A 56,503-nucleotide genomic window follows, 5' to 3' on the forward strand; every position below is an offset into this window, starting at 1 on the left:
GATCTTGTGCGCCGGTGGCAATGACTGGCTTCAGCGCAAGAGCGCGCAAGCTGTGCAGGCAGATATCAATGGCATGCTGCAGTTGTGCAAAAGCAAAGCCATTCCCGTTTTGCTGGTGGCGGTACCTGAGCTGAGTCTGAGCGCCGCGCTGACTGGGCGCATGAAAGATCACGCCATCTACAAAACGCTGGCCGAAGACAAGAAGGTGCCGCTTCTGGCCGATGCATGGAGCGATGTGCTCAGCGATAGCGCGCTGCGCGCTGATCAGGTGCATGCCAATGCTGCTGGCTATGCCCGGTTTACGGATCTGCTGGTGGCGCAGGTCAAGGCTTCGGGTTTTCTGGCCTGAAGCCCGACTGCTGCGTTTAAAAGTCCAGCAGGCTCAGGCCTACGCTCAAGACCGTACGTTTTTTGTTGTAGTCGATCAGGCTGTCGCCATAGCCGCTGAACAGCTGGACATGCAGGCGCAGATTGCTCTTGCCGCCGTTCCAGCCGTCGCCCAGCGTGCGCAGCCATTCAACGCGACCCGAGCCCTTGCCTTGGCCTAGTGAGCCGCGTGCGGCCAGGCTCAGGTAGTTTTGCTCGTTGACGTTCCAGCCCAGCTTGATTTCGCCGCGGCCGATGTAGTCCTGAATGTGGGGGTTGTCGTCTTCCAGCGCGCTTTCTTTCATGCGCTTCCAGATCTTGGCGTTGACTTGCCAGCGATTGCCCAGCTCGGCGCCGGTCATCAGATACCAGCGGTTCCAGCTGCGTGAGAGCGGATTGCTCTGGCCGTTGGACTGGTGCACCAGCCCGATGCCGGAATAGCGCCAGCGCCAGCCAAAGGGCAGCTTGGCATCTGTGGGGTAGACGTAGAAGACTTCTGGCTCATGGTCCGTGGTGCGGAAGGGGCGCGAGATGTCTCCGTTGAACAGCTGCCAGTAAGACTGCTGGGTGTAGCCAAACCACAGCGAGTCCTTGCCCGAGGAGGTGGGGCCGGTCAGCAGGCCGGAGGCAATCTTGGTGCGTGCCGAGAGCTGCAGTCGCATTTCATGCTTCTGGTAGGGCTGCTCGGTGGCCAGGCCACGGCTTGACGAGTAGGGCTGCTGATTGACCTCATCGCCGATGGCCACGGAGACCGACATGGGCCGGTAGCCGCGGAAGTTGAAGGTGCCGCAGTCAGAGCCGGGTTCCAGCTCGAAGTAACGCGACATTTCGCTGTAGCGCGGGTCGCGGCAGCCGCCGTTGGTGGGCGTCAGGGGCAAGCCGGTCTCGGTCAGGGCGATCACGGGGGCTGCATTGCTGGCGGGAGCTTGCGCAGCAGGCTCCTGCGTGCTGGCAATGGGTGCGGCCCAGGTTGTTGCCGGTGGGGGTGTTTGCGGGTTTTGCTTGATTGCCCAGGCATCAAAGCAGGCCAGGCGGTCGGTATTGCTGGTGGTGGCCGCGCATTGCTGCCAGCTCTCTGGCGCGGGTATTTCTGCGCTGGCGCTGGCGGGCGTCAGGCCGCTTAGCAGCGCCAGGCTGATGCTCAGCGGCAGTGGTTGCGGGATAAAAGGGCGGTAGCTCATGGGATCAAATGGGTTCGCAGGCGGGTTGCCAAGGGCAACGTCAGAAGCCGTTCAAGGCTTGGCCTTGCGCATGATGAACGCATGGGATGGAACATTTTCTCCCTCCAGGTAACTGCCGTGAATTTCTGTACCGCAGCTGTCTTTAGTCACCTCACCGAGCCAGGTGCCGGTGATGCGTGAGCCATCTGCACTTTCTTCCAGTGTGACAGAACCCTGGTTCACATCGCCCACCATGGGGTGGGTACTGCCGAGGCGGCTGACGCTGCCTTTGACATTGCCCTCCCACTCAGGGTGCGGCCCCAGAACGATACGAATGCTTTCGTCACTGTCTTTGATTGAGCCTAGCCACTCGCCTTGCAGTTGCTTGTCGGTCATCTGCCAGTCTTGCGGGCAAGTGCTGGTAATGCTTGGGTCAAATTGGGCCCAGGCGCCCGTTGCACAAGCGCTTGCAGCTATGAAAAGCAGAGTTCTCAGAGTCATGTTCGGAATCAATTGGCGGCACCCGGTGCGGCCGGGTTTTTGCGTGCGGCAAATTCTTCGCGCAGTTTGCGCAGCTTTTCGCGCGGGTCTTCTTTGGCAGTGGCAGCGTCCAGCCCCATCTCTTTGATGAAGCGGCTTGGCATGCAGGCCACCATTTCGCGGCCTTTTTTACGGCGTTTGGTCCAGCTTACGGCCAGCGTGCGCTGGGCGCGCGTGATGCCCACGTACATCAGGCGGCGTTCTTCCTGCAGGCGGGCCGCTGTTTCATCGCTGACCTTTAGCTGCTTGCCATTGTCATCGTCGAGCTTGAAGGGCAGCATGCCCTCGGTCACGCCGACCTGCATGACATGCGGCCACTCCAGACCTTTGGAGGCGTGCAGGGTGGATAGCACGACCATGTCCTGCTCTTTCTCCCGTTCACTGATGGTGGAAAGCAGGGCAATGTTCTGCGAGACCTCGAGCAGGCTCTTGACCTCGGTCTCTGTGGTCGTCCCCGCGGCATCTTCAATCTTGCCGCCTGCGCGCTGGGCCATCCAGTCGCAGAACTCCAGCACATTGCTCCAGCGTGCAGAGGCTACGGACTCACTGTCTTCGCTGTCGTACAGATACTGTTCGTAGCCAATTTCCTTGAGCCAGTCCATCAAAAAGGCACGAGAAGCATCGACTCCCAAGGTATGGCGAGCGCGATACTCCAGGTCGTTGATGTAGCGGCCAAACTCCAGCAGGCTCTCGAAGGCTTTCCTGGGCAGGGCGTCCTCCAGCATGGCGTTGAACAGCGCGCCAAACATGCTCAGTTTGTGCGCGCCTGAGAATTCGCCCAGCTTGCCCAAAGTGGTGTGGCCAATGCCGCGCTTGGGTGTGCCGATGGAGCGCAGAAACGCCGGGTCATCGTCGTTGTTGATCCAGAGGCGGAACCAGGCGCAAAGGTCCTTGATTTCCGCCCGGTCAAAGAAGCTGGTGCCGCCTGAGACCTTGTACGGAATGCTGGCCTTGCGCAGAGCCTTTTCAAACGGTTTGGCCTGGTGGTTTGCGCGGTAGAGGATGGCGAAATCCTTCCACGCAGGCTGCGGGTTCATGCTGGCGCGTAGCCCCTGAATGCGGGCCACGGCACGCTCGGCTTCATGCTCTTCGGTGTCGCAGTCGACGATGCGCACGGGCTCGCCTTCACCCAGTTCAGAGAACAGGGTCTTGGGAAACAGCTTGGGGTTGGGGCCGATCACATTGTTGGCCGCCCGCAAAATAGCGCTGGTGGAGCGGTAGTTCTGCTCCAGCTTGATGATCTTGAGCTGCGGAAAATCAACGGGCAGCTTCTTCAGATTGTCCAGCGTGGCGCCGCGCCAGCCGTAGATGGACTGGTCATCGTCACCCACCGCGGTGAAGTGGCCGCGCTCGCCCACCAGCATCTTCAGCAAATCATATTGCGTGGCGTTGGTGTCTTGATATTCATCAACCAGCACATGGCCCAGCAGACGTTGCCACTTCTCGCGTACTTCTGGGTGGCCCTTGAGCAGACGCATGGGCATGCCGATCAGGTCGTCAAAGTCCACGCTCTGATAGGCGGTCAGGCGTTCTTCGTAGCGCTGCATGATGAGGGCCGTGCTGCGCTCGTTGTCGTCCTGGGCCATTGCCAGCGCCTTGCGGCTGTCCCAGCCGTTGTTTTTCCAGCCGCTGATAGTCCACTGCCACTGGCGCGCGGTGGCTACATCGGTGGTGCCCCCGGCGCAGTCTTTCAGAATGCCGGTCACATCGTCGGTATCCAGAATGCTGAACTTTGGTTTGAGGCCGAGGATGTGACCATCCTCGCGCACCATGCGCACACCCAGTGAGTGGAAGGTGCAGATCAGCACTTCCTTGGCCTGCCGGCCAATCAGCCCGGCAGCGCGTTCGCGCATTTCAGCGGCAGCCTTGTTGGTAAAGGTAATGGCCGCAATGCGGCGGGGTGCCAGACCGGTCTCGATCAGACGACCAATCTTGTGCGTAATCACACGGGTCTTGCCCGAGCCAGCACCGGCCAGAACAAGGCAGGGGCCTTCGGTGTAATGCACGGCCTGAAGCTGAGCGAGATTGAGACCAACGGACATGACGCAGAGTGACCCATCATCAAAAACAAGGACTGGGAGCATACCGCCTCACTGTGAACAGGCCTGATCGCGTTCCTCACAACTGACAAAAAGGAGGGGCACAGTGAGCGCTTTGCCTACATTTGTGAATTCGTGAAGCTCTAATAATTAGTTGTAATAAGGTGTTATTTTTGTAGTGTGAAAGATTGTGTAATGTTTGTCTGAATATGCCGAAGATCAAGCGGGTTTGCTATGGTTTGATATGGGCTATTTATTTTTTCTATAACAGTTAGGGTGCTTTGCATGGCGAGAACCATTGGTGAAGTGAGCTTGGCTGCAGAGCTCTGGACGCCTGCTGTACAGCAGCGCTTTGAGTCTCTGTTTGCTGTGGCTGCACGCAAGTCACTGTCTGGTTGGCGTCAGGTGCCCAGGCATTTGGCTGAAGTGCTGGTGCTTGAAGGCTTTGCGCCTCTGGTGTCGAAGGACGAGACAAAGGCTCCCTGTGTGGTTTACGTGGGAGGCGAAGCCTCTAAGCAACCGCTGGGGCGCTCTTCGCAGGGCTGGGCCGCGCATCTGGATGTGGACTTCACACTGTCCGATCTGATTGACATGCTCGACCGTGCGGCGGTCTTTCTCATGGACTGGAGAGCACGCCAGAAAGTCAGCGTTACGCTGACTTTGCAGCGGGCTCTGGAAGATCTGCAGCAGCAAGGCTTTGACTGCATGCACCGCTTTCAGCTGCGTTCGTGGATCGCGTTGCCCGGCAGTGCGAACACGGCCCAGAACATGCGAGTGCTGGCGCTGCTGTCACGTGGGCCGATTGATGCCAAGTCCATCAGCGATCACTCGGGCATTGAAATGCCTCAATTGTTTACTCTGTTGTCTCTACCTCAGGTGCAGGCAGTATTGCGCTGCAGTTTGCGAAGCTCTCAGGAGCCATCTGCAGCGCCCATATCAACAAAAACGCAGCCAGCTACGTCGGTCACGCGCCAATGGGTGAGCAAGTTGACGGGCTGGATTACGCGCGGAGGACGTTCATGACACCTTTTATGCCCCAGCCTGGTCAAGGCTTGATGCGGGTGAGCCTTTTAGGCCCTATGGGCATCGGCAAGACCACGGCTTTGCGCAGTCTTTGTGGACAGTTCATGGCGGGCAGCGATGTTCGCAATCTGGACAAAGGGGCGCACGCCAAAGAGTTCACCACCGTCGGCGCCGAGTTTGGCGAAATTGATCTGGGTTCTGGTGAACGCCTGCAGCTTGTAGGCAGCCCTGGCCAGGACCGTTTTGACTTTGTGCGGCGCTGGGTGCTTTCTGCATCGGTGGGCGCACTGCTGATGGTTGATGTCAATGATGCGGATGCTGTGGAATATGCCTCCGAGATGTTGACCGGCGCGGCAGAGCTGGACTCGGCGCCTTTGATGATTCTCCTCAGCTGCCGCACTGCCAATGGTGCGCAGCTCGAAGCTTTCAGTGCGGCCTTGATGGCCAAGGGCCATGACGTTGTGCCCGTTGTCGAGGCAGACCCCCGTGATCGCCAGCAGATGCTGGACGCCCTCGGTGTGTTGGCATCTCTGCTGTCCCTGCAAAGTCAGACCCTATGAAGACCAATACTCCTTTTGTTATCCCGACTCATGTCATTGAGGCCGGCCAAGAAATTCTGACGCGTGTGGTGGCCCCTGTGGCGGGCGTGCACATTGCGTTGCTCTGCACCCCCGACGGCTTCGAGATTACGGCGCTGCGCATTCGCAGTGAGTTGCCTACCGAGCGGCTGTCCGCCATGGCGGGCTCGCTCATGGCCATGGCCAAGGCCGTGGCCAATGAAATAAGTCACAAGGATTGCAGACGCCTGACGTTTGAGACGGAGTCGGGCACGGTGGTTTTCCAGGCAGTGAACGGAGCATTCCCGGCCGTTCTCTGTCTGGTTGTCGATCAGAACGCCTTGCTGGGTCGCGCACTCTGGGCGGCTGGTGAGGTTTCAACCGGGTTCCTGCCCTGAAAACAGGCGCACCGGGGTTCTGTGTTTGAAGTATGCGCAGTTGTTGCGTGGGTTCCTTGTCTTGCTTTTTTATAAGGTGGATTTATGGCCTCTATTCAAGATTCTCTGAATGCTCTGATGACCTCTGACGGCTCCATTTGTGGCGCACTGGTCGACAGTACTAGCGGCATGCTGATGGGGAGCGTGGGCAGTGGAGTGGACATGGAACTGGCAGCTGCTGGCAACACCGAAGTGGTGCGTGCCAAGATCAAGACCATGCGCATGCTGAACCTGAACGATCAGATCGACGACATCCTGATTACGCTGGGAAAGCAATACCACATCATCCGTCCTGTGCCTGCTAACGACGGTGTGTTCTTTTACCTGGTGCTGGACAAGACTCGAGCCAATCTGGCTCTGGCTCGCCGCAAGGTGGCCGAAGTGGAAAAAGAGCTCAAGCTCTGAGGCGCTCAGTTACGCCGTTTACAAAAGCCTGCCTTGCGCAGGCTTTGTTTTTTGGTGTCAGCTCCGGCTGAAATTTTTTCATGGCGCAAGTGCAAGAGCGAAACCTGAGCGCTGTCACAATTTGTGCGTGCTGTCCGTACTACTCATCACCTTCCCCTTCTTTGCGCTGGTGGCCTGCGGTTTTATCGCCACCTGGCGCGGCGTACTGCCTCAGGCGGCGATTCCCGGCCTGAACGCCTTTGTGCTGTTCTTTGCGCTGCCCTGCATGCTGTATCGCTTTGGCGCGCAGACGCCCATTCATCAGCTGCTGGATATCAACGTCACTCTGATCTACCTGCTGTGCGCCGCTGTGATGGTGGGCGCCACGGTCTTGCTGACCCGCAGGCGCATGGGCTGGAACGATGCAGCCTTTGGCGCACTGGTTGCCGCCTTTCCCAACACCGGCTTCATGGGTGTGCCCATGCTGGCAGCGCTGCTGGGCGCGCAAAGTGCGGGGCCGATCATTGTCACCATGGCCATCGACATGATCATCACCACCTCCGCCTGCATCGCGCTGTCGCGGCTTGATCTGGCGGGTGGCCAAGGTGTCTGGACTGCGGTGCGCAACTCGCTCAAGGGCATGGCTGCCAACCCCATGCCCTGGTCCATCTTGCTGGGTGGTCTGGCATCTGCCATGGGCTGGGTGCTGCCCGGTCCTGTGGATAAAACCGTGGCCATGCTGGCGGGGGCAGCCTCTCCCGTCGCCCTGTTCACCATCGGCGCGGTGCTGGCCCGCTCGCAGATGAATAGCCACGAGAACGTAGCCGCGCGTGACTATGTGCCGATTGCACTGGCCAAACTCATCGTCCACCCCCTGCTGGTCTGGGCTGTGGGTATGAGCGCCATGGCCATGGGCTTGCCGCTGAGCCAAGAAACACTGGTGGTGCTCGTGCTGCTGGCTGCACTGCCATCCGCCAGTAATGTCTCGTTGCTGACCGAGCGCTACGGTGCTCACAGTGGCCGTGTGGCACGCATCATCTTGGTCTCGACCAGTTTGGCTTTTCTGACTTTTTCCGCCGCTGTGGCCTTGATGATCTAGCAAAAACAATAGCGGTTTGCGCAAGCACCACCTGCGCAAGCCGCTGTTTTGATCTCTAACCTGAAATCAAGCATGGTCCAGCAAAGAGGCAGCCAGCAAGAGCCGCCTCGCGGCAAAGGCTGCCGTCCCCTTGAGGGGAAGCCGCGTCAGCGGCTCAGGGGTGGGCTTAATACTCCCAGAACATCCGCTGCAGTTCCTTGGTATTCGCTCCCTTGGTCAGCGCCAGCATGGTCAGCAGGCGGGCCTTTTCGGGGCGCATGTCGTGGGCGACGACCCAGTCGTACTTGTCATCAGGTTGCTCGGCGTTGCGCAGCACAAAGCCATAAGGCACGCGCGATGAGCGAACGATGAGCGTGCCCTTGGCGCGCGCATCCTGCAGCGGCTTGACCATGCGGTCAGCCACCGAGCCATTGCCGGTACCTGCATGAACAATGGCCTTGGCGCCCGCATCTACCAGTGCATTCACCGCCGTGGGCTGCACGTTGCCGTAGGCGTAGACGATGTCGACCTGAGGCAGCTTGTCGATGTTGTCGATGTTGAATTCGGAGTTATTGGTGTGGCGCTTGACGGGCGCGCGGAACCAGTAGTTCTTGCCTTCGACCACCATGCCCAGAGGGCCCCACTGGCTCTTGAAGGCACCGGTCTGGATATTGATGTCCTTGTTCACATCGCGGGCGGTGTTGATCTCGTCATTCATGGTGACGAAGACGCCCTTGCCCTTGGCATCCTTGGAGCCCGCCACGCTGACGGCGTTGAGCAGGTTCAGCGCACCGTCGGCAGACAAGGCCGTGCCGGGGCGCATGCTGCCGACCACGGCGATGGGCTTGTCGGTGTGCACGGTCAGGCTCAGGAAGTAGGCGGTCTCGGCCAGCGTGTCTGTGCCGTGAGTGATGACGATGCCGTCTACATCGGCCTGCTTGGAGAGTTGCGAGACGCGCTTGGCCAGTGTCAGCAGGTTGTCGTTGGTAAAGCTTTCAGAGGCGATCTGAAAGACCTGCTCGCCGCGCACATTGGCGACTTGCGCCAGCTCTGGCAGCCCGGCCAGCAACTTGTCCACAGGTACCTTGGCAGCGGTATAGGTTGCGCTGTTGACGGTGGAGGCACCCGCACCTGCAATGGTGCCGCCTGTGGCCAGCACCACCACATTGGGCTTGGCGGTCTGGGCTTTGGCGGCCTGCATGGCAGCAGGAGAGGCATCCTGCGCCAGCGCTGCGCCGGGTGCAGACAGAACGCCGAGAACGGCAATGGTGGCGGCCAGCAGTGTCTGGCGGAAGGCTTGCTTTTGCATGAAGTAGTGCTCCGTGATGTGATGGGTCGGCCTCTTGTGGAGCCGAGCCTCACACCATGCAATAGCCATGCCGGAATGCCCATTCGCGCAAATCCCGATGGATTTGGCCAAGCGTCACCGGGTGCTTTAAATTTCATAGCGCCCTGCGCTTGTTTATAAAGCGCTAGAGGCTAAAAAGGCTTGAAGTCAGACGCCTCAAATGCTGAGTGGGTCTACATCCACCAGCCAGCGCACCAGCGGCCTGTGCTCTGTCAATCCGCGCAGCCAGTGCAGATATTGCTGCCATGCGTTCAGAAAACGCAGCAGGGCGCTGCGGTTGGTGGCTTCCAGCAACATCTGGGCGCGCTCCACATTGGCCACCCGCTGCACCGCCATGGGGATGGGGGGGTAGATGAAAACTTCGTCCAGATAGGGTAGGTTTGCATCGCGTGCCACCTGCGTGGCGGCCAGCAGAAATGCCTGCGCAGCTTCCTGAGTGCGGGCATCAGCGCGCACGATGGCTTGAAAGGCGTAGGGCGGCATGCCGGCGTCAAGCCGCTCTTTGAGCTGCTGCTTGGCAAAGGCCGGGTAGTCGTGTTTGCGCAGCGCCGCGTAGACGGCGTTTTGTGCGTCGTGGCTTTGAATCCACATCTCAGGGTGGCTGTCCTGCTCCGTCACATATTGCGCATCGCGCCCGGCCCGGCCCGCGGCTTGCATGAGCAGGCAAAACAGCCGCTCTGGCGCGCGGTAGTCGCTGGAGTACAGGGCGCTGTCCGGCTGCACGGCGGCGACCAGTGTGATGCGTCTAAAGTCATGGCCCTTGGCCACCATCTGTGTGCCGACCAGTACATCCACATCGCCCGCATGCACCTGGGCCAGTTGCTTTTCCAGGCTGCCCTTGGTCTTGGTCGTGTCGGCATCAATGCGGCCCACGCGGGCAGGATTGCCATCGGGGCGCTGCACATTGCGCAGCAGTCGTTCCAGCTCTTCCTGCAACTGCTCCGTGCCCTTGCCCAGCGGCAGGATGTCGGGGTTGCCGCAGGTCGGGCAGGCAAAGGGTACGCGCTGCGTAAAGCCGCAGTGGTGGCAGCGCAGGGTGCGGTCGCCTTTGTGGAAGACCTGGTGCGCGCTGCAATGCGGGCAGTCGCTCTTCCAGCTGCAGTCGGCGCAAAACAGCACGGGCGCAAAGCCACGGCGGTTGAGCAGGATCAGGCTTTGCTCGCCGCGCTTCACGCGCTCGGTAATCGCGTCCAGCAGCGGTGGGGAAAACACCGCGCGCTTGGGCTGCTGGGTCATGTCTACCAGGCGCACCTTGGGCAGGCTGGCTGAGCCAATGCGGCTGGGCATATTGAGGCGCAGGTAGCGGCCCACCTCGGGCGTGCTGGCATGCCAGCTCTCCAGCGATGGCGTGGCGCTTCCCAGAATCACCTTGGCGCCTACCGCACGACCACGCCACAAGGCCAGATCACGGGCAGAGTAACGCGCGCCTTCTTGCTGCTTGTAGCTGGCGTCATGTTCTTCATCGACGACGATCAACGCCAGCTGCGGTACGCTGGCAAAGATGGCCATACGCGTGCCCAGAACAATGCGTGCGCGGCCGGTGTGGGCGGCTAGCCAGCTTTTCAGGCGCTGCGGGTTGGTCATGCCGCTGTGCATGCTGACCACGGCATCTTTGCCGTATTGCGGCGTGAAGCGGGCGACAAAGCGCTCTTCCAGCTGGGGCGTGAGATTGATCTCGGGCACCATCACCAGCGCCTGCGCTTCGGGGTTGGCATCCAGCAGGGCCTGCACGGCACGCAGGTAGACCTCGGTCTTGCCGCTGCCGGTGCTACCGTAGAGCAAAAATGGGCCAGATTTCTGCTCAATTTGCTCAAAAACCAAAGTCTGCTCTGCGCTAAGTGCTACCAAAGGGATAGTGGCTGGCGTGGCGGCGACTTCGGCAACGGTCTCGGCGGTTTCTTCTATGGCTTCGGCCTGCGCCTTTTTGCTACGGCTTTTGGGTTTGGCCGCTTTGGGCGGAGCCAGCCGCCGCGCCAGCTGCTCGGGCGTCATGTCGCGCAAATGGGGCGGCAGGGCTGACACGGCAATCTCGCCCACGCTGCGCTGGTAGTAGTGGGCGGCAAAGGCCACCAGACGCCGCCATTCCTGGCTCAGCGGCGCAATGCCTTCCAGCACCCCGGCAATGCCGCGCAGCTCAATGCCTTCGGGGATGGGCTCTGCGCCCGCAGGCTGATCCCAGACTACGCCCAGCATCTCCCGCTTGCCCAGCGGCACGCGCACCAGCGTGCCGGGTGCCAGTTCCTCATCGCTGCGGTAGCTGAGCAGATCGCCAACGGCACTGTGGGCAGGAGTCTGGACGGCAACGTGAACGATGTGGGACATGAGCGGGAAGAAGGGTTGGGGTCACCGGTCAGGCCGGCGTTCTAAGAGCTATAGCAGATTTTGAGGCCTGCAAAGGCTTTGTAGTCTGTGGATAACTTTGTGAGGAAAAATATGCCGAAGACGATACCCGGAACTTGTAAGTCAGAATTCAGTCAATCTGCAACAGATCTGATGAATTGAAAAATATAGATAAAACAAACACTTATGTTTATTTTTGGTGTTACTTGAAACTTTGATGGGTAAAGCGCTTACAGGGAGTCTGCTTTGCCATATCTGTGCATAAATCAGGCTTGGCGCTGCTGTCAACCGAGAAGCTCCCTAAACCTAAATGTGTGCAAACTCCTGCGCAAAGTCTGCAACTCCTTAATAAATAGCACTAATCCAAGCCCTTACAAGGGGCTGTACCGCTTTTTACCCGATGCGTGTGGATAACTTTTATCTATCAAGTGAGAGCCACAAGAAAAAATAAAAAAGCGCCAAATCTCATTGGCGCTTCATTTTTCAGGGTCTGAAATTTAATTCTTTTAAATCAAAGGCTTGCTTTGATTCTGTTACGCTAAAAGCAAGTGATTGTCGCGCAATAACCTTTTAGCTGACTGAGCCGTTAGTCCGGTAAAACCGGACCCAAAGCTCAGAAAGTGAGCAACAAGTGTCATTTCGCGGTGCACGTAGGCACTTGTTGCTGGTTGGGTTTAGCCCTGTGTGCGCAGCAGGCGCGAGTGGCTGTGCACCGCCTCGACCAGTGCGGCCACATGCTCAGGCGGGGTGAACTGGCTGATGCCGTGACCCAGATTGAAGATGTGGGTGGGGCCGGTGGTGCTGCGGTCTGTGTGGGGCTTGCCAAAGCTATCCAGTACAGCGCGGGCCTGTGCAGCGACTTGCTCGGGGGCGGCAAACAGCACGTTGGGGTCGATATTGCCTTGCAGCGCCTTGCCGGGGCCGCCGACCTGGCCGCCGACGATGGCGCGGGCCTTGCCCAAGTTGGCAGTCCAGTCCAGACCCAGCACTTCGCAGTCCAGATCCTTCATGTCATCCAGCCAGATGCCGCCGCCCTTGGTGAAGACCAGGCGGGGCACATCGGTTCCATCAACGCCGGTGCGCTTGAGCTGGGCCAGCACGCGCTTGGTGTAGGTCAGGCTGAACTCTTGGAAGGCGCCGTCGGCCAGCACGCCGCCCCAGCTGTCAAAAATCATCACGGCCTGAGCGCCTGCGTCAATCTGGGCATTCAGGTACTGGGCCACGCTGTCGGCGTTGACTTCCAGAATGCGGTGCATCAGGTCGGGGCGCGAGTACATCATGGACTTGACGGTGCGGTAGTCGTCGCTGCCTTTGCCTTCGGTCATGTAGCAGGCCAGAGTCCAGGGGCTGCCCGAGAAACCGATCAGTGGCACGCGGCCGTTCAGCGCCTTGCGGATGCTGGTGACGGCATCAAACACATAGCGCAGCTTGTCCATGTCGGGCACGGCCAGCGCGGCCACGGCGGCCTCGTCGCGTACGACCTTGGCAAAGCGTGGACCTTCGCCTTCGGCAAACGTCAGGCCCAGGCCCATGGCGTCAGGCACCGTGAGGATGTCGCTGAACAGAATGGCGGCATCAAGCGGGAAGCGCTCCAGCGGCTGCAGCGTCACTTCAGTGGCGTAGTCCACATTGGTGGCCAGGCCCATGAAGCTGCCGGCCTTGGCGCGGGTGGCCTTGTATTCAGGCAGGTAACGTCCCGCCTGGCGCATCAGCCACAGGGGCGTGTAGTCAGTAGCCTGGCGACGGCATGCGCGCAGGAAGGTGTCATTGGTCAGGGGGGCGAAGCTCATGACTCGATTGTCGCCCACTCTGGCTTTTCTATTCACCACATTCCCGAGCAGCAATCCACACCTCTGGGTGATGCAGCGTTTTCAGACCTGCGAACACAAGCATTGATACGTCGTTGCTTCGCCAGGATGTACTTTTGAGCTGCCCGCGGCTTCGCGCCTTTCAGGGGGGGGCTGTCACGCAAACGTCATGCAACTGCCATGGAGGCTTCATCTGCGCTTTTCACAATGAGGGCACGCAGACATACCGTGTGGCACAGGCAGGCCGCCGACTGCGTCCAACATTGAGAGGTAAGCAGGCATGAGGCATCCCGAGATACTTGAGGCGATTACCACATCCCAGGCATCGGCTTCGGCATCGAGATCGCCGCTTGCTTCTCTCCCCAGCCCCGCGCATGCTGCAGCGCCCGCTTTGCGCTTGCAGGTGCGCTGGGCTCGTCATCTGGATGAAGTGAGACAGGCCCAGCGCCTGCGCTACCAGGTCTTTGCCGAGGAAATGGGCGCTGTGCTGCAGACGCCTGTGGCTGGCCACGACATCGATTTTTACGACGACTTCTGTGAGCACCTGATGATCTGCGATGAAGTGCAGAACAAGGTGATTGGCACTTACCGGCTGCTGACGCCCGCACAGGCCCGTCGTGCCGGTGGTCTGTACAGCGATCAGGAATTCGATCTGACCCCCATCAACGCCTGGCGTGACCAGATGGTGGAACTGGGCCGCAGCTGCGTACATGCAGAGCACCGGCAGGGCGGCGTGATTCTGGCGCTGTGGGGCGCTCTGGCAGAGTTCATGCAGCGTAACCAGCTCGAAGCCATGGTGGGCTGTGCCAGCATTCCCATGCAGTACCCGGGTCTGGCCCATGGTGAAGGCCCGGCGCGCATCTGGCAGCAACTGCGTCAGACCCATCTGGCGGAGGCTGGGCTACAGGTTCGCCCGCGTGTGGCCCTGCCTGAAGAGTTGGCGCACATCAGCGATGTGTCGGCCGATGCGTTGAAGGTTGAGCCGCCTGCGCTGATTCAGGGTTATCTGCGCGCTGGCGCCAAGGTGCTGGGGGCTCCGGCCTGGGATTGCGACTTCAACACGGCAGACCTGCCCATCATGATGCGCATGCAGGATTTGCCATCGCGCTATCGCCGCCTGTTTGGCCGAATCCAGAGCTGAGAGCGGTTTTGAATCAAAACAAGCCTGCGGAAGTCACCGCAGGCTTGTTGGTTCAGACGCCGTTGATTTCAGGCAGCAGGGCTTTTTTCATCCTCCATGCCTTCTGACAGCTGGCCCAGTGAGCTGATCACCAGTCCCAGCATCAGGAAGGCATAGGCCGCAATCGCCAGCAGCAGGCTCATGCTGAAGCCCCATTGCAGAACGGAGCAGGCCCACTCCCATGAGTCGTACAGCGTGCTGCACTGGTTGCTGGCGGGCATGTGTACGTACCAGGTGATGGCAATCCACATCAGCACCAGCATCAGCACTACGGTGCGCAGCTTGTGGCTAGGCGTCTGCTGCAGGCTGTGCAGCAAGACCAGAGGAATGGCTGCGCCCCAGACAAACATCATTAGCCAGCTCGTTGCAGGCATTTGTTCAAGCATTTGCTGCAGCCAGTGCATCTTGGGCATGCTGTTGATGGCGGCAAGAAAGTCCCAGACAAACGGCAAGGCGATGCCCGCAATGGCCAGACTCGCCAGCGCCAGCGCACGCAGCAGGCATTGCCGTTGATGAGGGGACGAATGGAGCAGACTGAGATGCATGGCTGACCTCCTGTGCAGTTCAGGCGGGCCGCAGTGGACAAAGCATGCATGGCTAGCAGAGGCTGGAAACTGCAGTTGAGCCTGGCTTGTGGGCAGCTCCAGTCTAGAACGTTTACCCTGTTTGTGCCATAGGTCTGATGCTGCCTGCAGCATGCGGCTGATGTGCACAGTCGTAAAGTTGATTGCACCCAGTTCATTCGCCGGGCTGGCTCTGGCGCCTGTGCAAAGCCGGGGCTAAGCTTGGCTTGCTCGACTCAGGGCCATGATCCCGCAGCGCCGGGCAAAGGAGCTTTTATGCTGAGCCATTCCGCTGTGACGACGATGCTGCCGGTCATCGATATGGTGCGCGCCCGCGCTTTTTACGAAGATTGTCTGGGGCTGGAGCCGGGGGCGCTGCGACCCGACGGGAAGTTTGTCTATCAGGTTGGCGGCAGTGCCCTGGCCCTGTTCCCTAAGCCGGGCGGCACCAAGGCCGAGCACACAGTCATCAGCTTCCAGGTGCCCGATATCGCTGCGAGTATTGAGGCGCTGAAAAGCCGGGGTGTGGTCTTCGAGGATTACGACTTCCCGGATTTCAAGACCGTCAATCATGTCTGTGTGCTGGGGTCCGAGAAGGCCGCCTGGTTCAAGGACACGGAAGGCAATTATCTCTGCCTGCACGAGGAGCTGGCGCAGGCCTGAGAAGGCCGGATAGCTAGATTTTTTGCAGTGCGTGCAGTACCTCGCTCTTAGACAGAAGCTCGCTCATCACCACGGGCGGCTTGCCCGGCACATACAGCACATAGACCGGTACGCCGCTGCGGCCCAGTGCATGCAGAGCCTGGGTAATGGCTGGGTCCTGCCGCGTCCAGTCGGCGCGCAGCAGCTGCACCTTGTGCTGCTCAAAAGCGGCCAGTACATCCGCATGGCTGAGCGTGGTGCGCTTGTTGACCTGGCAGGTCACGCACCATGCGGCGGTGAAGTCCACAAACACGGGCTGGCTGGCCGCTTGCAGAGACTGAACCTTGTCAGCCGTCCACGGCTGCCATAGTTCGCCTTCGCCGCTTTGCGCCTGTACCGGCTCGGCCTGCGGCGCGGTGATCAGCGGGGCCGCGTAATAGCCCACGCCGGCCACCAGCAGCAGGGCGATGGCGCTGAGTGCCAGACGGCTTTTGCCGCTCAGCCCCAGTGCCCAGATCAGCGCGGCCAGTACCAGCAGCAGGGCCAGCAGGGCGGCTGCTGCGTCCATGCCGCTTTGGTGGCCCAGCACCCACACCAGCCAGACCACGGTCGCAAACATGGGGAAGGCCATGGCGCGGCGGAAGGTCTCCATCCACGCGCCGGGGCGGGGCAGCCAGCTGACGACGGCGGGCACAAAGCTGGCAAGCAGGTAAGGCAAAGCCATGCCAACGCCCAGGGCGGCAAACACCGTCAGCGCCTGTGCGGCGGGCATATCAATCGCAAAACCCAGAGAGGCACCCATGAACGGGGCCGTGCAGGGTGATGCAATGGCCACAGCCAGCACGCCAGAGAGGAAAGAGTCCAGCACCGGGTTGCGCGCCTGCGCAATGGCGATATGGCTGGGTAGCAAGCTGCCGAACTCAAAAAGCCCCGCCAGATTCAGCCCCAGCACGGTGAACAGCGTCGCCAGCAGAGACACGACGATGGGCGACTGCAGCTGAAAGCCCCAGCCCAGCTGCTGGCCCGCAGCGCGCAGACCCAGCAGCAGCGCGCCCAGCGCCACAAATGACAGCACCACACCAGCGGTATAGGCCAGACCGCTTATTTTTTGAGCACGGCGATTCTGGCCGTGGCCTGCAAAGCCCAGCACCTTGATGGCCAGCACGGGAAACACGCAGGGCATGAGGTTGAGAATCAGCCCGCCAATCAAGCCGCCCAGCAGTGCGGCCCAGATACCTGTGTTGCTGGCGCTGCTGGTGGCGACCGGTGCAGTAGCCGCATTTTTGTTGGCTTCAAGCGCTGCGGCCAGAGCGGGGGAGACGCTGGCCAGCGTGGCAGGCGTCCATTGCCCTGCTACATCCAGCGTGCTGCGCCAGGCAATGGGCTCGCCCTTGTCCATAGCAGCGGCGCGGTCCTTGCCGGCTAGCGCGATGACGATGGCCAATTGCTTGGGCGTTTCGCTACGCATGTCAGACAGCGGCATACCCTCTGCCACCCACACATTGCCATTCCAGCGCTGCTGCCAATCCTTGCCGGACTCGGCGGCGTGCCTGAAGGTTTCGGCATTTTCGGGGTAGAACTGCAGCGCCTTGCCCTGAATGGCGGCTGGCAGGCCTGTGACGCGCAGGCTGATGCGGTCGTCCAGCACCGTGCCCTTGGAGGCATTGGCATCGGCTTGAATGCTGGCCTTGCCGTTATCGCTCAGCGCTACAGGTTTTTGGGCCTGCGCCTTGAAGAAGTCTTCGCTATGGGTAGCGGTGGTGCCGCCCACGGGAATCTGCAGCGCGAACTCGCCGCTTTCGGGAATGCATTCCACGCGGCAGATCAGCCAGCTGGCGGACAGGCGTACCTCCATCATGCCGGATTCAGGCGCCTTGAAGTCGCTGGCAACCTTGACCGGAATGGGCAGCAGCACGGTGTTTTCGTAGCCGTAATTGACCAGCGGGCCTACGCGCAGGGCGTGGGGCGTGGGCCAGTCAATGGCTCCAGCGCTCAGGCCGGCGGGCAGTTGCCACTGCAGCTCGGTCGGCAAGCCGGAGTCACCGGCGTTCTTCCAGTAGGTGTGCCAGTCGGGCTCATGCGCCAGCTTTAGGCCCAGCCAGAAGGTCTGGCCTGCGGCAATGCCATCGGGCGCTTGCGCCACTATTTCGGCGCGCACGCGCGGCGTCTGCACCACGGCGGCCGAGGTGCTGGTTTTGCTGCTGGATAAACCCAGATTGATTTGTGCTCTGGCGCTTATGGGTAAAGCGCTGACAGCTATCAAAATCAATGCAAAGAACCACAGTGCAAACGGACTGAGTCTAGGGCTGAGATTGAGGCGGCGGAGGATTGGAAGAGACGGCATGACCTGTGTTTGGAGCTGGGTTGCGCTATTTGGTTCCAGTCAGGCAGTATGCGCCGCCAAGGTGAAGGCTGTATGAGCAGATTAAGAGCTGCTAACGCAACCCTTGATACGGCGTTGCTTCGCCTTGTCGTGCTTCTGTACTGCCTGCGGCATCGTGCCTCGTTTCAACCGTAAACCTGCGGTTTACTGAGTTGCATTAGCCGCTTTAAGACTTCGCTTGATTGGCTACCGGCCCGGGCGGCTGGCCAGCGACTTCTGCAGGAATGGCCACGCTGTCGCTGGCGGGGGACTGCGCCAGTAGCGCATCGCAGTTCACGGCATGGGTTTCATCTGGCTGAGTTGTTGGGGGTGCCGTGGTCGCCATTGCCGTACGGGGCAGCATCTCGGCCTTGCGCCAGTTGCCCCAGCGGTAGTAGGCCAGAATCATGACGACCGAAGCGGCCGAGCTGATGGGGAAGCTCCACCATAGGGCGTCCACACCCAGCACGGGCTGCAGAAATCGGGCTGCTGGCACGCGAATGCCCCACATGGCGATGCCCAGAATGAGCATGGGGGCCAGCACTGCACCCGTGGCACGCACCACGCCAGACAGCACAAAAGTCACGCCAAAGAACAGGAAGGAACCAATCGCAATGTGGTTGAGGTGGCGCGCCACCTCCAGCGATGGGCTGCCGGTGGGCAGAAACCAGCCCAACACATAGCGATCCAGCAGCACGATGAGGGCGATAAGTCCGCCCGTCAGCAGAATGTTGGTCAGCATGCCTGCGCGGGCCGTGGCATCCACGCGCTTCCACAGGCCCGCCCCCACGTTCTGCGCGGCCATGGATGAGCAGGCTGCGCCAATGGCCATGGCCGGCATTTGCACATAAGTCCACAGCTGCAGCGCGGCGCTGTAGGCCGAGGCCGTCTGCACGCCATGCTCGTTGACCATGGAAATCATGGCGATCATGGCCAGCGAGATCATCACGATCTGCACGCCCATGGGCAGGCCCTTGACGACCAGGGTGCGCACGATCGTCAGATCGGGCTTGAACAGGCCCAGCTGCCTGCGGCCTATCCACAGCGGGTGATGGCGAAAGCGCAGCCAGCCCAGCAGGGCAAAAAAGCTCACCCCGTTGGCAATCAGCGTGGCCACTGCCGAGCCCTGAATGCCCATGCGCGGTACGGGCCCCCAGCCAAAGATCAGCAGGGGGTTGAGCGCCATGTCCAGCACCACGACGATGAGCAGAAACCAGAACGGTGTTTTGGTGTCCCCCGCGCCGCGCAAGGCGGCCGTCACAAAGCTGAACATGAACAGCAGGGGAATCGCCAGAAAAATGACCTGCAGATAGGACTCGGCCAGCGGCAGGGCGGCCTCGGGCGTGCTCATCCACTGCATGAGATGGCGCGATAGCGGCCAGCCCAACAAGGCGATCAGCAGTGAAACCACCCCGAAAAACGTGGCGCTGGTGCCCAGCACGCGCTTGGCCTGGCCGATGTTGTGGGCTCCCATGCTCTGGGCGATCAGGATATTGGTCGCCATGCTGATGCCGAACACCGCACCGATCAGCGCGAACATCACATTGTTGGCATTGGCGGTGGCCGTCAGGGCGGCTTCGCCCAGATGGCCGCCGACCCAGATGGCGTTGACCGAGCCATTGAGCGACTGCAGCACATTGCCAGCGAGTATGGGCAGGGCAAAGACCAGCAAGGTGCTGGCAATGGGGCCCTGGGTCAAATCACGGGTTTGCGGCCTGGCCGCTGCCCGGGATGTGTCTGTGGATGTGTTCTGGCGCTGCGCGCTGGTTGTGGCTTCAGGCATCGGATGATTGTGAAGGAGGTCGCCCCGCCGTGCTTGCCGGACTGCAGCCCGAGCGCTGACCTCGCGGTGAGCTGCTGGCGCAGCTACGATGCGGGGTATGAGCAATATCCCGTCTTCTTCTGCACGATGGCCTTCACGCTTCTGGGCGCAGGCATCTGCCTACGACTTTGCCCAGGCACAGACCAACGGGCTGGCCGCAGACACCGTAGCCGTGCTGCCCGTGGGCGCGGTGGAGCAGCATGGCCCGCACCTGCCGCTGTCGGTGGATGCCAGCCTGATTGATGGCGTGATTGCCCATGCACTGCCGCTGTTGTCTGCAGACTTGCCCGTGCTGTTTTTGCCGCCGCAGAACATCGGTTTTTCCGTCGAACACACCAATTACGCAGGCACTTTGACGCTGCAGCCCGCCACGCTGATTGCGCTGTGGACGGAGCTGGGCGCTTGCGTGGCACGCGCCGGGGTCAGAAAATTGCTGCTGCTCAACGGCCATGGCGGGCAGGTCAGCGTGATGGACGTGGTGGCACGAGAGCTGCGCATCAAGCACGGCCTGCTGGTCTACAGCGCCAGCTGGTTCGGGCTGGTGGACGATGCCGCCAACCAGCAGTTCTGCGCGCATGAGAACCGTTTTGGCGTTCATGGCGGCGAGGTGGAAACATCGATGATGCTGCACCTCGCGCCCGAGACCGTGCACATGGAGAGGGCGCAGAACTTTGCTTCCACCTCTGAAGTGCGGGCCGGCAAATATCACTTTATCGGCAATGGCCGCAGCGCCAAGCTGGGCTGGGCGATGGAGGATTACAACCCCGCCGGTGCCGCAGGCAACGCTATCGCAGCCACGGTAGAGCGCGGCGCGGCCATGGTGCAGTCATCGGCAGAGGGTTTGGTGAAGTTGTTGGGCGAGATTCACGATCTGCCCTTGAGCACGGTTGAAAACAAGCCGCAGCCCATTTAATCAATGAGCGCCTTGCGCACAAACAGCCTGCATTTGCAGGCTGTTTTGTATTGAAACTCCATGTAATCAGGCGCTAGCTGCTCCTGAAAGCATAGTTACTGTTTAGGGATACGAGCGGTCATGATGACATCGCCCCAGCGTTTGATTTCGGATTGCAGCAGTTTGGCGGTCTGCTCGGGCGTGCTGGCCTGCGCCTGCACATTCAGCTCGCGCAGCTTTTTAGTCACTTCGGGGCTGTTCACCGCCGCTGTGATTTCTTTGTTCAGGCGCGCAATCACGGCGGCTGGGGTCTTGGATGGCGCTGCCAGCGCATTCCATGAAGAAGCCACAAAGCCTTTGACGCCAGATTCTTGCGCCGTAGGCACAGCGGGCAGCAGGGGCGATCGCTTCTCGCCCGTCACCACCAGCAGATTCACGGCCTTGGAGTTGATCTGTCCCATGATGGGCGTGAGAATTTCCACCGCCGCATCCACCTGTTTGCCGCGCAGGGCGGTCACCACCGCAGGTGTGCCGTTGAAGGGCACGATCTGCGCGTCAATACCGGCGGTGGTTTTGAACAGCTCGGCAGCCAGGTTCTGGGTGCTGCCCACATTGATGCTGCCCAGGTTCAGCTTGCCGGGGTTGGCCTTGGCGTAGCTCACCAGCTCGCCAAGGTTTTTGAAGGGCGACTTGGCATCCGTAATCACGCCAATGTCAAAGTAGCCCAGTGTGGAAACGGGCGTAAAGTCCTTGACCATGTCGAACGGCAAGCTGTTGAACAGATTGACCGTGACGGCGCTGCCGTTGGACATGAGGAACAGGGTGTGGCCGTCTGGCGCTGACTTGGCCACGGTATCCGCCGCCACAATGCCGCCCGCGCTGGGCTTGTTGTCAATCACCACGGGCTGGCCCAGCTGGGTAGAGAGCTGCTGCGCGACCACGCGAGCCGTCACATCGGCCACACCGCCTGCGCCAAAGGGCACGACGATGCGAATGGGGCGGTTGGAGAGGCCTTCGGCCTGGGCGCTGGCGGCAAACCCGGTCAGCAAGGCAACCCCCGCTGCGGCGCTGATGAGGGATTGGGTAAAACTGCGGCGTTTCATGCTTGTCCTTCTGTCTGAAACTGAATGGACACAGTGTGCCGCTGAAACCTGCCGTCAGGCAGGCACAAGCTGTTCTGCCTGCTATGCCGCAATGGAATGCGAGCTGGCTCAGAGGAGCTGAAAAGAGGGCAGCGCGGCTCAGGAGGTTAAGCGCTGGTAATCCAGCTGCGATGCTCTGGGGTGTCCAAATGATTGAGCGTGTTGAAGGTTTGCAGCATCAGTCGCTTGGGGCTGATGGTGAACTCCGTCACTGCAATATTGCGCAGCCGCATATTCAGGGCAATCGTCACCTCGGGCGATGTGCCCAGCACCTGACCGACTGCCGTAGAGATGGGGCCGCCGCTGCTGACCAGCAGCACGTTCTGGCCGCTGTGCTCGTGGCGTATTTCTTCCAGCACCTGATGCACGCCGTCTGAAAAGCCGTTCCAGTCCGGCATGCTTTCGGGGCTGATGGTGCCGCCCATCCACTGCGCCAGTGCGTCGCACAGCAGGCGAAAGTGATGGCGGTACAGCTCGGGCGTATCGGGCTTGGGCAGCGGCGCGGGGTGAATGGCGCGCAGCAGGGCTTCGCTGTTGTATTCATTGAGGCCGGGTCTGCTCTGAGTCGCCGGCATGGCGCCGCCCAGCCCTTGCACAATGCCGGCCAGCGTCTGCTGGTGGCGCTTGAGCGTGCCGGCATAGACGGCGTCAAACGTCAGACCTCGTTCACGCCAGTACTCGCCAAGGCGCAGCGCTTGGGCCTGGCCTCGCTCGCTGAGCTGGTCGTAATCATCCGCGCCAAACGAGGCCTGGCCGTGGCGCACAAGGTAGAGGGTTCCCATGGGGCGGATGTTGGGCCTTGGCCGCTGGCGGCGCTGTCATGCCTGCGACCTGCTGGCGCTTGGGCGACAGCGCGTATATGGACTGGTTCGCATTACCGCATCAGCCATCCGGGTTGAGTGCCAAGGCTGAGCCCCTCCATTCGGTTAAGATGGATGCGAGCGATTCTCAAAAGCATAAAAACACGCTCCGCTTTCGGTACTGGTTCATAGCCCTCTTGCACTTAGCTGGCAGGAGGCTTTGGGGTTCTGACGCGGAGCGTGTTTTTTTGTGTCTGCTGCTTTCACCCTCTGGAGCCTTCCATGTTTCGACGTCCCCTGTTTGCACTGGCCGCCGTTGCCAGCCTGTGCGCCCCTGCGCTGTCCGCTCACGCTGAGGACATCACGCTCTACACCACGCGCGAGCCCGCGCTGATTCAGCCGTTGCTGGCTGCCTACACAGCCCAGACCAAGGTGGGCGTGAAGACCGTTTTCATCAAAGATGGCCTGCTGGAGCGCGTCAAGGCCGAGGGCGAGCGTTCGCCCGCCGATGTGCTGATGACGGTGGATATTGGCAATCTGCTGGATCTGGTTGACGGCGGCGTGACCCAGCCCGTCAAGTCGGCTGCGCTGGAGTCGGCCATTCCCGCCCAGTTGCGCGATGCGGGCAACCAGTGGTTTGCGCTGTCCATGCGTGCCCGCGTGCTGTATGCCGATAAGGACATGAAGATCGGTAACTTCCGCTATGAAGACCTGGCCAAGCCTCAGTTCAAGGGCAAGGTCTGCTCGCGCGCCGGTCAGCACCCCTACAGCACGGCGCTGATTGCGGCCATGATTGCCCATGACGGCGAAGCCCAGACCGAGCAGTGGCTCAAGGGTGTGAAGGCCAATCTGGCACGCAAGGCCACAGGTGGCGATCGCGACATTGCCCGTGACATTCTGGGCGGCATCTGTGATGTGGGTTTGGGCAACACCTACTACGTTGGCCATATGAAGGCGGCGAAGGAAGGTACGGACGCACGCAAGTGGGGCGATTCCATCAAGGTCATCAAGCCTACTTTCAACGACCCCAAGAGCGGCACGCACATCAATATCAGCGGTGCATCGGTAGCCAAGCACGCGCCTAACCGCGCCAATGCGGTGAAGCTGCTGGAGTTCCTGGTGTCCGAACCGGCGCAGAACATGTACGCACAGGCCAATTACGAGCACCCCGTGCGCAAGGGCGTGGCGCTGGACCCCGTCGTGGCCCAGAACATTGGCGAGATCAAGATCGACCCGCTGCCACTGGCTGAGATTGCCAAGCACCGCAAGGCGGCTAGCTTGCTGGTCGACAAGGTAGGCTTCGATAAGTAATCACCCCCTGAGGCGCTTTGCGCCTTCCCCCTCTCTCGCTTTGCGGGAGGGGGACGACAGCCTCGCTGCGGGGCGGCCCTTGCTGGCTGTCTCTTGCTTTGGAGCATGCTTGTTTTAGCATTGCGCTCCTTGTTTGAGCCCCTTCGTTGGGGCATATCTGTTTCTGGGCTTTGGTCTTGGCGTGATCTTTTTGTCTTGATGTTTTCTTTTATTCGTTCAGGGCTGAGGCCCGTCGGGCCGGTGTGGCAGGGCGCAAGCTGGTTGATTGCGCTGGGGGTGTTTGCGCCCATTGCTTCCCTGGCGTGGCTGGCGCTGGGGGCAGATTTTGCGCACTGGCAGAACCTGCTGCGCTATGTGCTGCCCGATGCCGCGATCAACACGGCCTTGCTGCTGACGGGAGTGGGCCTGCTGGTACTTCTGGTGGGCACGGGCTGCGCCTGGCTGGTGACGGCCTATGATTTTCCGGGGCGGCGCTGGCTGCACTGGGCGCTGCTGCTGCCGCTGGCCATGCCTGCGTATATCGTTGCGTTTTCTTATCTTGATTTGTTGCACCCCATTGGCCCGGTGCAGGGCGCGTTGCGCTGGGTGCTGGGGTATGACAGCCCGCGCCAATGGCGGTTGCCTGATCTGCGCTCCATGGGGGGTGCGATCTTTGTGTTGGGTTTCACGCTCTACCCCTATGGGTATATGACGGCGCGGGCCATGTTCATGACCCAGCCTGCGCACTTGATGGAAGCCGCGCGTTCGCTGGGTGAAACGCGCTGGGGCGCTTTCTGGCGCGTAGCCCTGCCCATGGCACGGCCTGCGCTGGCCGTGGGCCTGAGTCTGGCGCTGCTGGAGACGCTGAACGACATTGGCGCGTCTGAATTTCTGGGCGTGCACACGCTCACCGTCTCGGTCTATACGACCTGGATTACGCGCTCAGATCTGGCCGGTGCGGCGCAGATTGCCTGCTCCATGCTGCTGGCCGTGGTGGCGCTGGTCTGGCTGGAGCGCAAAGGCCGCAGCCGCCAGCGCTTTGGCTCTGCCCAGCGCATGCGCGGCATTGAATCGCATCGCCTGCCCGGCCACAGCGCATGGCTGGCTACGCTGGTCTGCAGCGTGCCCGTGCTGATTGGCTTTGTGGCGCCTGCCGCCTATCTGGCTTGGGAAAGTGGCAAGCGCTTTGCGCAGGGCACCGGTATTTCTGATGGTCTGGTGTCAAGCCTGCTCAACACGCTGGGGCTGGCGGCGGGCGTGACCGTGATTGCCGTGGCCGCTGGCCTAGTGGTGGCCTGGTCCACACGCACCGGCATCAGTACACGGGCGCCATCGCGCTGGCCGGCGCAGGTGGCGGCTCTGGGCTATGCCGTGCCGGGCACCGTGCTGGCCATTGGCCTGCTGACCCCCGCGCTGGCGCTGGATGCAGGGCTTGCCAGTCTGTTTGGCGCTGAAGGCCTGCCATTGATGGGGCTGGGCGTGGTGCTGGTGGTGGCCTGCGTGATTCGCTTTCTGGTCATGCCCGTAGGCGGCATTGAGGCCGGTCTGGCCCGCATACCGCCCACGCTGGAGCAGGCCTCGCGCCTGCTGGGCGAAGGGCGGCTGGCCACACTGCGCCGTGTACACCTGCCGCTGCTGCGCCCGGCCATGGCCACCAGCGCCATGCTGGTGTTTGTCGATGCCATGAAAGAGCTGCCCGCCACACTGCTGCTGCGCCCGGCGGACTTTGACACCCTGGCCACCTGGCTCTATGCCGAGGCGGCACGCGGCACCTATGAGGAAGGCGCGATTGCTGCGCTGTGCATCGTGGTGGCGGGGCTGATCCCCGTCATGCTGCTGGCGCGCTCGCAACTGTCGAATGTACAGCGATGAGTTTGCAGCGATGAATCTGCATGAAACTGGCCTCAAGCGCTTATCTAAATTGCGCAAGCAGCTATTGAAATTGAAGTAACAGCATGACCGCCTCACTACATATTGCACAGCTGCATCTGGGCTATGAAGCACCCAAGGGTCTGCACACCGTGCTGCAGGGCTTTGACCTGCAGGTGCCTGCGGGCCATATCGCCAGCCTGCTTGGCCCTTCGGGCTGCGGCAAGACATCGGTTCTGCGCGCCATTGCGGGGTTTGAACCAGTGCGTGCGGGCAGCATTCATCTGGGCGAGCGGCTGCTCTCCGGCCCCAGAACCCATCTCCCGCCCGAGCAGCGCCATGTGGGCATGATGTTTCAGGAGTACGGCCTGTTCCCTCACCTGAGCGCCGTGCAGAACGTGGGTTTTGGCCTGCGCCACAGCAGCAAGGCCGAGCGCGAAAAGCGTGTGAATGAGCTGCTAGCCGTGGTGGGGCTGGGCGATGCCGGGGCCAAGTTTCCGCATGAGTTGTCTGGCGGTCAGCAGCAACGCATTGCGCTGGCGAGGGCGCTGGCTCCCTCCCCCGCCTTGCTGCTGCTGGACGAGCCGTTTTCCAATCTGGATGCCGCCACGCGCGAGCGCCTGACGCTGGAGGTGCGCGATATTCTGCGTGCCGCAGGCCAGACCGCCATTCTGGTCACGCACAACGCGCAGGAGGCCGAAACCATGGCCGACCAGATCTGCGTGATGACGCCAGTGGCGCGGAGTTAGCCGGTACTTCTGCTGCGCAGGTGTTCATGGGGCTTCACTGGGGGAAGTTCGCCACACTTGTGACGGTATCCACGCGATTCTGTAAAGAACCAAAAAATGCCATGCTACGCTGTCGGCCTTGCTGCGCGGCTTCGCTGTGCGGCGCCCTTACAAACTGCCATGGCGCCCTGCCGGTGCCGGTGCATTGCCCTCATGCCTTCTGGAAGGAATCGTCCCGTGTCTACCTCTGCCACCAAGTTCAAGCTGACTGCTTCGAGCCACCCACGCAGCGCCGAAGCGCGCGACAAGATTCTTGAGAAGCCAGGTTTTGGTCTGCACTTTACCGACCACATGGTTGCGGTGCGCTGGGAAAAGGAAGCCGGCTGGCATGACGCCGAAGTGATGCCCTATGGCCCCATCTCGCTGGACCCCGCCGCTGCCGTGCTGCACTACGGCCAGGAAATTTTTGAAGGCATCAAGGCTTACCGCCACGCCGACGGCTCCATCTGGACCTTCCGCCCCACGGCCAATGCCCAGCGCATGCAGCGTTCGGCCAAGCGTCTGGCGCTGCCTGAGCTGCCTGTAGATATCTTTGTCGAATCGCTCAAGCAAATCATTGCGGTGGACAAGGACTGGGTGCCCGGCGGTGAAGAAGCCAGCCTGTACCTGCGCCCCTTCATTATTGGCGACGAAGTCTTTCTGGGCGTACGCAGCGCGCACAAGGCCAGCTACTACGTCATCGCCAGCCCTGCAGGCCCTTACTTCGCCAAGGGCGTGGCCCCTGTGGCGATCTGGCTGTCGACCGACTTTGCCCGCGCGGCCAAGGGCGGCACGGGCGCGGCCAAGTGCGGCGGCAACTATGCAGCCTCCTTGCTGCCCCAGGAGCAAGCCTATGAAAACGGCTGCTCGCAGGTGCTGTTCCTGGACCCTGCCGAAGGCAAGTATCTGGAAGAGCTGGGCGGCATGAACGTGTTCCTGGTCTACGGCAAAGAGAACAAGCTGGTGACCCCTGCGCTGTCGGGCAGCATTCTGGAAGGCATCACCCGCGACTCCATCTTGCAACTGGCGCGCGACCGCGGCATGGTGGTGGAAGAGCGCAAGGTCTCGGCTGATGAATGGAAGCAAGGCGTGGCCAACGGCGACATCACCGAAGTGTTTGCCTGCGGCACGGCTGCCGTCATCACCCCCATCGGCCAGCTCAAGGGCAAGGATTTCTCCGTGGGCGACCTCAATGCGCCTGCTGGCGAGATCACTCTGGCGCTGCGCAAGGAACTGACCGACATCCAATACGGCCGCGCCGCTGACCGCCACGGCTGGCTGGTGCGTCTGGACGCTTAATTAGTCCGCGACTCCAAAAAAGCCAGACATCCGAAAGGGTGCCTGGCTTTTGCTTTGAGGGGGCGCTGACTTCAGAGCAATACCGCGCCGCTGACGACGGTGACCGTGTGGCCACCCACCCAGAGCTTGCTATTGCTGCCGGTCTGCACATGGACTTGGCCGTCACGACCTACGCACACGCCCTGGGCGGCGATATAGGGTGTTTGCAGCAGGCCCTCACCCGTGAGCCACTGGGCCAGCGCTGCGTTCAGGCTGCCGGTCACCGGGTCTTCGCTGGTGGTTTCGCCAATCAGGGCGCGCACTTCCATGCTGGGCGATATGGCTGAAGGCTTGCCTTGCGCTGCTTCTTCGGCTTGCTTGGCAAAAGCGCGGGCTTCGCGGCTGGAGCGGCCAATCAGCGGGACATCTTCTTCGGCTTCGTAGAACGCGGCCAGACCCGCCTTGGCATTCAGTTTCTTGAGCGCCGCAAAGTCTGGCTCCACACCCAGCACGGTGTCCGGGTGATCAAGCAGCAAGCCCAGCCAGGGCGAGCCGTTATAGAGGCGGCGTGCCATCAGCAGCTGTTCGCGCTCCAGGCTCAGCGCTTGCAGTACAGGTGTCAGCTCTTCTTCGGAAACCGCTTGCGAGTCCAGCGAAGGCGCTTCAAAAAACAGAGCGCCTTGCGCGCTTGCAGTAATGGGTACAAGCCCTTTTTTGCATTCCTGCAGCACCTGCTCAGAGTTGCGAGGCTGGCCGCCCTGGGCCAGCCATGAGTGGCAGCTGCCTAGCGTGGGGTGGCCGGCAAACGCCAGCTCGCCCGCCGGCGTGAAGATGCGCAGCAGATAGTCCGCACCAGCAGCTTGGCCTTCGGCGCTGGGGTGCAGCACAAATGTGGTTTCGGACAGATTGGTCCAGCAGGCAAAAGCCTGCATCTGTGCATCGCTCAGTCCGTCCGCATTCAGCACCACGGCCACGGGATTGCCGAGCAGCGCGGTTTGCGTGAATACGTCCACAGTCATATAGGGACGCGAAGAAGGTGCAATAAGGGCTGGGGCAGACATGGACAGGGATTGTCAGCAAAAAGAAAAACCGGCGCAGGGCCGGTTGATGAGGCATTGCGCATGCCACGGGGTATCAGAGACAGCAAGCAAGAGTCGCCGTCCCCTCCCAAAGATATAGGGGGAAGGCGCGTAGCGCCTCAGGGGATTTTATGCATAAGCCTTGATCGCTTCAGCCAGGGCTGCAATACCTTGGTTGATCTGCTCGGGCGACACGGTCACATAGGACAGGCGCAGCGTATTGGTCTGTGCATCATTCGCGTAGAAAGGGGCTCCCGGCACAAAGGCCATGTGGCGTTCCACGGCATTGGCCAGCAGCACCTGCGCGTCCATGTTCTTGGGCAGGGTCAGCCACAGAAACATGCCCCCCACGGGGCGTGTCCACTTCACGCCCAGGCCGGCCATCTCGCGTTCCAGCGCCATCAGCATTACGTCACGCTGCACCTTGTACATGGCACGGATGGTGGGCACATGGCGGTCGAGGAAGCCGTCTTTGATGACTTCGGCCACCACGCGCTGGTTGAAGCTGGGGGTGTGCAGGTCAGCGGCTTGCTTGGCTTGCGTGAGCTTGCCGTAGACGGACTTGGGCGCGACGATGAAGCCGATGCGCAGGCCGGGAGCCAGCACCTTGGAGAACGAACCCATGTAAATCACGCCCTCGGGATTGCGTGCAGCCAGGGGCAAAGGGGGTTCTTCTTCGTACCAGAGGTCGCCGTAGGGGTTGTCCTCGACCAGGGGGATATTCAGCTCCTTGGCCTTTTCCACCAGCGCCTGACGGCGCGCGTCGCTCATGGTGCGGCCCGTGGGGTTCTGGAAGTTGGGCAGCACATAGGCCAGACGGGCCTTGTCTGCGCCGCTGCCCACTTGCTTTTCGAAATCGGCAATCCGCATGCCTTCGTCATCGCTGTCCACGCCCACGGCCACAGGCTCCATGGGGGTGAAGGCTTGCAGAGCGCCCAGGTACGTGGGCTTTTCTACCAGCACGCGGCTGCCTTTGTCGAAGAAGATCTTGCCGATCAGGTCCAGCGCCTGCTGGCTGCCGGTGGTGATCAGCACTTGCTCGGGGTCCACATTCCAGGGCAGGAAGTCGGCAATGGCCTGACGCAGGGGGGCAAAACCTTCGGTGGTCGAATATTGCAGGGCGGCAGCACCGTCGCGCTGCATCACCGTCTGGCAGGCTTCGGTGAATGCATCCAGAGGGAAAGCTTTGGGGGAGGGCAGTCCGCCTGCCATGCTGATGATGCCGGGGCGATCGGTCAGCTTCAGGATTTCGCGGATGGCGGAGGAATTCATCTTGGCAGCACGTTCTGCCAGCGTCCAGTTGGTCATATCTTGATCTCTACGTTGCCAGCCCTTGGGGAGCTGGCCAGTGTGCGGTCTCACGCCGTAGTGGGCATGTGCTGGGCGGAGCTTGGGGCTTTTTGCGCCACAGCGGGGGCGCGGGTAGCGCAGCCGCTGAGCACCAGCAGGTGGTTTTTTGTGTCGCGCCACGCTGGCCTGTGGGGCCAGGCGGGCATTGCGACGGGGTGGCCATAGCCCTGTGTAGAGGGCGGCCAAGCAAAATTGATGAAATCAATATACGCCTGAGACCATTACAGTTCCAGTACAGACAGTCCCACAATTATTGCTTCTGTATTGGTGTTCGCATCAATACAGTCTGCCGCCTTAAAACCATGTCCATTTCCTTGTCGCGCCAAGCAGCGCTGACCCTGACCCAGCAACTGGCCGAGCGCCTGGCCGATCGCATACGCGCGCGGTTGCTGCCTGCGGGCGCACGTCTGCCCTCGGTGCGTGAATGTGCACGCCAGCAGAATGTGAGCCCCTATACCGTGGTGGCCGCCTATGACTTGCTGCAGGCGCAGGGCTTGGTAGAGGCCAGGCCGCAGCGCGGTTTCTTTGTTCGAGACTTTGCGCAAAATCCGCTTCAAACCCAGGAGAGGCAAGCGCTGGCAGCTATCAATGGCAGAGCGCTAGACACCCCGGTCGGCATTGCCTCCGGCACTCGCATCAATGCCACCATGCTGATACGCGGCATGTTTGTGGAAAGCGTGGCCGGCAAACCCCAGCCCGGCGCAGGTGTGCTGCCGGCTGAATGGCTGGATGCAGGCTTTCTGGTGGCAGCCATGCGCAAGGTCACCAGCGGGCCGGCGCTGCGCGAATCGCTGGTGCGCTACGGCGACCCCATGGGCGACAGCAGCCTGCGTGAAGCCTTGGCACGGCGCATGCAGCGCATAGGCATTGCGGCTGCACCCAGCCAGATTATTACCACCATGGGCGCCACGCAGGCGCTCGACATTGTCAGCCGCGCCCTGCTTCAGCCGGGCGACCCGGTGATGGTGGAAGAGCCCGGCTGGGCCGTGGAATATGCGCGGCTGGCTGCCATGGGCATGCGTGTGCTGCCCGTGCCGCGCGGGCCGGAGGGGCCGGATATGGCGGTGATGCAGCGCTATTGCGAAACCATGGCACCCAAGCTCTATGTCAGCGTCAGCGTGCTGCACAACCCCACGGGCTACAGCCTGAGCGCCGCCAGCGCCCACGAGGTGCTGCAGATGGCCCAGCGCTATGGTTTTTATGTGGTGGAAGACGATAGCTACTGCCACATCGCCCCTGACCATGCCCCGCGCGTGACGGTGCTGGACCGCCTGCAACGCAGCATCTATATCAGCGGCTTTGCCAAAGTACTGGTGCCCAACTGGCGTCTTGGCTATCTGGCTGCGCCGCCTGATCTGGTGGAGAGATTGCTGGATACCAAGCTGCTCTCCACCTTGTCGACTCCTACCCCCATGGAGCAAGCTCTGGCCCTGTGCATGGAGCAAGGCCAGTTGCGCCGCCATGCCGAGCGGCTGCGCCAGCATCTGGCCAAGGCCCGCACCCGAAGCGTTGCGCTGGCCCAAGCAGCCGGTTGCCGCTTTGTGGCGGAGCCCGCTGGCATGTTTGGCTGGGTCGATACCGGTGTCGATACCGAAGTGATGACCCAGCACCTGCTGGATGAGGGTTACATGATTGCGCCGGGCGCCATGTTCCATGCCAGCCGTGGCTCCAGCACCTGCATGCGCATCAATTTTGCGACCACGCAGGATGCGACTTTCTGGCGGGTGTTTGAGCGGGTGGTGAAAAGGCTGCAGGGGGCCGCTGGCTGAGCGGTAATGAAACAGGCACTTTTTGAGTGTTATCGCTTGCCCATCAAGCGCAAGCAGCTATGAATATTGATGCAAAAGCACCGCGTCACTTTAGCTGGTGGCGTGATAAATGCGTGCACGGCCGGTTTGCGAGGCTCCGCGCAGGCTGCTTTCATAAGTGCTGTCGTCTGCGGTAGGAACCAGAGCTTGTGCACGGCGCTGGTTGAGCACGGTCAGGCGGGCCAGCTGATCGCGCATGAGCGTAATTTCAGCGTTCAGATGCTGGGCGCGATCAAGCATCGCGGGCGTCCAGTCTTCGGGGGCAAAACGTTTGACGAGCTGGGAGACGGCCACCATGGCGTCCCGCAGACGGGTGCTGGATTGCTCCAGCGCAGAGGCATCTGAAGATTGCAGTGATGCCGATACGGTCTGAACCACCGCATCCAGCGAATCGAGCATTTCCTGCAAAGTCATCGTGTCAGCCTCAGTTCAATCGCTCAGGCGCGAGCGTGAACCAGAAATTCTTCGGCGTTGCTCAGCAGCTTGTCTGCAATCGCATCGGCGTTGATGCGGAAGCTGCCATTTGAAATGGCTTCGCGCATGGCCTTGACGCGATCGGCATCAAAGTCGGTGTTGGTGCGGTTCTGGCTGTCCAGGGCGCGGGCCGAGGACGAGAAGGACACGGGCACACCGGCGGCGCGCTCGGGAAGACCCTTGGTCGATTCTTCGGCGGCCACCGTGGTTGCAGACTTGGGAGCCTGCTTGGCTGCGGCAGCTTGCGGCAGCTCCGGCTTGTTACCTATCTTCATGCTGGTTCTCCAATCGCCCTGTATCGGCGTAGGGCGCTGTAGCCTTGCTTTCGACAAGGGCGCGTGAAACTTGAGGAATTTTTGACATGGATTCAGGAATGTGAGTCATTGCTCTCAATTTACTGAGCGTAAACCACGCCATTGGCATTGACCGTACCCGTCACAAGACGGCCATTATCCATGCGAACCCGAACTTGCTGACCTTCTCCGGCAGCGGTCATGGCCTTGCCTGAAGAGGAAACACTGAAGCCACCGCCGTTGACCATGACTTGCACGGGCGAGCCGGCGCTGAACAGCGTGGGTGGGCGCACCATGTTCTGGCGCAGCGCCTGGCCGGATGTCAACTGGCGGACTGCCACCATGCCAATAAAGTCCTGCGCATTGGCAAAAACCGGGGCGCTGTCTTCGGCCCAGTCCACTTCGGCGGGGGCCGCATCTTCAGCGCTCAAGGTTTTGCCTGCGGGAATATTGCCCTGTGCCACCCAGGCCGGGCCATAGGCGCGCACGGTGATGGGCAGAAACACATTCCATGGCACGCTGCCTTGCACGCAGCGCAGGCCCAGCCGGGTGCGACCCCAGAGGCGGCTGCCCGCAGGCAGATAAGGCTCGACCCGCGCACAGGCAGCCAAACGCAGGCGTGAATCGAGCTGGCCCATCTGCACTTCCATGCGCAAGGGGCTGCCGTTGCTGGCTTGAGGCGGGTCAGCGGCGGGCTGGTGCAGTGCAGTGTCAATAAACCGCTGCCCGATCTGGCTGAGCTGGGCGACGCCATCTTGCGCCTGCACGCCTGTGGCCAGCAGCAAAGCGCCCAGGCCCCATGCCGCAGCCACGCCTTGCATGGGGCGAAGTGTGAGGTGCTGGGCGAGGCGGGCAGGCATGAATCAATCCTTGGGAGCAATCTGCAGAGACAAGAGCTGCAGACCTTGGCCACAAATATAGATGCAGGTGCGCTTTGGCAATGGGCCGAAGTAGAAGCGCAATACAGCTTTCTTCACGCTTTAGTTTTGCGGTGTGATTTTCATAATCCTCGCATGCCGCAGTCTGTGGACTCCGGCGCATTGAATTTCTGAAAGCGAGGCCGCAATGCTGAACAAAATGACTGAACGACTGGACTTCCAGAGCGAGGCGCTGCTGCTGCGCGCCGAGCGCCAGCGAGCCATTGCCAGCAATATCGCCAATGCCGACACCCCCGGCTATGCGGCGCGCGACTTCAATTTCCGTGAAGCCTTGATGGCCGCCACCAGCGGCCCCAAGGCGATGACACAGGCCAGTACCACGGCTGCCGGGCATATCCCCTTGCAGGCTCAGACCTCGGATGAGGCGCTCAAGGCCAAGCTGGGTTACTCGGTCAATTCCCAGCCCAGCATGGACAACAACACCGTGGATCTGGACCGCGAGCGTGCCAGTTTTGTGGACAACGCCGTGCGCTACGAAGCGACGCTGCGCTTCATCAACGGTCAGTCCAAGACCATGCTCAGTGCCATTCAAGGCCAGTAAGCCCAGGAGCTAAACCATGTCGATGTTCTCCATCTTCAATATCTCGGGCAGTGCGGTCAGTGCCCAGTCGCAGCGACTGAACGTCGTTGCCTCGAATCTGGCCAACGTCGATGCTGTGGCCGGCCCCGACGGCAGCGTCTACAAGGCACGCCAAGTGGTGTTTCAGACCGTGCCTATGGGTGGTGATGGCAGCGCTGGCGTCAAAGTTAACGCCATCAGCGAAGACAGCACGCCTGGCCGCCGCATTCATGACCCAAGTCATCCGCTGGCCGACGGTGAGGGTTATGTCACCCATTCCAACGTGAGTGCTGTGGACGAGATGGTCAACATGATCTCGGCTTCGCGCTCCTACCAGAACAACGTGGAAGTCATGAACACGGCCAAGTCGCTGCTGCTCAAGACTTTGCAAATGGGCCAGTAAGCCCGGGAACACACACATGATCTACGGCACAAGCGGCGTGGACGCCACCACGGCCCCCACCACAGGCAACACCAAGAGCTCGGTTACCGACCCCAACGAGGCGCAGGACCGATTTCTCAAGCTGCTGGTGGCGCAGCTCAACAATCAGGACCCCATGAATCCCATGGACAACGCGCAGATGACCTCGCAGATGGCGCAGATCAACACCGTGACCGGGATTCAGCAACTGAACCAGACCATGCAGTCCATGTCCGGTCAGTTCACGGCCATGCAGGCGCTGCAAGGCACCTCGATGATTGGCCGCACCGTGCTGACCGAGGGCAATACCTTGGGTACAGCCGCTGATGGCACACATACCGCGGCCTTTGATCTGGAAGGCCCTGCGGCCAGCGCCAAGGTGCAGATCACCACTGCCACGGGCGAGCTGGTGGACACGATTGACCTGGGTGCGGGTGCTGCAGGTCGCAATTACTTCACCTGGGACGGCAAAGACAAGTACAGCGGCGACGCATCGCAGCTGCGCTACAACGTCGTCGCCACCAATGGCACCACACCTGTGGCGTCCACCACCTTGGCGCCGCATGCCGTGATTGCGACCAGCGCATCCAACGGCTCTTTGTCGCTGGAGCTGGACAACGGCGACAGCGTGGCTTATTCCGGCGTCAAGGCCGTTTACTGATAGAGGAGAACACCATGGGTTTTCAACAAGGCCTCTCGGGCTTGAATGCAGCGAGCAAGAATCTGGACGTTATTGGTCACAACATTGCCAACTCCAACACCACGGGCTTCAAGTCCTCGCGTGCTGATTTTGCTGAAATGGTGGCCAGCGCCATCGGCTCGGCCAGCGGCCAGAGCAGCGGTATTGGCGTGAATGTGGCGGCTGTGTCCCAGCAGTTCCGTCAGGGCTCCATCACTTCGACCGGGAACAGCCTCGATATCGCCATCAACGGCAATGGTTTCTTTGTGGTCAAGCAGGCGGATGGCAGCACGGCATACACCCGCGCGGGCAACTTCGGTCTCGACAAAGAGGGCAACCTCAAGACTGTCGATAACGACAACGTCATGGGCTATATGGTCGATCCGGCGACGGGCAAGATCCAGTCGGGCGCCACACCTGTGCCTCTGAGCTTTCCTACAGGTCAGCCCATTCCTGCCAAGCAGACATCCAAGGTGAATGTAGAGCTGAATCTGGACTCACGCGCCACGCTGGCAGCTGGTGATGCGACCGCGACGCCGCCTATTGCAGCCACACCGCGTGCCACTTACGGCACCTCGCTCAATGTGTATGACACACAGGGAACGGCTATCCCGGTGAATCTGTACTTTGAAAAAGATGCCACGGGCAATACCTGGAACATCTACAACTCACTGGATGCGACTGCCTCTCCCATCGGTCAGGCGACGTTCGATGCCAGCGGAAAGCTCACAGGCGTAACGCCTGGAACCGGTACTTCGCTGAATCTGAGTATTAACGGTGGCACGGCCAATCCCAACGGCCTGCCAGCCTTTAATGTGGAAATGGACTTTGGCGGCCTGACCCAGTTCGGCACCAAGTTTGCCGTCAGCAGCCTCAAGCAGGATGGCTATACCTCTGGCGCGCTGACGGGTATCAATGTGGGGCGCGATGGCTCCATCGTTGCAGCCTATTCCAACGGCGTGACGCGCACCGAAGGGCAAATTGCACTGGCGGCCTTCACCAACACACAAGGCCTTGGCTCGATTGGCAATAACAAATGGGTGCAGACCGCTGATTCTGGCCCTGCACTCAATGGCTCGGCCCAGACCGGCACCTTTGGCTCGCTGCAGGCTGGCGCGCTGGAAGAGTCCAACGTCGATCTGACCGCAGAGCTGGTCAACATGATGACGGCACAGCGCTCCTATCAGGCCAACGCGCAGACGATCAAGACGCAAGACCAAGTGTTCTCCACCCTGGTGAATCTGCGCTAAGCCAAGCGCTGGCGTGAACTAAGTACCGAGCAGAACAAGGAGATCAGGCATGGATCGCATCATTTACACCTCGATGACCGGCGCCAACGCGGCGGCGCAGCGTCAGGCTGTGCTGGCGCACAACCTGGCCAATGCGGGCACCAATGGTTTTCGTGCCGAGATGTCTACCTTCCGCTCGGTCCCTGTTCAAGGCAGTGGTGCGGGTACACGCGTGTTTGCGCTGGAAGCGACTTCTGGCTATCAAGACACGCCCGGCCCTGCCCAGCGCACCGGCCGCGCACTGGATGCCATGGCCATGGGCCGTGCCTGGTTTGCGGTGCAGGGTATGGATGGGCAGGAGGCCTATACCCGCAATGGCATCTTTGAGGTTTCGCCTGAAGGACAGCTGGTCAACAGCAATGGTCAGGCTGTGTTGTCCGACGGTGGTGCGCCTATTGATATCCCGCCAGAGTCCACGATAGCAATGGCGTCTGATGGCACTTTGTCTGCGAAGAGTGGAAATTTCCCGCCAGTAGCGATAGGTCGTATCAAACTAGTAACACCGCCTGAAGATGAACCGTTAGTGCGTGGTGATGACGGCTTCTTTCGTGCGGCTCAGGGAGATGCTCTGCCTAATGACGAAACTGCACGTTTACTGGCGGGCTCGGTCGAGGGATCCAATGTGAATTCGGTTGCGACCATGGTCGGCATGATCGCTGCCTCGCGCCAGTTTGAGCAGCAGATGAAACTGTTGCAAACCGCAGAAACTAACGATAAATCCGCCAGCCAACTGCTGAGCTTGAACGGCTAATTAAAGGGCTATCGCCATGATGAATTCACTTTGGATTGCACAGACCGGCATGACTGCTCAGCAGACTCAGCTAGACGTCGTTTCGCACAATCTTGCTAATCTTTCAACGACTGGATTCAAGCGTAACAGGGCTGAATTCCAGGATTTGATTTATCAAAATTTGAGGCAGGTTGGTGGCCAAAGCTCAGAGTCAACGCAATTGCCAACAGGAATGCATCTCGGCTTGGGTGTGAATGCTGGCGCTATTTCGCGAGAGTTTCGTCAAGGAACTTTGCAAAGCACAACAAATACGTTTGACCTTGCGATTGATGGCGATGGATTTTTCCAAATTCAAATGCCAGATGGAAATACTGCATACACAAGAGATGGATCGTTCTCTATTGATGGAACTGGACAGCTTATTTCATCAACCGGGTACCCGCTTGTGGGCGGGATTACCAAGGCACCAGGTGCAGTTTCTGCCACAGTGGGACGAGAAGGAGTAGTCATTTTCTTAGACAAAGCGAACACTCCTGTTGGGAATGGAAAATTGGATCTCGCAGCTTTCATCAATCCAGCAGGCCTGCAGCCTGTTGGAAATAATTTGTTCCGCGAATCGCCCGCTTCTGGTGCTCCTCAAACTGGAGATGTATCAACTGGCGGTGCATTTGGCGAAATCAAACAAGGGTTTCTGGAGAACTCCAACGTGAATGTCGTGTCGGAACTGGTCAATATGATCCAGACCCAGCGCGCGTACGAGATGAATTCCAAGGCCATTCAGACTTCCGACCAGATGCTGGCCAAGCTGGCACAGCTCTGATTGATCACTATGCATTAAGGAGCTGCTTGCGCTTGATTGATGGTGTTTTCATATGCAATTGCCATTGAATTCGTTATTGAAAAAGCGCTGCAAGCTCTGTATTCAATAGCGTGCTGTGCGCACGCCAAGGGCACAAGGGCCAAGCACCTGACTGCCAAGGACTTGCTGCCATGTTAAAAGCCACTGTTTTTAATTTCTCTACCGCAAGCGCCATCGCAATGGCGTTGCTGGCTTCTGGCTGTGCGCTTTCGCCCAACGCGCCCCCGTCGGTGGATATGTCTGTGGCCACCACGCCGCCCGTGCTGCAGCCGCGTGAGCAGGTGGCGCAGGCTGCTGCTACAGGCAGCTTGTTCAATTCCTCACGCTATCGCCCCATGTTTGAAGACCAGCGTGCGCGCATGGTGGGCGATTCGGTCACGGTGAATATTGTTGAGCGTGTTTCCGCGAGCCAAAGTACGGACTCCAAGGTGGGGCGCTCTAATGAACTGAAGACGGGCATCAGTGCTCTTCCGCTGTTAAGCGGTGGAGTTGAGAGGGAGATTGCAAAGGCTTTGGAAGTGGGGGCGACGAGTAAAAATGACTTCAAGGGCTCAGGCGGTACCAGCAGCAACAACACCTTCACAGGCTCCATCGCTACCACTGTGATCGATGTGCTGCCCAACGGTCATCTGGTGATTGCCGGCGAGAAGCAGATCGGCGTGAACCATAACGTTGATGTGCTGCGTTTCACGGGCACGGTGGACCCGCGTTCGCTGCGTCCGGGCAGCACCGTGGCATCGACCCAGGTAGCCAATCTGCGGGTCGAGTCGCGCAGTCGTGGTCAGGCAGGTGAAGCCCAGTCAATTGGCTGGTTGTCACGGTTCTTTTTGAACGTTATGCCGTTCTGATTCTTCCGAGAATGGGCAGTATGAAAGTACTGTCCACGCTCCTGTCACTGCGCTCGGCACGCATTACCCTGATGGTGGTTGCCGTCCTTGGCGCTTGCGGGCTCACCCTGCCTGCACATGCCACACGCATCAAAGAGGTTGCAGCCATCCAGGGGGTGCGCAGCAACCAGTTGACGGGCTATGGCTTGGTCGTTGGCCTTGATGGCACGGGCGACCAGACCACGCAAATGCCCTATACCAAGCAGGCGCTGGCTAACTATCTCGAACAAATGGGCATCTCGCTGCCTGCTTCCGGCAACGCGGCCCAGCTGCAGCTGAAGAACGTTGCTGCGGTCATCATCACCGGCGAGCTGCCTGCCTTTGCCCAGCCGGGCCAGTCCATTGACATCAATGTTTCATCCATGGGCAATGCCAAGTCGCTCAAGGGCGGCACCTTGGTTGCCACGCCACTGCGGGGTGCGGATGGTGAGATTTACGCGCTGGCACAGGGCAATGTGGTGGTCGGCGGCGCAGGCGCTGCAGCCGGAGGCTCCAAGGTTCAGGTCAATCACCTGAGTGCGGGCCGCGTGCCGAAGGGCGCGCAGGTTGAGCGTTCGGTACCCAGCCCCATCAATGAAGGCAACAGCATCACGCTGGGGCTCAATCAAACGGATTTCCAGACGGCTGACAAGGTGGTTCGCGCCATTAATCAGCGCATGGGATCGGGCACGGCTACGGCGCTGGATGGACGCACGGTGCAGGTCAATGCACCGGCAGACCCCGGCTCGCGCGTGCGCATGATTGCCGAAATTCAGGAAATGCCCATCGAGGTATCGAAGCCCGCAGCCAAGGTCGTCATCAATGCGCGCACCGGCTCCATCGTGCTCAATCAGGCAGTGACGCTGGGCCCCTGCGCCATCGCACACGGAAATCTGTCCATCACCATCAGCACCACGCCGGTTATCAGCCAGCCTGCACCGTTCTCGCAAGGGCAGACCGTGGTGGCGCAGAAGTCTGATATTCAGGTCAAGCAAGAGCCGGGCAAGGTTATCAACATGACTAACTCGCCCCAGTTGACGGATGTGGTGCGGGCGCTGAATTCTCTGGGCGCTACGCCCCAGGATTTGCTGGCAATCTTGCAGGCCATCAAGGCCGCAGGTGCCATGGATGCTGAGCTGGAGGTGATATGAGCACGTCTTTATCTCAAGCCTCATCTTTGGCGGCGAATAATGCGCTCGCCGTTGATGCACGATCGCTCAATGCTCTGAAAACTGCAGCAGGCGAGAACAACCCGCAGGCGGTGCGCGAGACGGCCAAGCAGCTTGAATCGCTGTTCATGCGCGAGATGATCAAGAGCATGCGCGAGGCGACCATGAAGTCCGGCCTGCTCGACAGCGCGCAGGGCAATCTCAGCACGGACCTGCTCGATCAGCAGCTCTCCGTGGCCATGGCCGGTCAGCCCGGTGGGCTGACGGACGCGATCAGCAAACAGCTGGCGCGCACCATGGGTGTAGAGGCGGCGGATGATGCGGAAATCGCGGTCCCCTCTACCCTGAGCATGAGTCGCAGTGCCTGGCGCAATGTGGGTAACAACGGGGCGTTGAGTGGTAGCCGCACGCAGGCCGCGCAGTCTGTGAATGCTTATGCACCAGCGCCCAAGGGACGTGATAACTTTGTGACGGCGCATAACAGCGCCGCGCAGCGCATTGCCAGTGAAAGCGGCATTCCTGCCCATTACATGATTGGTCAGGCCGGACATGAAACCGGCTGGGGCAAGAGCGAAATCCGCAACAAGGACGGCAGCAACTCCTTCAACCTGTTCGGCATCAAGGCCGGGGGTAGCTGGAAGGGCAAGGTGGCCGAAGTCACCACCACGGAATACATCAACGGCGCACCCAAAAAAATCACGGCAAAGTTTCGCGCCTATGACTCGTTTGAAGAGTCGTTCCGCGACTATGCACGCCTGATCGGCAGCAGCCCGCGCTATGAAAAAGCCATGGCCCAGACGGGCTCTGCACAGGCCTACGCCAGCGAGCTGCAAAAAGCCGGCTACGCCACCGACCCGGCTTACGCACAAAAGCTCGGCCGCGCCATTCAGAGCGTGCAGCAGGTCAATGTCGCTGCAGCTAATAGCAACGTGAACAGCGCTGCCCAGGTCGCCAGCCGCGCTACTGATGGTATCAGCGCCGGTATTGGCGGCAATCGCGCAGCCCAGATCAACAAGATCACAGAGAACCAGTCATGAGTCTTTTGAATGTGGGCGCACGCGCCCTGATGGCCAACCAGCTCGCCCTGCAGACGGCAGGGCACAACATTGCTAACGTCAATACCGCAGGCTACTCGCGCCAGACGGTGGCGTTTCAGACATCGGTCGGGCAAAACATGGGCAATGGCTATATCGGCAATGGTGCCGATGTAGCCACCGTCATGCGCAACTTCAGTGAGCTGCTGAATCGTCAGGCCACGGCAGCCAAGGCGGCTGGCGCTGCCGATGCGGCTCGCTCGCAGTCGCTTAACCAGTTGCAGGAAGTGTTCTCGGGCGGCAGCAATGGTCTGGGCGCAGCGATAAACGACATGATGAATGCGTTCTCCGATGTGAGTAGCGCACCCACCGATTCATCGGCCCGTCAGGTCGTGCTGACACGCATGAACGAGCTGGCCGCACGTTTTCGTTCTGCATCGGCCCAGCTCGATGAGATGGACTACAGCACGCGCCAGCAGATGAGCAATGACGTGAATGTGGTCAACAGCCTGTCCGAGCAGGTGGCGGCACTTAACGGGCAGATCAGTCGTTCCATGGCTACGGGCCACACGCCCAACGATTTACTGGATCAGCGTGACCAGTTGGTGCGCGATATCAACAAATATGTGCAGACCTCGCAGGTCGATGCGGGTGATGGCTCTATCAGCCTGTTTGTGGGCGGTAGCCAGCCGCTGGTGCTGGGGCTGGATGCCGCCAAGCTCAGCATGCAGGAGTCGACCCAGTACCCTGGCAGCGGCAAGATGAGCCTGTACTTTCAGCAGCAGGGCGGCCAGCCAGTAGAGCTGACGCCCGCCATGGCTGGCGGTGGTGAGATTGCGGGTCTGCTGCAGTTCCAGAACAACGACCTGGCCGAGGGCCGCAACCTGCTGGGCCGCATGGCGATTGCCATTGGCGATACGCTCAATACGCAAAATCAGCTGGGTTTGACCTTGTCTGGAAAGGTGGGCGGGGCGCTGTTCAATATTCCCATGACGACGACGGGTGCCACCACGGGCGCTCAGTGGGCACAACCCAATACGCCCACGGTCACGGTCAAGGACGCTAGCCAGCTCAAGGCGTCTGATTACAAGATCGTGTTTGGTGCCGATGCACCCAAAGGGCAGGTTGTACGCCTGTCGGATGGCAAGGCCACCCCGTTCAATAACCTGGCAGACCTGCGCGACAACGTGACTGTTGATGGCTTGCAGTTTGATCTCAAAAATGAAGGTCAGGCTGGCCAGTCTGTGCTGTTCAGCCCCATGGCAACGGCTGCACATGATATTCAGTCGCTGGTGCACTCCGGCAATGATCTGGCCGCGGCCAACCCCGTGTCGGCCAAGATCAATTCGCTGGGGGATGCCGCTTTGCGCATGTCCAGCCTGACGGTGGAAAAAGGCTTTTCAGGCGCTCTGCCGGCAGGCACGACCCTGTCTTTCTCTGCTGGTGCCAATGGCTCGGTGACTTACACCATCAGTCCAGCGCCGACAGGTGTTGCAGCCACTGGCACTTATGTGTCGGGTCAGGCGATTGCGCTGGCACCGGGTCTCAAGGTCACGCTTAGCGGAACACCGGCTATCGACGGCTCCAGCAGCGACAGCGTGAGTTTTGCGCCCAATACCTTCTACAGCTCGGACACCGGCAACGCCAGCTCCTTCCTGTCCTTGCGCGATGCCGTGATTTTTGATGGCGCCACTACGCTCAGCGATGGCTTTTCGACCACCATGGCGCAGATTGGTACGCGCACACAAAGCGCGGCTTATGCCGCCAAGTTGTCGGAAACCATTGCCAAGAATTTGGAAGGTGACCGAACAGCGGTATCGGGCGTCAATCTCGATGAAGAGGCCGCCAAGCTGCTGCAGTTTCAGCAGGCCTATCAGGCCTCGGCCAAGATGCTGCAGGTAGCTCAAGGAATTTTTGACAGCGTGATTCAGGCCGTTGGCCGTTAACCCATGACCGCCGGAGAACAGGCATGAGCATTAACCGCATTGGCACGGCCAATATGTATGACAGCACCATCACCAACCTGGGCTCGCGTCAGAGCAGTCTGGTTGAGCAGATGGAAAAGATCACCGCTGGCAAGCGCGTGCTGCGCGCCAGCGATGACCCTGTTGCAGCAGCGCAGGCTGAGCGTGCGCGCACCCGCATCACCCGCTCTGAAAACGAGCAGCGCGTTCTGGGTTTCCAGCGTGACGTGATTACTCAGGGCGAATCTGAGCTGGGCAAGGCCCATGAAGCTTTGCAGGATTTTCGTGAACTGCTGATTCAGGCCGGTAACGGCTCTTACGATCAAGTGGCCCGTGATGCGCTGGTGCAGAAGATGGAAAGCCTGCGCGAGCAGATTCTGGGCTACGCCAACGCCAAGGACACTAACGGTTTGCCCATCTTCCGTGGGCTGGGCAGCTCCGATACGCCTTTGCAAAGCGTTCCACCGGGCGCACAAAGCTCGCTCAACCCCGGACAGAACACCGGCAGTGACAATGGCCTGCCTGTCTCGCTGGACGGCCATGCTGCATGGCTCAACGTGCCTACGGGTAACGGTGTTTTTGAAGTTGGTAGCGGCGCATCTAACTCTGGCAAGGCCTGGGCGGATGTGGGGTCGATCTCGGACCCAAGCAAGGTGACTGGCGACAGCTATACGCTGGTGTTTAGCAAGGATCCCGCGACTGGGGCTGTCAGTTATGTGATCAATTCCAGCGCTGGTACGTCGACGCCTTCGGCCGCTTATAAGGATGGTGAGGCGATCGCCATCAATGGTCAGCAAATCGTCCTGAAGGGCGAGCCCGCCAATGGCGACAGCTTCACCATGGCACCCAGCAAGCGCACCGATATCTTCACGGTGCTTGATCAGGCTATCAGCACAGTCAAGAGAGGCACCAACGGATCGACAGCGCTGCATCAGGGGTTGGGCCGGGCCATGAGCGAGCTGGACTCCGGCATGAACCGCGTGCATGCTGTTCGCAGCTATGCGGGCGACCAGCTCAATCGTGCGGATCGACTTGAGTCGGACATGAAAGATCAGGCGCTGACGCAAGAAGGAGCTCGCTCACGTGCAGAAGATATCGATATGATCACTGCGCTGTCGGATGTGGAGACGCAAAAGGTGGGTTTGCAAGCCGCCTTGCAGTCTTATGCGCAGATGCAGAAGCTCTCTCTTTTCAACTACATCAGCTGATCGCGGCGGGCCTGGCCCGTCTTGATGGCTTGCATGTCACCAGCCCACGCGTTTCATGGTCCAGTCTGCTCTCAGTTCTTTGACTCTTGGCTACCGGCCGCTCTGGGGCCGTGCGCGGCGCCTGGCGGGGATTCAGCTTTATGTGCATGAAGACCCCGGCACCAGCGCCGATATGGCGCACTTTCTGCGCAGCGTGGATGAAATCTGGAGCCGGCAAGCGCCGCCGCTGCTGATCTCTCCTCAGTCCCGCCAGGTGTTGTGTAATCTGCTCGAGCATGCGCCGCAGGGTAGTCCGTGGATTGAGGTTCGCGGCGACTGGCTGGCGCAAGATGAAGGCATTTACGCGCTGGTGCAAAAAGCCAAGGCACGTGGGTTGATGCTGGTCTGGGCTGGCGGTCTGGCCGATGTACCCGATGCCGATGCCGCCCGCTGCTTTGCCAGCAGTTTGCTGAGCCTGCCGCCTGAAGGCGCCAGCGGCATTGCCAATAGCGTGAGAGGGGCTTCGGCCCAGGCATCGCTGCCCGTCAAAACCGCAGACAAGCCGCAAGTGGCCCAATTTTTTGCGAGCCCACCGCTGAATCTGCTCAATGGGCAGATGTATGAGGGGCTGCAGAGTCTGGCGCTGGCGCAAGCCTGCCTTGATGACTATGAAGCCGCTGCCGTGGCCGGCTGGCCTGTGGCTGACACCATGCAGGCCTATCGCCTGCAGCAGCCCCAGCCATCGCGCGATGCGCTGTTCAGGCTGATGAAGGCTATCGACAAAGAACAGTCGCTGGATGTGATGGAAGAAATTCTGGGCTCAGACCCGGTGCTGGCCTATCGCTTCTTGCTCTATACCAACTCGGCCGCTCTGGGCCTGCGCCGAGGCGTGGATTCGCTGCGTCGCGGGCTGGTCATGCTGGGGCTGGGCACGCTGGAGCGCTGGCTGGCAGACCAGTTGCCCCATGCCTGTGTGGAGCAAGACCTGGTGCCGCTGCGCACCCAGGTGGTGCTGCGCGCCAAGCTGGCCGAGGAGCTGATTGAAGCCGGGGTGAGTCTGGACCTGCAGCGTGAGATGTATCTGTGCAGCCTGTTCTCGCAGCTAGATTTGATGCTGCACGAGCCGGTTGCCAACATCCTGCGCCGCACGCCGCTGAACGAGCGCATTTTTGATGCCATCGTCACGCGCTCCGGCCCTTATGCGGCCGTGCTGCAGATGAGTCAGGCGCTGGAGGGGCGCGACCCGGCTCCCATTCGTCAGCTGCGCGAGCAAGAAGGCTGGGAGGCTGAAGACCTCAATCGCATGCTGCTTCGCATGCTCAGCGCGCTGAAGCTGGGTATGCCACAAGTTCAGTCTTAAGCAGAAATTCTGCATAAAAGAAGGCTCTAGCCTTTAAGAATTAAGCGCAAGTAGCTATCAAAAACGATAGCTTCGCTTGCGCTTTAGTCGCGCATAAACAGGGCTTGGCTGCCGCTTATCCGCGCATTGCACGGGCGCCATATTCGGACAATCTGGGTATCCCATCCGTCCGTGCGCCATGTCCGAATCCCAAGACAAAAATCTACCCGCTACCGAGCGCAAGCTGCAGAAAACGCGAGAAGACGGTCAGGGTGCGCGTTCGCGTGATCTCTCGCATCTGGCGATTCTGGGCACTGGTGCATTGCTGATGCTGATGGGCACGCAGCCCCTGATCAATCACATGCGCGAAGCCGTGGCCAAGCAATTGGTGTTCAACGCCGCAGCGGCGAAGACGCCCGCCATGATGCTGGAGCGCATGCAGCCCATGCTGCTGCTGGGCCTGAGCGTGGCTGTGATTTTTGCGCTGGTGACTACCGGTGCATCGGTGCTGTCGGGTGTGGCCGCAGGCGGCTGGATCTTCAGCTTCAAGCCCATTGAGCCGAAATTCAGCAAGCTCAGCCCTCTGTCGGGTCTCAAAAATCTGTTTTCCAAGCAGCAGATGACCACCGTGGTCAAGATGGTGCTGATGACCATTGTTCTGAGCTTTGTGGCCTGGAAGTACATGAGCGCGAACATTGCGGAGATCGCCTCGGTATCGGCCCAGCCATCGCCCATGGCGCTGTCCATGGTGGGCTCCTGGTTGAGTACCGGCGTCACGCTGCTGCTGGTCGTGGTGCTGCTGGTGGCGGTGATCGACGTGCCGCTGCAGGCCTTTCTGTTCAAGTCGCGCCTGAAGATGAGCCATGAGGAAGTCAAGCAGGAGCACAAGGAATCTGACGGCAACCCTCAGCTCAAGGGCAAGCTGCGCCAGAAGCAGCGCGAGATTGCTGATCGCGCCAGTGTTTCCGCCGTGCCTCGTGCTGACTTTGTGGTGACCAACCCCACGCACTACGCTGTGGCCCTGCGCTATGACGATGCCACCATGGCCGCCCCGCAGGTGATTGCCAAGGGCACAGATCTGGTGGCGCTCAAGATTCGTGAAATTGCCGGTACGCACAAGATTCCCGTGCTGGAGTCGCCCATGCTGGCGCGTGCGCTCTATGCCCATGCCGATCTGGATCAGGCCATTCCCTCCGGCCTCTACACGGCGGTGGCGCAAGTGCTGGCCTATGTTTATCGCCTCAAGGCTGCATTGAGCGGCCAAGGCCCCATGCCTGAAGAGTTGGGCGAGCCCCCGGTGCCGGTGGAGCTGGATCCGCAGCGCGGTCGAACCCAGCCCGCAGACGCAGATGCCGCTGCGCAGCAAGAAGGTAATGTGTGATGAAGTCCAATCCTCTGCAAATTTTTCAGAAATGGTCTGGCAACAATGCCGGCGCTCTGCAAGGGCTGACTGCTCCTCTTCTGGTCGTTGCCATCCTCGGCCTGATGGTGCTGCCGGTTCCCCCGTGGATGCTGGACACCTTCTTTACCCTGAACATCGCCGTGGCGTTGATGGTGATGATGGTGGCGGCTTACATGATCAAGCCGCTGGACTTTGCGGCCTTCCCCTCGGTGCTGCTGCTAACCACGCTGATGCGCCTGTCGCTCAACGTGGCCTCCACCCGCGTAGTGCTGATGGAGGGCCACACCGGCCCCGGCGCTGCGGGTGCGGTGATTGAGGCGTTTGGTCACTTTCTGATTGGCGGCAACTTTGCCGTGGGTCTGATCGTGTTCAGTATTCTGGTGGTGATCAACTTTGTGGTGATTACCAAGGGCGCTGAGCGTATTGCTGAAGTGTCTGCTCGCTTTACGCTGGATGCCATGCCCGGCAAGCAGATGGCGGTTGATGCCGACCTGAACGCCGGCCTGATCGATGAAAAAGAAGCCAAGCGCCGCCGTGCCGAGGTGGGTGAGGAAGCCAATTTCTTCGGCTCCATGGACGGTGCCAGCAAGTTTGTGCGCGGCGATGCGATTGCCGGCATCTTGATTCTGGTGATCAACGTGATTGGCGGCCTGATCATCGGCATGGTGCAGCACGGCCTGTCCGCCGGGCAGGCTGCAGACAGCTACATTCTGCTGGCCGTGGGTGATGCGCTGGTGGCGCAGATTCCGGGTCTGCTGATCTCGGTGGCCTCGGCCATGGTGATCTCGCGCGTGGGCAAAGAGTCTGACATGGGCCGCCAGATCGTGCAGCAGCTGTTCATGTCGCCCAAGGTGCTGGGCATTACAGCGGGCGTGATGATTATGCTGGGCCTGATCCCTGGTATGCCGCACACGGTGTTTCTGCTGATGGGCGCACTGCTGGGCTGGGGCGCATGGTCGCTCGATAAAAAAGAAAAAGCCCGCGTGGCTGAGCAAAGCAGCGCCCCCGCGCCGCAGCAGCAACAGGCGCAGGCCGATGGCGAAGCCACCTGGGACGATCTGCAGCCCGTGGACCTGCTGGGGCTGGAGCTGGGCTACCGCCTGATTGCGCTGGTGGACAAAAGCCGCCAGGGCGACTTGCTGACCCGTATCAAGGGTGTACGCCGCAAATTTGCGCAGGAAGTAGGCTTTCTGCCCCCTGCAGTCCATGTTCGCGACAACCTCGAACTCAAGCCCAGCGCTTACCGCATGACCTTGCGCGGCGTGATGGTGGGTGAGGGCGAGGCCTTCCCCGGCATGTTTCTGGCGATCAACCCCGGTGGCATCACCACGCCGCTGATTGGCACAGCCACGACCGATCCGGCGTTCGGCTTGCCAGCCCACTGGATCGACGAACGGCAAAAGGAAGCGGCACAAATGGCCGGTTTTACCGTCGTTGATTCGGAAACTGTGATGGCCACGCATTTGTCACACTTGATGCAAGTGCACGCGGCCAAGCTGCTGTCTCGTACCGAGACACAGCAACTGGTCGATCACGTGGCCAAGCTCGCTCCCAAACTCATTGAAGAAGTCATCCCGAAAATGGTGCCCATCACAACGTTCCAGAAAGTACTCCAGCTGTTGCTGGAAGACTCTGTGCACATTCGTGATATCCGCACCATCATCGAGACGCTGGCTGAAAACGCCACGCAGACGACCGACCCGGTGGAGTTGGCGCGTCGCGTGCGCATTGCACTGTCGCCTGCCATCGTGCAGCAGATCTATGGCCCCACCCGCGAGCTCAATGTGATTGCCATCGAGCCCGGTCTGGAGCGCCTGCTGGTGCAGGCACTGTCGAATCCCAATGCCCCATCGCTGGACCCCGGCGTGGCGGAAATCCTCACACAAAAAGCGGTCGACGTCGCCAACCAACAGGAAGAGCTGGGTCTGCCCGCTTGCCTGCTGGTGCCAGACGCGATCCGCAACTCTCTTTCCAAGCTGCTGCGCCGTGTGGCGCCGCGTCTGCAGGTGCTCGCACACAGCGAGATTCCCGAGACGCACACCATTCGCATCGGCCCGATTCTTAAAGGTGCATCCGCATGAACATCAAACGCTTTTACGCCCCGACCGCCCGTGAGGCACTGGCCAAGGCGCGCATGGTTTTTGGCGATGGCACCCTGATTCTCTCCAACCGTCAGACGCCTGATGGAGTGGAAGTCATGGCCACGGCTGAAGAAACGCTGAAGGACATGGGTGCCGGTCTTGAGAGCAGCTCTCCCCTGCAGCAAGCACTGGAGCGCCGTGCTGCTGATGAAAGCATGGGCTTGCGCAAAGAGCGTGCGCCCAAGCGCGCCGAAGGCCGCAGCGAAGGCATGAGCACGCTAGACCATGTGCTGGCCCGCCAGACTGCGAAGGAAGAGCAGGCCCGCGAAATGAAAAGCCAGGTACAGAGCCAGGCCGCGCAAGTCAAGCCCATCAAGGAGCTGGCACAGCACTCCGTGCAGGACGATGTGGAAGAGCTCTCCATGAGCACGCTGACCTTTCAGGACTATGTGCGCGAACGCATGCTGCGCCGCCGCCATGAATCGTCGCTGGAGAGCAGTGATGCACTGCCCACTTTCGCCCAGCGCGTGCAGGATCGCAATAGCGAACGCCCTGCGATGGCCGCCAAGGCAGCGCCTGTTAATGCAGGTGTGGCACGCCACAACCCGATGCGCCCCGAGCCGATTCAAACCAAGGAAAGCATCGCCAAGGCAGCGCCCGCAGCGGCTCCTCAGAACTTCATGGCTGAGATGCAGTCCATGAAGGACTTGATTGAAGAGCGCTTCAACACCCTGACCTGGCTGGGCCAGACGCGCCAGAACCCTATTCAGTCCAGCCTGATGCACAAGCTCATCCGCGCAGGCTACTCGCCCGCACTCTCGCGCGCGCTGATTGAGCGCCTGCCGGCATCGTTGTCTGCGGGGGACGCCGTGCGCTGGCTCATGCAGGTGCTTGAGCGCAATCTGCGCACCGATGCTGCACAGCCCGCTATTTACGACCAGGGTGGCGTGTTCGCACTGGTGGGCTCAACCGGCGTGGGCAAGACCACGACCACGGCCAAGCTGGCCGCGCTGTGCGCTGCCAAGCACGGTCCTGCATCTGTTGGACTGATCACGCTGGACACCTACCGCATCGGCGGTCATGACCAGCTGCGCACCTATGCACGCATGCTGGGCATGGTGGCCCACCAAGCCCATGACAAGGCGGCACTGCAAGACCTGCTGGGTCTGCTGCAAAGCAAAAAAATGGTGTTGATCGACACCACAGGCGTGGCCCCACGCGACCCGCGTAAAGATGAAATCATGGACGTGCTGGCCATCGACGGCGTGCAGCAACTGCTGGCCGTCAACGCGGCGGCGCAAGGCGATGCGCAGGACGACGTCATGCAGGCCTTCAAGGCCCGTGGCTCGCACCAGGCCATCCTCACCAAGGTCGATGAAGCCGTGAAGATCGGCCCCTCGGTCGACACCCTGATTCGCCACCAGATTCAACTACGCGGCGTGACCAACGGCCAGCGCGTGCCTGAAGACTGGGAGCGCGCTAGCGCCCAGTTGCTGGTGTCGGCATCCATGCGTTCAGCGGTCAAATCCGCGTTTGATCCGCAGCCGCTGGATCTGGACTTTTTCTTCACCCCTTCGTCTGCCAACGGCATCGAGGCGGCTCATGCTTGAGCGTCGCTCTCCCTTGCATCAGGGCATGGCCCTGCATGTCAGCGATGCGAGCACCGCAGGTCTGCGCGTGCTCGCCATGCTGCAAAGCGCCTCTGGTGCGGCGGCAGAGCAGGCTGTGCTCTGGCCGCTGTGCGCCCAGTTGCAGCGCCTTGGGCAAAAAGTACTGGTGCTGGATGGCAGCCAGACAGAATCCCTGCACGCGCCGGGCCTTGCGCAACTGCTGGTGCAGCACGCATGGCAGGCGCAGGCTGGTCTGCGTTCTACCGTCAGTGATACCCAGTCCGTCGCCAGCCTGCCGGCACGCCAAGGGCTTAAACAGCTTAAGGCCACGGCCGGTGAAATGGGCATGGATTTATTGACGGCGCTGCAAGCCTATGTGCGCGGCTACACCACGGTCATCCTCTATGCGAGCAGTGAGGCGTTGACGCCTCTGCTGCAAGGCCAGGGCCTGCAACCGCTGCTGGTAGTGCCGCCCGATGCAGAGCATTTAATTGACAGCTATCGGCAGCTCAAGCACCTTGCCGTGTTTGCTGGCGTGGAGTGCACGATTGCCGCGCTTGAGGCTCCGCTTGCCGAAAGCGGCCCGCAAAAATATGACTGGAGTCGCCAGCAAAGCAGCGTGCTCACAGCCAAGCAAAATGCTCAGACACGCTTGCAGCGCCTGAACGCTTTGCTACAGTGTTCGCAGCGCCACTTGGGCGATGCACCGGTGCTTATGCGCCTGCGCTGGCGCCAAGCCAGCGACCTGCATCAGCTCACACTGCACATGCTCAAGACGGCCTGCATCCTGCCCATGCACACCCAGTCCGCAGCAGCAGCTGCGCCTGAATCTCTTGTCTGGAGCCATTGACTGCCATGTACACCGCCAAAGGCCAACTCGACCGCGACGCGCTGATTCGTCAGCATGTTCCGCTTGTGCGTCGGATTGCCCTGCACATGATTGCCAAACTGCCGCCGAATGTGGAACTGGATGACCTGATCCAGGTCGGCATGATCGGCCTGGCCGAAGCGCTGTCGCGCTTCGAGAGTGAGCAAGGCGTGCAATTCGACACTTTCGCCAGCCAGCGGATTCGCGGCGCCATGCTCGATGAGCTGCGCGAAGGCGACTGGATGAGCCGCAGCTCTCGTAAAAGTCAGAAGGATATTGAGCATGCGCTGAACCGTCTGGAGCAGCGTCTTGGCCGCTCGCCTCAGGAGTCAGAAATCGCGGCTGAGCTAGGCATGGCGCTGGACGATTACCAGTCTCTGCTGGGCAAGGTGCGCGGCACTCAGCTTGTTTATCTTGAAGACATTGGTGGCAGTGACGCTGACGGCAGCGACGACTATCTGGATCGCCACGTCGCCGACGCGGGTGCTGACCCTTTTGCGCTGCTGCGCGATCAGCGTTTGCGCTTGGCTCTGGTCGATGCCATCAAAAACCTGCCCGAGCGCGAGCAGTACGTGATGGGTATGTACTACGAGCACGACATGAACCTCAAGGAAATTGCCGCCGTGCTGGGCGTGACTGAATCCCGTGTCTGCCAGCTGCACAGCCAGGCCATCGCCCGGTTGCGTACCAAGATGCGCGCGCATTGATTGTCTTGGTCCGCTGTTGGCGAACCTCTTCAGAAACCAGCCGCTATGGTTGCAGATATGGATCTGTTAACCAGGCGGCTTTTCTTTGGTCATTACTTTTAATTTGATAGCGGCTGTCGATTGATGGTATTGCGCTTGAGGCCAATATCCATCTGAATAAAGACTCAAAGAGAAAGCCCTGATGCATTGCTGCAGCAGGGCTTTTTTGTGGGAGAGCCGGTGATTAGTGCATCACATGCGGCTGGCCGTCAAACATGTGCTCAAAAGTGGCCAGCCAGGGCTCGGCCAGTACGCGAATCTGAGCATCGTTGCGCAAGATGCGTTGCATGATGCGCGCCTTTTCCTTGCGCAAATCGGGGGCCAACTTTTCATCACGAGAGCGAAAGCGTAGTTGCTCAATCAGCACGGCACAAGTGCCTTCATAACGCGCAACACCGTCCCAGTCCTTGTCCTGAGCGGCCTGCAGCATCTTGGCACTGCTCTCCTCAATAGCGCGGTAGAAGTCGATCAAAGTGTGCTCCATTTTTATTCAAACCGTCTGGCCCATCTCGCGCCAGCCTTGTGCCACTGGAGTCAGTAGATTTTGCGCAGTCTCCAGCAAGGCCACATCGTTGCGTAAATTAGCCAGGGTAATCTGAGTGATGCAGTAGTCATACAGCGACACCAGATTCTGCGAAATTTCTCCGCCTTGCTCCATATTGAGTGATGCTTTCAGTCCCTCTTCCAGAATGCGGACTGACTTCCCAATTTGACGCCCTTTTTCCTCAATCTCTCCGCGCTGCATCGCACCTTTTGCGGCATTCAATGAGGCTTCAAGTGCGTCGAAAAGCAACTGAATCAATGTATGAGGCGATGCACCATCCACGACGGACTGAACGCCTACCTGGCGGTAGGCATTGGCTGCGCTGCGATTCATTGAGGTGTACATAAGCGTTCTTTGTGATTCTGATGTCTATATCGGCATCAATCGCGAAATCTGAAGCGTTTAGCTCTTATTCCACTGTGAGACCTGCTGAGACATATACGTACTCAGCGTCGTCAGGCTAGCCATCTTGGTATCCAGGGCCGTGTACTGCGCTCGCATACGGGCTTCAAATGCCGTTACTTGGCCGTTCACACGTTCTTGCGCCTTGGTGTTGCTTTTCTTCAGGGCATTGAGGCTGTTGGTCTTGGTATCAAACGTACCGTCATAATCCGTCATGCCCTTGGTAAGTGCCTGCATACGTACAGCCAGACCTTGTGTATTGCCCTGCCCTGTAGTGCCGCTGCCCACAAACAACGCTTTCAAGCTATCCGGGTTGTCCAGCGCCTTTTCCAGCTTCGCTTTGTCGGTGGTTGATGTGCCGAATGTCATTTTTCCGCCTTTGGCGATCTGAATACCTAACTCTGAAAGCCGGTTCACACCACCAATGCCTTCCACTGTACCGGCTACCGCAGTGCGCAGGCTATTTGTCATGCTCACTGCGGTAGAGTCACCTTGCAAGGTACCTGCTGTTTTGCTTTCTGAGTCGTATTTGGTCGATGTGGCCAGCATGTCATTGAGAGCATTGTAGGCATCCATGAAAGTCTGCAGACTCTTCTTCAGCGCTTCCTTATCCGTCTTGATCGTCACTGAGGCTGGCGTCTCGGAAACCTGCGAAACCGAAATACTCAGCCCCGGCAGCACCGACTTAAATTCATTGCTGGCTGACTCCACCGTAATTCCGTTCAACTTGATCCGGGCATTCTGGGCATCTTGCTTGACCGAAAGAGGCGCCCCTGTTGCCAATGCATTCAGGTTGTCATTGCCGTCAGAAGCCGCCGCACTGAATTTCGCCTCTTCGCCTGTACCCTGAGAGCGCAGCACCAAGCGCTGCTTGCCATCCGCATTGGTCATCACAGAGGCGGTCACGCCGGCGCCTGCAGCATTGATCGCTTTGACCACATCATCCATGGACGCATCTGGATCAATCTTGACTTCTTTAGTGACTGGTTTGGTCTTGCCCACCGTCAGTTTCAGTGTCCCAGAAAATGTGGCGCTGGCATTTAGCAACGCCGATGCCTGTGATTGCCCGCGGGCCAAAGCTTCGACGATCACGTCGGAAGTACCGGGCAGAGCCGTGGCATCGGTGACTGACACGGTCACGGAACTGCTGGAAGACGTCGCAGATGTGGTCTGCCATGTCTCTTTTTTGGCCAAGTCCTTGGCCGCATCGTTGAGCGTTGACATCAGCGACTTGAGCCTGCCATAAGCAGAAATCTGCGTATCTAGCGAAGATGCCGACGACTGCAATGCTTTGAGTGGTGACTTTTGCAATGTCACCATTTGCGAGATCAGCGACTCAACGTCCAGACCACTACCAATACCGGCTGCTGTTAACCCCATTGCAGGCTCCTTTGTGTTGTCCAGCCTTTCAGAAGACTGCTTGCCGAAAATAGACTCCCGTGACTGAATACGATCACTCCGATGACAGCCATTCAGTACACGCCATAAAACTTATCTGTTTATCGGCAATCGAGGGACTTGCTTTAGAAGTCTGTTTCACAGACCTCTAAAAATTACTGAATCAGCTTGAGAACCGATTGAGGAATCTGATTGGCCTGGGCGACCATGGCCGTGCCTGCCTGTTGCAGGATCTGCGTACGGCTCAGATTGGCGGTCTCGGCCGCAAAGTCCGCATCCATGATGCGAGAGCGAGCAGCAGCGGTGTTCTCTGCAGCCACTTGAAGGTTGGAGATAACGGCCTCAAAACGGTTCTGGGCGGCACCATAAGTCGCTCGTGTGTTATTGACCAAATCTAGGGCTGCATCAATAGCCGTCATGGAGTTCTTGGCTTCGGTCGAAGTGCCCGAACCAGATGTTGCCAACGAGCCAAGTGCTCCACCCAATGAGTCCGGTGCACCCGAAGATCCTGCAATGACATTCAGACCGCTAGGTCCGGAAGCGGTCATATCCGCTGCTGGGATTGTGATTTGGTTGTCCGCACCTGTGTTAGCGCCGACTTGAAAAACAGTGGCTGCTGAATTGTTCAGTAATGGACGGCCGTTGAAATTGGTGCTGGTCGTGACTCGTGCAATTTCTTGAGCCAGTTGCTGATATTCTTTATTGAGAGAGTCTCTATCAGACGTCCCATTAGTGTCATTCGAGGCTTGCACAGCCAATTCACGCATACGCTGCAGATTGTCGCCAATTTTGCTCAAAGCACCTTCAGCAGTTTGTGCCATGGAAATACCATCGTTGGCATTGCGCATGGCCACATTCATTCCACGCACCTGAGCATTCATGCGTTCAGCAATGGCCAAGCCTGCTGCATCGTCCTTGGCGCTGTTGACACGCAGGCCTGATGACAGTCGCTGCATGGTGGTGGACAGCGATGCTTGTGATGTATTGAGATTGCGCTGAGCATTCAGCGAGGCAAGATTGGTATTGATGACGGACGCCATGGGCAAAGCTCCTCTTAAACATGAAGAATGGCCAACCGTTTTGCAAGTAGACCACGCACAACGTCAGACAGCAGGCCAGTGCTCCCAGCTTTGCCTATCTGATGCTCAGCATTGTGCGGAAAGACACTTGCCACTAAAGCGTCAATAAAAGCCAGTATCCGCCGTTATTTCTGTGTCCTACTGGTTCTCGACCATGAAAAAAGCCCTGGGCAGTGGCTCAGGGCTTTAGGAGTTGTTGGTGATGTCAGACTACGCTGACTGCGTTCAATTAGCGCAGCAACGACAGCACGCCTTGAGGCAGTTGGTTCGCTTGAGCGATCATGGCCGTTCCCGCCTGCTGCAGAATCTGCGAGCGGCTCAAGTTTGCAGTTTCTTGGGCAAAGTCGGCATCTGTAATGCGCGAACGAGCAGCAGAAGTGTTTTCTGCGGCAACTTGCAAGTTGGCAATCACTGCATCGAAACGGTTTTGAGCTGCACCAAAGGTTGCGCGTTGCTCATTTACCTTATCAATCGCAGTATCCAATGCTGTCATGGCGGCCGAAGCAGAACTTGCAGTAGTTCCCAGCGTCGCTGTCGAACCAGCTGTAGCGCTTGTCAGCTGGTTCGACATATCTGAGGTAGCCAATTTGATTTGATTGTCGGAAGCGGTATTAGCACCCACCTGAAATGTGAAGCTACCGCTAGCGC

At 60.0% G+C, this 56,503-nt stretch carries 52 protein-coding genes (2 of these 52 only partly in view); 31 read left to right on the forward strand and 21 right to left on the reverse strand.

The genetic code is table 11. From position 1 onward, the window contains the following. Positions 1-349, forward strand: the 3' portion of a protein-coding gene (locus RSF91_RS08360; RefSeq protein WP_332567984.1) for a GDSL-type esterase/lipase family protein. It extends 323 nt beyond the left edge of the window; the window shows 349 of its 672 coding nt (coding positions 324-672); the start codon falls outside the window, past its left edge; its stop codon occupies positions 347-349. A 16-nt stretch (positions 350-365) separates the two neighbouring features. Here the strand turns inward: RSF91_RS08360 and RSF91_RS08365 are convergent, their stop codons facing one another. From RSF91_RS08365 to RSF91_RS08375, 3 genes are all read right to left on the reverse strand, one after another. Continuing rightward, a complete protein-coding gene (locus RSF91_RS08365; RefSeq protein ID WP_332567985.1) occupies positions 366-1,547 on the reverse strand; it encodes a phospholipase A in 1,182 nt (393 codons plus the stop codon). A gap of 51 nt (positions 1,548-1,598) precedes the next feature. Further along, positions 1,599-1,922 (reverse strand): hypothetical protein, encoded by a 324-nt coding sequence (locus RSF91_RS08370; protein ID WP_332567986.1) that lies wholly within the window; start codon positions 1,920-1,922, stop codon positions 1,599-1,601. Between the two features lie 113 nt (positions 1,923-2,035). After that, on the reverse strand, positions 2,036-4,108 hold the full coding sequence (locus RSF91_RS08375) for an ATP-dependent helicase (RefSeq protein WP_332567987.1): 2,073 nt from the start codon (positions 4,106-4,108) through the stop codon (positions 2,036-2,038). Positions 4,109-4,390: 282 nt separating this feature from the next. On the opposite strand from RSF91_RS08375, the gene RSF91_RS08380 reads away from it, so the two are divergent. The 5 genes from RSF91_RS08380 (at position 4,391) to RSF91_RS08400 (ending at position 7,605) form a co-directional block, all read left to right on the forward strand. Next, positions 4,391-5,128: a hypothetical protein gene (locus RSF91_RS08380; protein ID WP_332567988.1), complete on the forward strand. Its 738-nt coding sequence runs from the start codon at positions 4,391-4,393 to the stop codon at positions 5,126-5,128. Further along, positions 5,125-5,688: a GTP-binding protein gene (locus tag RSF91_RS08385; protein WP_332567989.1), complete on the forward strand. Its 564-nt coding sequence runs from the start codon at positions 5,125-5,127 to the stop codon at positions 5,686-5,688. Before RSF91_RS08380 ends, RSF91_RS08385 begins: the two co-directional genes overlap by 4 nt. Continuing rightward, positions 5,685-6,083: a roadblock/LC7 domain-containing protein gene (locus RSF91_RS08390; RefSeq protein WP_332567990.1), complete on the forward strand. Its 399-nt coding sequence runs from the start codon at positions 5,685-5,687 to the stop codon at positions 6,081-6,083. The genes RSF91_RS08385 and RSF91_RS08390 overlap by 4 nt, the downstream gene beginning before the upstream one ends. 84 nt (positions 6,084-6,167) lie before the next feature. After that, a complete protein-coding gene (locus RSF91_RS08395) occupies positions 6,168-6,527 on the forward strand; it encodes a hypothetical protein (protein WP_332567991.1) in 360 nt (119 codons plus the stop codon). A gap of 127 nt (positions 6,528-6,654) precedes the next feature. Continuing rightward, positions 6,655-7,605 (forward strand): AEC family transporter, encoded by a 951-nt coding sequence (locus tag RSF91_RS08400; RefSeq protein WP_332567992.1) that lies wholly within the window; start codon positions 6,655-6,657, stop codon positions 7,603-7,605. Positions 7,606-7,771: 166 nt separating this feature from the next. Here RSF91_RS08400 and RSF91_RS08405 read toward each other — a convergent pair whose 3' ends face one another. The 3 genes from RSF91_RS08405 to hemE form a co-directional block, all read right to left on the reverse strand. After that, the gene (locus tag RSF91_RS08405; RefSeq protein ID WP_332567993.1) at positions 7,772-8,893 is read right to left on the reverse strand and encodes an asparaginase; all 1,122 of its coding nucleotides are present in this window, start codon (positions 8,891-8,893) and stop codon (positions 7,772-7,774) included. A 195-nt stretch (positions 8,894-9,088) separates the two neighbouring features. Beyond that, entirely contained in the window at positions 9,089-11,254 is a 2,166-nt protein-coding gene (gene priA / locus RSF91_RS08410; protein WP_332567994.1) for a replication restart helicase PriA, read from the reverse strand. A 692-nt stretch (positions 11,255-11,946) separates the two neighbouring features. Then, entirely contained in the window at positions 11,947-13,062 is a 1,116-nt protein-coding gene (gene hemE, locus RSF91_RS08415; protein ID WP_099739968.1) for a uroporphyrinogen decarboxylase, read from the reverse strand. A gap of 298 nt (positions 13,063-13,360) precedes the next feature. Here hemE and RSF91_RS08420 point away from each other — a divergent pair, with 298 nt between their 5' ends. Beyond that, positions 13,361-14,221, forward strand: coding sequence for a GNAT family N-acetyltransferase (locus RSF91_RS08420; RefSeq protein ID WP_332567995.1), 861 nt, complete (start codon positions 13,361-13,363; stop codon positions 14,219-14,221). Between the two features lie 68 nt (positions 14,222-14,289). Here the strand turns inward: RSF91_RS08420 and RSF91_RS08425 are convergent, their stop codons facing one another. Beyond that, entirely contained in the window at positions 14,290-14,805 is a 516-nt protein-coding gene (locus RSF91_RS08425) for a hypothetical protein (protein WP_332567996.1), read from the reverse strand. A 294-nt stretch (positions 14,806-15,099) separates the two neighbouring features. Between RSF91_RS08425 and RSF91_RS08430 the strand changes: the two genes are divergently transcribed. Then, the gene (locus RSF91_RS08430) at positions 15,100-15,486 is read left to right on the forward strand and encodes a VOC family protein (protein ID WP_332567997.1); all 387 of its coding nucleotides are present in this window, start codon (positions 15,100-15,102) and stop codon (positions 15,484-15,486) included. Positions 15,487-15,499: 13 nt separating this feature from the next. Here RSF91_RS08430 and RSF91_RS08435 read toward each other — a convergent pair whose 3' ends face one another. Both RSF91_RS08435 and RSF91_RS08440 read right to left on the reverse strand, forming a co-directional pair. Next, the gene (locus tag RSF91_RS08435) at positions 15,500-17,809 is read right to left on the reverse strand and encodes a protein-disulfide reductase DsbD family protein (protein ID WP_332567998.1); all 2,310 of its coding nucleotides are present in this window, start codon (positions 17,807-17,809) and stop codon (positions 15,500-15,502) included. Positions 17,810-18,014: 205 nt separating this feature from the next. Further along, complete coding sequence (locus RSF91_RS08440; protein WP_332567999.1) at positions 18,015-19,610, reverse strand: MATE family efflux transporter; 1,596 nt, start codon at positions 19,608-19,610, stop codon at positions 18,015-18,017. Between the two features lie 88 nt (positions 19,611-19,698). On the opposite strand from RSF91_RS08440, the gene RSF91_RS08445 reads away from it, so the two are divergent. Next, positions 19,699-20,562 carry a creatininase family protein gene (locus RSF91_RS08445; protein WP_332568000.1) on the forward strand — a complete coding sequence of 288 codons (864 nt, stop codon included), beginning with the start codon at positions 19,699-19,701 and terminating at the stop codon, positions 20,560-20,562. Between the two features lie 95 nt (positions 20,563-20,657). Here the strand turns inward: RSF91_RS08445 and RSF91_RS08450 are convergent, their stop codons facing one another. Both RSF91_RS08450 and RSF91_RS08455 read right to left on the reverse strand, forming a co-directional pair. Further along, complete coding sequence (locus RSF91_RS08450) at positions 20,658-21,644, reverse strand: Bug family tripartite tricarboxylate transporter substrate binding protein (protein WP_332568001.1); 987 nt, start codon at positions 21,642-21,644, stop codon at positions 20,658-20,660. A gap of 146 nt (positions 21,645-21,790) precedes the next feature. Further along, a complete protein-coding gene (locus tag RSF91_RS08455; RefSeq protein ID WP_332568002.1) occupies positions 21,791-22,465 on the reverse strand; it encodes a histidine phosphatase family protein in 675 nt (224 codons plus the stop codon). A gap of 300 nt (positions 22,466-22,765) precedes the next feature. Here RSF91_RS08455 and RSF91_RS08460 point away from each other — a divergent pair, with 300 nt between their 5' ends. The 4 genes from RSF91_RS08460 to RSF91_RS08475 all read left to right on the forward strand — a co-directional run bounded on the left by RSF91_RS08460 (position 22,766) and on the right by RSF91_RS08475 (position 27,708). Beyond that, on the forward strand, positions 22,766-23,794 hold the full coding sequence (locus RSF91_RS08460; protein ID WP_332568003.1) for an extracellular solute-binding protein: 1,029 nt from the start codon (positions 22,766-22,768) through the stop codon (positions 23,792-23,794). Between the two features lie 198 nt (positions 23,795-23,992). Continuing rightward, positions 23,993-25,645 (forward strand): ABC transporter permease, encoded by a 1,653-nt coding sequence (locus tag RSF91_RS08465; RefSeq protein WP_332568004.1) that lies wholly within the window; start codon positions 23,993-23,995, stop codon positions 25,643-25,645. 83 nt (positions 25,646-25,728) lie between these two features. Next, positions 25,729-26,391, forward strand: coding sequence for an ABC transporter ATP-binding protein (locus RSF91_RS08470; protein WP_332568005.1), 663 nt, complete (start codon positions 25,729-25,731; stop codon positions 26,389-26,391). 216 nt (positions 26,392-26,607) lie between these two features. Then, a complete protein-coding gene (locus tag RSF91_RS08475) occupies positions 26,608-27,708 on the forward strand; it encodes a branched-chain amino acid aminotransferase (protein WP_332568006.1) in 1,101 nt (366 codons plus the stop codon). Positions 27,709-27,779: 71 nt separating this feature from the next. Here RSF91_RS08475 and RSF91_RS08480 read toward each other — a convergent pair whose 3' ends face one another. Then, a complete protein-coding gene (locus RSF91_RS08480) occupies positions 27,780-28,748 on the reverse strand; it encodes a PhzF family phenazine biosynthesis protein (protein ID WP_332568007.1) in 969 nt (322 codons plus the stop codon). 147 nt (positions 28,749-28,895) lie between these two features. Then, positions 28,896-30,074: an aminotransferase-like domain-containing protein gene (locus RSF91_RS08485; protein WP_332568008.1), complete on the reverse strand. Its 1,179-nt coding sequence runs from the start codon at positions 30,072-30,074 to the stop codon at positions 28,896-28,898. A 344-nt stretch (positions 30,075-30,418) separates the two neighbouring features. On the opposite strand from RSF91_RS08485, the gene RSF91_RS08490 reads away from it, so the two are divergent. After that, complete coding sequence (locus RSF91_RS08490) at positions 30,419-31,885, forward strand: aminotransferase-like domain-containing protein (protein WP_332568009.1); 1,467 nt, start codon at positions 30,419-30,421, stop codon at positions 31,883-31,885. Between the two features lie 90 nt (positions 31,886-31,975). Here the strand turns inward: RSF91_RS08490 and RSF91_RS08495 are convergent, their stop codons facing one another. The 3 genes from RSF91_RS08495 to flgA all read right to left on the reverse strand — a co-directional run bounded on the left by RSF91_RS08495 (position 31,976) and on the right by flgA (position 33,551). Further along, a complete protein-coding gene (locus RSF91_RS08495; RefSeq protein ID WP_332568010.1) occupies positions 31,976-32,338 on the reverse strand; it encodes a hypothetical protein in 363 nt (120 codons plus the stop codon). Positions 32,339-32,361: 23 nt separating this feature from the next. Continuing rightward, the gene (gene flgM / locus RSF91_RS08500) at positions 32,362-32,673 is read right to left on the reverse strand and encodes a flagellar biosynthesis anti-sigma factor FlgM (RefSeq protein WP_332568011.1); all 312 of its coding nucleotides are present in this window, start codon (positions 32,671-32,673) and stop codon (positions 32,362-32,364) included. 119 nt (positions 32,674-32,792) lie between these two features. Continuing rightward, entirely contained in the window at positions 32,793-33,551 is a 759-nt protein-coding gene (gene flgA, locus RSF91_RS08505) for a flagellar basal body P-ring formation chaperone FlgA (RefSeq protein ID WP_442878827.1), read from the reverse strand. A gap of 205 nt (positions 33,552-33,756) precedes the next feature. Here flgA and flgB point away from each other — a divergent pair, with 205 nt between their 5' ends. From flgB to RSF91_RS08590, 17 genes are all read left to right on the forward strand, one after another. Further along, a complete protein-coding gene (flgB, locus tag RSF91_RS08510; protein WP_332568012.1) occupies positions 33,757-34,170 on the forward strand; it encodes a flagellar basal body rod protein FlgB in 414 nt (137 codons plus the stop codon). 16 nt (positions 34,171-34,186) lie between these two features. Further along, on the forward strand, positions 34,187-34,591 hold the full coding sequence (flgC, locus tag RSF91_RS08515) for a flagellar basal body rod protein FlgC (protein WP_169107812.1): 405 nt from the start codon (positions 34,187-34,189) through the stop codon (positions 34,589-34,591). A gap of 16 nt (positions 34,592-34,607) precedes the next feature. Then, entirely contained in the window at positions 34,608-35,270 is a 663-nt protein-coding gene (locus tag RSF91_RS08520; RefSeq protein ID WP_332568013.1) for a flagellar hook assembly protein FlgD, read from the forward strand. A gap of 14 nt (positions 35,271-35,284) precedes the next feature. Next, on the forward strand, positions 35,285-36,538 hold the full coding sequence (gene flgE, locus RSF91_RS08525; RefSeq protein ID WP_332568014.1) for a flagellar hook protein FlgE: 1,254 nt from the start codon (positions 35,285-35,287) through the stop codon (positions 36,536-36,538). Between the two features lie 49 nt (positions 36,539-36,587). Then, on the forward strand, positions 36,588-37,328 hold the full coding sequence (locus RSF91_RS08530) for a flagellar basal body rod protein FlgF (protein WP_332568015.1): 741 nt from the start codon (positions 36,588-36,590) through the stop codon (positions 37,326-37,328). Positions 37,329-37,344: 16 nt separating this feature from the next. Next, positions 37,345-38,127, forward strand: coding sequence for a flagellar basal-body rod protein FlgG (gene flgG / locus RSF91_RS08535; protein WP_332568016.1), 783 nt, complete (start codon positions 37,345-37,347; stop codon positions 38,125-38,127). A 170-nt stretch (positions 38,128-38,297) separates the two neighbouring features. Continuing rightward, entirely contained in the window at positions 38,298-39,014 is a 717-nt protein-coding gene (locus RSF91_RS08540) for a flagellar basal body L-ring protein FlgH (RefSeq protein WP_332568017.1), read from the forward strand. Between the two features lie 20 nt (positions 39,015-39,034). Next, positions 39,035-40,183, forward strand: a complete 1,149-nt coding sequence (locus tag RSF91_RS08545; RefSeq protein ID WP_332568018.1) for a flagellar basal body P-ring protein FlgI — start codon at positions 39,035-39,037, stop codon at positions 40,181-40,183. Continuing rightward, positions 40,180-41,238: a flagellar assembly peptidoglycan hydrolase FlgJ gene (gene flgJ, locus RSF91_RS08550; protein ID WP_332568019.1), complete on the forward strand. Its 1,059-nt coding sequence runs from the start codon at positions 40,180-40,182 to the stop codon at positions 41,236-41,238. The genes RSF91_RS08545 and flgJ overlap by 4 nt, the downstream gene beginning before the upstream one ends. Next, positions 41,235-43,181 carry a flagellar hook-associated protein FlgK gene (gene flgK, locus RSF91_RS08555; protein ID WP_332568020.1) on the forward strand — a complete coding sequence of 649 codons (1,947 nt, stop codon included), beginning with the start codon at positions 41,235-41,237 and terminating at the stop codon, positions 43,179-43,181. Before flgJ ends, flgK begins: the two co-directional genes overlap by 4 nt. A 23-nt stretch (positions 43,182-43,204) precedes the next feature. Further along, positions 43,205-44,407, forward strand: a complete 1,203-nt coding sequence (flgL, locus tag RSF91_RS08560) for a flagellar hook-associated protein FlgL (protein ID WP_332568021.1) — start codon at positions 43,205-43,207, stop codon at positions 44,405-44,407. A 55-nt stretch (positions 44,408-44,462) separates the two neighbouring features. Then, the gene (locus RSF91_RS08565; protein ID WP_332568022.1) at positions 44,463-45,746 is read left to right on the forward strand and encodes an HDOD domain-containing protein; all 1,284 of its coding nucleotides are present in this window, start codon (positions 44,463-44,465) and stop codon (positions 45,744-45,746) included. A gap of 178 nt (positions 45,747-45,924) precedes the next feature. Continuing rightward, positions 45,925-47,106 (forward strand): EscU/YscU/HrcU family type III secretion system export apparatus switch protein, encoded by a 1,182-nt coding sequence (locus RSF91_RS08570; RefSeq protein WP_332568023.1) that lies wholly within the window; start codon positions 45,925-45,927, stop codon positions 47,104-47,106. Then, complete coding sequence (flhA, locus tag RSF91_RS08575) at positions 47,106-49,208, forward strand: flagellar biosynthesis protein FlhA (RefSeq protein WP_332568024.1); 2,103 nt, start codon at positions 47,106-47,108, stop codon at positions 49,206-49,208. The genes RSF91_RS08570 and flhA overlap by 1 nt, the downstream gene beginning before the upstream one ends. Next, complete coding sequence (gene flhF, locus RSF91_RS08580; RefSeq protein WP_332568025.1) at positions 49,205-50,818, forward strand: flagellar biosynthesis protein FlhF; 1,614 nt, start codon at positions 49,205-49,207, stop codon at positions 50,816-50,818. The genes flhA and flhF overlap by 4 nt, the downstream gene beginning before the upstream one ends. Beyond that, positions 50,811-51,668, forward strand: a complete 858-nt coding sequence (locus RSF91_RS08585) for a hypothetical protein (protein WP_332568026.1) — start codon at positions 50,811-50,813, stop codon at positions 51,666-51,668. Before flhF ends, RSF91_RS08585 begins: the two co-directional genes overlap by 8 nt. Before the next feature lie 5 nt (positions 51,669-51,673). Next, on the forward strand, positions 51,674-52,393 hold the full coding sequence (locus RSF91_RS08590) for an RNA polymerase sigma factor FliA (RefSeq protein ID WP_099740001.1): 720 nt from the start codon (positions 51,674-51,676) through the stop codon (positions 52,391-52,393). A gap of 223 nt (positions 52,394-52,616) precedes the next feature. On the opposite strand, the gene RSF91_RS08595 is transcribed toward RSF91_RS08590, so the two are convergent. From RSF91_RS08595 to RSF91_RS08615, 5 genes are all read right to left on the reverse strand, one after another. Beyond that, the gene (locus RSF91_RS08595) at positions 52,617-52,916 is read right to left on the reverse strand and encodes a flagellar protein FliT (protein WP_099740002.1); all 300 of its coding nucleotides are present in this window, start codon (positions 52,914-52,916) and stop codon (positions 52,617-52,619) included. Positions 52,917-52,922: 6 nt separating this feature from the next. Further along, positions 52,923-53,321, reverse strand: coding sequence for a flagellar export chaperone FliS (gene fliS, locus RSF91_RS08600; RefSeq protein WP_332568027.1), 399 nt, complete (start codon positions 53,319-53,321; stop codon positions 52,923-52,925). 57 nt (positions 53,322-53,378) lie between these two features. After that, positions 53,379-54,758, reverse strand: a complete 1,380-nt coding sequence (gene fliD, locus RSF91_RS08605) for a flagellar filament capping protein FliD (protein ID WP_332568028.1) — start codon at positions 54,756-54,758, stop codon at positions 53,379-53,381. Positions 54,759-54,931: 173 nt separating this feature from the next. Continuing rightward, on the reverse strand, positions 54,932-55,816 hold the full coding sequence (locus tag RSF91_RS08610; protein ID WP_332568029.1) for a flagellin domain-containing protein: 885 nt from the start codon (positions 55,814-55,816) through the stop codon (positions 54,932-54,934). A gap of 268 nt (positions 55,817-56,084) precedes the next feature. Then, a protein-coding gene (locus RSF91_RS08615) for a flagellin domain-containing protein (protein ID WP_332568030.1) crosses the window boundary here: on the reverse strand, positions 56,085-56,503 show its 3' end. It continues 427 nt past the right edge of the window; only the last 419 of its 846 coding nucleotides appear in the window; its start codon lies beyond the right edge, outside the window; its stop codon occupies positions 56,085-56,087.

The organism is Comamonas sp. (assembly GCF_036643215.1).
In the GTDB taxonomy this organism is placed as follows: Bacteria; Pseudomonadota; Gammaproteobacteria; order Burkholderiales; family Burkholderiaceae_C; genus Comamonas.

Bases quoted from the DNA above. Each gene is read 5' to 3' on its own strand.
- flhA (WP_332568024.1), top strand. From the start codon at position 47,106: ATGAAGTCCAATCCTCTGCAAATTTTTCAGAAATGGTCTGGCAACAAT.
- RSF91_RS08445 (WP_332568000.1), top strand. From the start codon at position 19,699: ATGCGGGGTATGAGCAATATCCCGTCTTCTTCTGCACGATGGCCTTCA.
- RSF91_RS08425 (WP_332567996.1), bottom strand. From the start codon at position 14,805: ATGCATCTCAGTCTGCTCCATTCGTCCCCTCATCAACGGCAATGCCTG.
- RSF91_RS08460 (WP_332568003.1), top strand. From the start codon at position 22,766: ATGTTTCGACGTCCCCTGTTTGCACTGGCCGCCGTTGCCAGCCTGTGC.
- RSF91_RS08440 (WP_332567999.1), bottom strand. From the start codon at position 19,610: ATGCCTGAAGCCACAACCAGCGCGCAGCGCCAGAACACATCCACAGAC.
- fliD (WP_332568028.1), bottom strand. From the start codon at position 54,758: ATGGGGTTAACAGCAGCCGGTATTGGTAGTGGTCTGGACGTTGAGTCG.
- RSF91_RS08530 (WP_332568015.1), top strand. From the start codon at position 36,588: ATGGATCGCATCATTTACACCTCGATGACCGGCGCCAACGCGGCGGCG.
- RSF91_RS08455 (WP_332568002.1), bottom strand. From the start codon at position 22,465: ATGGGAACCCTCTACCTTGTGCGCCACGGCCAGGCCTCGTTTGGCGCG.
- RSF91_RS08590 (WP_099740001.1), top strand. From the start codon at position 51,674: ATGTACACCGCCAAAGGCCAACTCGACCGCGACGCGCTGATTCGTCAG.
- RSF91_RS08520 (WP_332568013.1), top strand. From the start codon at position 34,608: ATGATCTACGGCACAAGCGGCGTGGACGCCACCACGGCCCCCACCACA.
- RSF91_RS08545 (WP_332568018.1), top strand. From the start codon at position 39,035: ATGAAAGTACTGTCCACGCTCCTGTCACTGCGCTCGGCACGCATTACC.
- RSF91_RS08365 (WP_332567985.1), bottom strand. From the start codon at position 1,547: ATGAGCTACCGCCCTTTTATCCCGCAACCACTGCCGCTGAGCATCAGC.
- RSF91_RS08565 (WP_332568022.1), top strand. From the start codon at position 44,463: ATGGTCCAGTCTGCTCTCAGTTCTTTGACTCTTGGCTACCGGCCGCTC.
- RSF91_RS08405 (WP_332567993.1), bottom strand. From the start codon at position 8,893: ATGCAAAAGCAAGCCTTCCGCCAGACACTGCTGGCCGCCACCATTGCC.
- RSF91_RS08390 (WP_332567990.1), top strand. From the start codon at position 5,685: ATGAAGACCAATACTCCTTTTGTTATCCCGACTCATGTCATTGAGGCC.
- RSF91_RS08395 (WP_332567991.1), top strand. From the start codon at position 6,168: ATGGCCTCTATTCAAGATTCTCTGAATGCTCTGATGACCTCTGACGGC.
- RSF91_RS08375 (WP_332567987.1), bottom strand. From the start codon at position 4,108: ATGTCCGTTGGTCTCAATCTCGCTCAGCTTCAGGCCGTGCATTACACC.
- flgG (WP_332568016.1), top strand. From the start codon at position 37,345: ATGATGAATTCACTTTGGATTGCACAGACCGGCATGACTGCTCAGCAG.
- flhF (WP_332568025.1), top strand. From the start codon at position 49,205: ATGAACATCAAACGCTTTTACGCCCCGACCGCCCGTGAGGCACTGGCC.
- flgL (WP_332568021.1), top strand. From the start codon at position 43,205: ATGAGCATTAACCGCATTGGCACGGCCAATATGTATGACAGCACCATC.
- RSF91_RS08385 (WP_332567989.1), top strand. From the start codon at position 5,125: ATGACACCTTTTATGCCCCAGCCTGGTCAAGGCTTGATGCGGGTGAGC.
- fliS (WP_332568027.1), bottom strand. From the start codon at position 53,321: ATGTACACCTCAATGAATCGCAGCGCAGCCAATGCCTACCGCCAGGTA.
- RSF91_RS08450 (WP_332568001.1), bottom strand. From the start codon at position 21,644: ATGAAACGCCGCAGTTTTACCCAATCCCTCATCAGCGCCGCAGCGGGG.
- flgK (WP_332568020.1), top strand. From the start codon at position 41,235: ATGAGTCTTTTGAATGTGGGCGCACGCGCCCTGATGGCCAACCAGCTC.
- RSF91_RS08570 (WP_332568023.1), top strand. From the start codon at position 45,925: ATGTCCGAATCCCAAGACAAAAATCTACCCGCTACCGAGCGCAAGCTG.
- hemE (WP_099739968.1), bottom strand. From the start codon at position 13,062: ATGAGCTTCGCCCCCCTGACCAATGACACCTTCCTGCGCGCATGCCGT.
- flgJ (WP_332568019.1), top strand. From the start codon at position 40,180: ATGAGCACGTCTTTATCTCAAGCCTCATCTTTGGCGGCGAATAATGCG.
- RSF91_RS08420 (WP_332567995.1), top strand. From the start codon at position 13,361: ATGAGGCATCCCGAGATACTTGAGGCGATTACCACATCCCAGGCATCG.
- RSF91_RS08465 (WP_332568004.1), top strand. From the start codon at position 23,993: ATGTTTTCTTTTATTCGTTCAGGGCTGAGGCCCGTCGGGCCGGTGTGG.
- RSF91_RS08610 (WP_332568029.1), bottom strand. From the start codon at position 55,816: ATGGCGTCCGTCATCAATACCAATCTTGCCTCGCTGAATGCTCAGCGC.
- flgE (WP_332568014.1), top strand. From the start codon at position 35,285: ATGGGTTTTCAACAAGGCCTCTCGGGCTTGAATGCAGCGAGCAAGAAT.
- RSF91_RS08435 (WP_332567998.1), bottom strand. From the start codon at position 17,809: ATGCCGTCTCTTCCAATCCTCCGCCGCCTCAATCTCAGCCCTAGACTC.
- RSF91_RS08490 (WP_332568009.1), top strand. From the start codon at position 30,419: ATGTCCATTTCCTTGTCGCGCCAAGCAGCGCTGACCCTGACCCAGCAA.
- RSF91_RS08470 (WP_332568005.1), top strand. From the start codon at position 25,729: ATGACCGCCTCACTACATATTGCACAGCTGCATCTGGGCTATGAAGCA.
- flgC (WP_169107812.1), top strand. From the start codon at position 34,187: ATGTCGATGTTCTCCATCTTCAATATCTCGGGCAGTGCGGTCAGTGCC.
- RSF91_RS08540 (WP_332568017.1), top strand. From the start codon at position 38,298: ATGTTAAAAGCCACTGTTTTTAATTTCTCTACCGCAAGCGCCATCGCA.
- priA (WP_332567994.1), bottom strand. From the start codon at position 11,254: ATGTCCCACATCGTTCACGTTGCCGTCCAGACTCCTGCCCACAGTGCC.
- RSF91_RS08585 (WP_332568026.1), top strand. From the start codon at position 50,811: ATGCTTGAGCGTCGCTCTCCCTTGCATCAGGGCATGGCCCTGCATGTC.
- RSF91_RS08370 (WP_332567986.1), bottom strand. From the start codon at position 1,922: ATGACCGACAAGCAACTGCAAGGCGAGTGGCTAGGCTCAATCAAAGAC.
- flgB (WP_332568012.1), top strand. From the start codon at position 33,757: ATGCTGAACAAAATGACTGAACGACTGGACTTCCAGAGCGAGGCGCTG.
- RSF91_RS08485 (WP_332568008.1), bottom strand. From the start codon at position 30,074: ATGACCAACTGGACGCTGGCAGAACGTGCTGCCAAGATGAATTCCTCC.
- RSF91_RS08595 (WP_099740002.1), bottom strand. From the start codon at position 52,916: ATGGAGCACACTTTGATCGACTTCTACCGCGCTATTGAGGAGAGCAGT.
- RSF91_RS08430 (WP_332567997.1), top strand. From the start codon at position 15,100: ATGCTGAGCCATTCCGCTGTGACGACGATGCTGCCGGTCATCGATATG.
- RSF91_RS08495 (WP_332568010.1), bottom strand. From the start codon at position 32,338: ATGACTTTGCAGGAAATGCTCGATTCGCTGGATGCGGTGGTTCAGACC.
- RSF91_RS08380 (WP_332567988.1), top strand. From the start codon at position 4,391: ATGGCGAGAACCATTGGTGAAGTGAGCTTGGCTGCAGAGCTCTGGACG.
- RSF91_RS08480 (WP_332568007.1), bottom strand. From the start codon at position 28,748: ATGTCTGCCCCAGCCCTTATTGCACCTTCTTCGCGTCCCTATATGACT.
- flgM (WP_332568011.1), bottom strand. From the start codon at position 32,673: ATGAAGATAGGTAACAAGCCGGAGCTGCCGCAAGCTGCCGCAGCCAAG.
- flgA (WP_442878827.1), bottom strand. From the start codon at position 33,551: ATGCCTGCCCGCCTCGCCCAGCACCTCACACTTCGCCCCATGCAAGGC.